We start from the raw sequence: 56,099 nt of genomic DNA, 5'->3' as shown, positions 1-56,099 counted from the left end.
TCCACCAGCCTGCGGCTGGTCCCCCTCCCCTGCGGGGCAGGGGAAGAATGATTTCGCGCTCCCCCTCATCCCTGCACCTGCGTCTGGCCTTGCTTCTGCCCCTGCCGGTCGGGCAGCAGCACGAAGCTGTCCTTGGTCCCGCCGCCCTGGCTCGAATTGACCACCAGCGAGCCTTCCTTCAGCGCCACGCGGGTGAGACCGCCCGGAACCACCCGCACCCCGTCCGATCCGCTGAGCACGAACGGGCGGAAATCGACATGCCGCGGCGCGAGGCCGGTCTCGGTCATGGTCGGCACGGTCGACAACGCCAGCGTCGGCTGCGCGATGTAGCGATGCGGCTCCGCCTTGAGCGCGGCACGGAACGCTTCGATCTCCGCCTTGCTCGCGGTCGGCCCGACCAGCATGCCGTAACCACCCGAGCCGTCGACCAGCTTCACCACCACTTCGTCGAGATGCTCAAGCACATATTTGAGCGCCTGCGGCTCGCGGCAGCGCCAGGTCTCGACATTGGGCAGCTTGGCCGCGCTGCCCGAATAGAATTTCACGATGTCGGGCATGTAGCTGTAGATCGCCTTGTCGTCGGCGATGCCGTTGCCGGGTGCGTTGATCAGCGCGACATTGCCGGCGCGATAGGCCGAGATGATCCCGGGCACGCCGAGCAGCGAGTCCGGGCGGAACACCAGCGGATCGAGGAAATCGTCGTCGATCCGGCGATAGATCACGTCGACCTTAACTCGCCCGGCAATGGTCTGCATGTAGACCACGTCGTCATCGACCACGAGGTCGGCCGCCTCGACCAGCTCGATGCCCATCGTGTCGGCGAGGAAGCTGTGCTCGTAATAGGCCGAGTTGAAGTGCCCCGGCGTCAGCACCACGCACACAGGCACCCCGCCGCGTGTGTCGGGGGCGACCGAGCGCATCGTCTCGCGCAGCATGTCGCTATAGCTGTCGACCGCGGCGACGCGGAAGCTGCGGAACAGCTCCGGGCACAGCCGGATCATCGCCTCGCGATTTTCGAGCATGTACGAGACGCCCGACGGCGTCCGCGCATTGTCCTCGAGCACCCAGAATTCGTCGGGGCCGGTGCGCACCAGGTCGATCCCGCAAATATGCGCCCAGATGCCGTGCGGCGGGCGGATGCCGGCGACCTCGGGCCGGAACTGCGGGTTCCGGAGCACCAGTTCGGCGGGCAGCACGCCTTCCTTGAGGATGCGGCGCTCGCCATAGATGTCTTCGAGGAAGGCGTTGATCGCCTCGACGCGCTGGACCAGCCCCTCGCTCAGCCGCTGCCATTCGTCGTGGAGGAAGATACGGGGCACGATATCGAACGGGATGATGCGCTCACTCGCGTCGCTGTCGCCATAGACGGCGAAGGTGATGCCGAGCTGGCGGAAGGTCGCTTCGGCTGCTTGCTGGCGGCGATGCAGTTCGGACTGCGGCGTCTCGGCGATCCATTCGGAAAGGGCGGTGAATTCGGCGCGCGGCTTGTCCGGCCCGCCATGCCCCCAGATTTCATCGAACGCGCGGCGTGCCCCCATTCAGCCTCCAAGTGCCGGAACCTCCGGCAGCCTCCATGCTGCAACGCTTTGTTGCGTTGCACAAGGGGGCTTGGCGTCATGGGGCCGGGAACGAAAAAGGCCGGGGTTTCCCCCGGCCTTCTCTCCGTCCCTGCCCCCTATAACAGGGAAGGAAAGTTCATTCGGCGTATTTGACCGAGCAGCCATAGGGCTGGCTGGTCGCGACCGAGACGGCCTTGCCCGCCTTCATCTCGCCGAGCGCGGCGAGGACATGGTTGCGCGCCGCGCCCATCTCCTCGACCCGCGCCGCGGGCTTGTCGTCGATGCCGCCCTGATAGCGCAACACGCCCTGGCCATCGATGATGTACATGTGCGGCGTGGTCTTGGCGGCATAGCCCTTGCCGACCACGCCCTTGGGATCGAGCAGATAATGCGCGGGCACCGCCTTCTGGTCGCCGACCCATTTCTTCGCCGTGGCGCCGTCCATATGGCCCTGCTTGCCCGGCGCGCCGGAGTTGATCGTCAGCCACACCACGCCGCCGTCCTTGGCCGCGGCCTGGGTCTTCTGCATGTTGCCCTGGTAATGGCGCTGCACGAACGGGCAGCCCGGATTGTTCCACTCGAGCACCACCGTCTTGCCCTTGTAGTCGGAGAGCTGGACGGTCTTGCCGCTGGCATCGGTAAGCTTGAAATCGGTCGCCTTCTGCCCATTGGCCTGCTGGGCAGCGCCCGGCGAAGCCAAGGCAACGATCATCGCGGCGCCGATCGGAATGAATCTCTTCATCGCACGAACTCCTGGTTGGCGTTTATCCGTCGTCCCCCGGAAGCGCCGCCAGCATGCCTTGGGTCAGCACCTGCGGCAAGACCTTCGGTTCCTTCGCGCCCTTGGGGTACCAGAGATACAGCGGCACGCCCGCGCGATTATGCTTTTCGATGAAGCGGCCGAGCGCCGGATCGCCATCGGTCCAGTCACCCACCAGCACCGCGACATCGCCGTCCTTGAACGCATCGCGCACCGCATCGGTTTCGATCGCGGTCTTCTCGTTGACCTTGCAGGTGACGCACCAGTCGGCGGTGAAATAGGCGAATACTGGCCGCCCCTCGGCCTGCAGCGCCGCGAGCCGCGCTTCGCTGAATGGCTCGGCGCCGGCCGGGGCCGCCTGTGCCGCCAGCGCGGGCTTCTCGAACTGAGTCACGGCCCAGATGCCGGCCACCGCGACCAGCAGCGCAGCCGCCCACGCCGCGCCGCTGCCCGCAGCCCGCGCCTGCCGCCGCCCAACGATCCACAGCACCACCGCCAGCCCCAGCGCGACGATCAGTCCCACCGCCATGCCGTTGACGCCCTTGAGCCCGCCCAGCACCCAGGCGAGCGCGATTGCGGTGAGGAACATCGGCACCGACAGGATCTTGCGGAATGTGTCCATCCACGCCCCCGGCTTGGGCAGCATCCGCCGCAGCGCGGGCACGAAACCGAGCAACAGGAACGGCAGCGCCAGCCCCAGCCCGAGCCCGAGGAAGATGACTGCGGCCACATACCAGGGCAGCACCAAAGCCGCGCCCAGTGCCGCGCCCATGAACGGCCCGGTGCACGGCGTCGCGATGAACGCCGCCAGCGCCCCGGTCATGAACGCCCCGCCCGATCCGCCACTCGCCAGCCGTCCCGCGAACTTCGGCGTCGCCAGCTCGAACAACCCGGCCAGGTTGAGCGCGATCCCCAGCACCAGCAGCAGCAGGAACAGGATCACCCGAGCATCGGTCAGCTGGAACGCCCAGCCGACGCTCGCCCCCGCCGCGCGCAGCCCGAGCATCACCGCGCCCAGCGCCAGCACCACCAGCACCACACCCGCGGTGTACGCCAGCGCCTCAGCGCGCGCATGTCCCTCGCTGGTCCCGCTCTTGGCAAGGCTCAGCGCCTTCAAGCTCAGGATCGGGAAGACGCACGGCATGATGTTGAGGATCAGCCCGCCGAGCAGCGCCCCGCCCAGCGCGACCAACGCCGCGCTCCAATCGACCGCCGCCGGCGCCGCGCCTGCCGCGACCTCGCCCGGCACCGCCGCCAGCGCGAAGCCCTGTCCCGACCCCACCGCCAGCACGCCCTCGAGCTTCGCCGGGGCCTTGGCCCCCGCCTGCACCTCGACCACCACCGCGTCGCCATTGCGCGTCAGCTTCTGCGGCGCCGAATAGACCAAAGCCTCGGTGGTCAGCGGAAAGAAATAGGCGTCGGCACCGAGCGGCGCGCCCGCCGGATAGGGGATCGCGATCCGCAGGGTGCCGTTGGCCACCGCGAACTTGCCTTCGCTGCCGAGCGGCTTGGGAAAGGCCCGCCGCCACTGGTCGAACCGCGCCCGCCGCTCGGTGGAAATCGCGCCGTCGCCAACAACCAGGTTGATCGTCAGATTCTCGGTCTCGGGAACGCACACTTCGTCGGTGCAGACCAGATAATCGGCGCGCACCGCGACCGGCAGTGCGGTGCCCGGCGCCAGCCCCGCGGGGATCTTCAGCGTCGTAAGCTGCGTGTACGAGCCCTTGTAGACATAATTCATGATCCCCGCGATCAGCAGCCGCGTCGGCACCGGATAGCGCAGCTCGCCAGCACTCACGCCCTGCGGCAGCTTCCAGTCGAGCCGCGTGTCGAGCCCCGCATCGCCCGGGTTCTTCCAGTAGCCGTGCCAGCCCGGATCGGGCGTCGCGACGAAGGCCAGCGCCACCTCGCTGCCCGGCGCGGGGTTGTCGGTCTCCGCGACCAGCTCGACGGCGAGATTGTCCTGCCCCGCCTGCTGCGCCGCGACGGGCGGCGCCGACAGCGCCAACATCCAGCCCAGCAATGTAACAAACGCGAAACTCAACCTGCGCATTCACCAATCCTTGCCGAGCCGGAGCGAAACGAACATAGCGCCCACGGCCCGTTTTGCCACCGGAGGACAGATGTTTCGTTCGCTCGCCGCCGCCCTGCTGCTCGCGTCACCCGCACTCGCGCAGGAGGCGCCGCCCCCTCCGGCACCAGCGCCCGCCCTCACGACCCCGCCCAAGCTGATCGTCGCGATCGCGGTGGACCAGTTCTCCGCCGACGTCTTCGCCGAATACCGCCAGCATTTCACCGGCGGCCTCGCGCGGCTCGCCAATGGGGTGGTCTTCCCCTCGGGCTATCAGAGCCACGCCGCGACCGAGACCTGTCCCGGCCACTCGACGATCCTCACCGGCAGCCGCCCGGCGCGCACCGGCATCATCGCCAACGACTGGATCGACCTCAGGACGCCGCGCAAGGACAAGACGATCTACTGCGCCGAGGACGAGAGCGTTCCGGGCAGCACATCGTCCAACTACACCGTCTCCCCGCTCCACCTGAAGGTGCTGACGCTGGGCGAGCGGATGCAGGCCGCCACCCCCGCCACCCGCGTCGCCGCGATCGCGGGCAAGGATCGCGCCGCGGTGATGATGTCGGGCCACAAGGCCGACCAGGTCTGGTGGTGGGGCGGCAAGGCGTTCGTCAGCTATGCCGGCCGCATGACGCCCGAAGCGATCACCCGCGGCAACGCCGCCGTCACCACCCGCATCGCCGAAGCACAGCGGCCGATGGAATTGCCCGACTTCTGCAAATCGCGTGACATCGCGGTGCCGATCGGCGGCGGCAAGACCGTCGGCACCGGCCGCTTCGAACGCGATGCCGGCGACGCGCGCCGCTTCCGCGCCTCGCCCGAGTTCGACATGGCGGTCGTCGGAATCGCCGCCGACCTGCGCGCCGAGCTCAAGCTCGGCGAAGGCGCCGCGACCGACCTGCTCATCATCGGCGCCTCGGCCAGCGACTATATCGGCCACACCTATGGCACCGAGGGTACCGAGATGTGCCTGCAGATGGTCAATCTCGACCGCACGCTCGGCTTCCTGTTCGACATCCTCGACAAGACCGGGATCGACTATCAGGTGGTGCTCACCGCCGATCATGGCGGCCACGACCTGCCCGAGCGCCTCGACATGCACGGCATCCCCGAGGCCGCGCGGGTCGAGGCCGGGATGGGCGCCAACGCAATGGGGAAGAAGGTCGCGGCCAAGCTCGGCCTCGGCGAGCGCCAGCTGCTATGGGGCGGCAATTTCGGCGACATCTATGTCGATCCCGCGCTCCCGGCGAAGCAGCGCGAGACGGTGCTGCGCGAGGCGATCGCGCTCTACCGCGCGCATCCGCAGGTCGCCGGCGTCTATACCCGGGCCGAGATCCTCGCCACGCCCAGCCCAAGCGGCCCGCCCGAGACCTGGTCGATGCTCCAGAGCGCCCGCGCCTCCTATTATCCAGGGCGCTCGGGCGATTTCGTGGTGGCGTTGAAGCCGCGCATCACGCCGATCTCGGACCCCACCGGCGGCTATGTCGCCACCCATGGCAGCTTCTGGGATTATGACCGCCGCGTGCCGATCCTGTTCTGGCGCAAGGGGCTGACCGGCTTCGAGCAGCCGATGTCGGTCGAGACGGTCGATATCCTGCCCACCCTCGCCGGGGTGATCGGCCTGCCGATCCCCGCAGGCGAGATCGACGGCCGCTGCCTCGATCTGGATGCCGGCCCGGGCACGACCTGCCCGGCGCGATAACCCATCAACTAAATCGTCACCCCGGCCTTGTGCCGGGGTCCACAGAGCCGCACACGATGCGATCGAGCCTCTTTTCCATCGCTCGCCGCCCGGTGGATCCCGGCACAAGGCCGGGATGACGACCGCGGGGGTTCAGGCCTGTCCATCGTCCAGCATCTTGATGATGCCGGAGAAGTCGACCCCCGCATTCCCTTCGTCCGCGAACTTCGCATAGAGCTCCGCCGCCCGCGCGCCCATCGGCGTCTCGGCATGCGCGCTCGCCGCCGCGTCCATCGCGAGGTTCAAGTCCTTGAGCATCAGCCCCGCCGCGAACCCGCCCTGATAGCCATTGTCGGCCGGCGTCTGCGGCCCCACCCCCGGCAGCGGCGCATAGGTGTTGAGCGACCAGCACGAACCCGACGAGACCGAGGCGATGTCGTAGAAGGTCTGCGGGTCGAGCCCCAGCTTCTTCGCCAGCAGCAGCGCCTCACACGTCGCGACCATGGTGGCCCCGAGCAGCATGTTGTTGCAGATCTTCGCCGCCTGTCCTGCGCCGTTGCCACCGGCATGGATCACCGCCTTGCCCATCGCGGCAAGGAACGGCTCGGCGCGCACGAACGCCTCGTCGCCGCCGCCGACCATGAAGGTCAGCGTGCCCCCCGCCGCTGCCGCGATCCCGCCCGAAACCGGCGCATCGACCGCCTGCAATCCCTTCGCCGCCGCATCGTCGGCGACGCGCCGCGCGGTGGCGACGTCGATCGTCGAGCAATCGATCAGGATCGCGTCGGTGTCCGCCGCGCCGAACACGCTGTCCTCATAGACCTGTGCGACATGCCTGCCCGCGGGCAGCATCGTGATCACCGCCTCAGCGCCTTCGGCCGCCGCCGCGGCGCTCTCGACAGAGAGGCACCCCGCCGCCTTGGCGCGCTCCAGCGCCTCGGCGGAGAGATCGAACGCGCGCACGTCATGTCCCGCCTTCGCCAGGTTCGCGGCCATCCCGCCGCCCATATTGCCAAGGCCGATGAATCCGATACGCGCCATAATCTGTTCCTTCCAAACCCTCTCCCGACGGGAGAGGGGTAATGCTACTTCCCCGTCCAGTTGCCGGGCCGTTTCTCGACGAACGCGGCCATGCCTTCCTTCTGGTCCGCGCTCCCGAACAGCCCGTGGAACAGCCGCCGCTCGAACTGCACGCCCTGCGCCAGACCGGTCTCGAACGCGGCGTTGACCATTTCCTTGTTCGCCAGCACCGCGAGCGGCGCCATCGCAGCGATCGCCGCGGCAGTCTTGACCGCCTCCTCGACCAGCTCGGCCGCGGGCACGATCCGGCTGACCAGCCCGGCGCGCTCGGCTTCCTCCGCGCCCATCATCCGCCCGGTCAGGCACATCTCCATCGCCTTGGCCTTACCGACGGCGCGCGTCAGCCGCTGCGAGCCGCCCATGCCCGGCGCCACCGCCAGCTTGATCTCGGGCTGCCCGAACTTGGCCGTATCGGCAGCGAGGATGAAGTCGCACATCATCGCCAGCTCGCACCCGCCGCCCAGCGCAAAGCCCGCCACCGCCGCGATCACGGGCTTGCGGGTACGTGTGAACTGGTCCCAGCCCGCGAAGAAATTATGGCCGTACATGTCCGCAAAGCCCTGCGCCTGCATCTCCTTGATGTCGGCCCCGGCGGCGAACGCCTTCTCGCTCCCGGTCAGCACCGCGCAGCCCTGCGACGCATCGGCATCGAACTTGGCGAAGACATTGAGCAGCTCGCCCAGCACCTGGCTGTTGAGCGCATTGAGCGCCTGCGGCCGGTTGAGCGTCACCAAGGTGACGGCGCCGCGCTGCTCGACGAGGATGGTTTCGTAGCTCATGTCTTCTCCTATGCCGGCGTCCACGCCTCGCCCTCGGGCAGCGGCGCGAAGATCTGGTCGATCAGGTGATCGCTCACCTCTTCCGCCGTCGCGGGGTTCCACTTGGGCGCATTGTCCTTGTCGACGATCACCGCGCGCACGCCCTCGGCGAAGTCATGGCGCTGCACGACATGGCTGGCGACTGCGAATTCCTGCCGCATCTCATCCTCGAAGGTCGGCATCGCCTTGCCGTCAAGCAGCAGCTTCAAGCTGACCTTCATCGATTGGGGTGATTTGGTGCGCAGGATGGCGAGCTGCGCCGTGGCCCATTCGCCGCCGTCAGCTTCCAGCGCAGCGAAGATGTCTTCGAGCCGGTCGCTGGCGAACAGCCGGTCGATGTCTTCCGAATGGTCGAGGATATCCGGCCGGTCAGCCCCGCCTCCCTTGTCGCCGAGCGTGATCTCCATGTCGCGCGGGTATTTGAGGATCAGCTCCTTCACCAGATCGAGCTGATCTGTGGCGACAAAGTGGTTGGCGAGTCCGAGCGCCAGGCACTCTCCCGCGCTCGCCCGATAACCGGTGAGCGCAATGAACTGGCCCATACGATCCGGCAGCCGCGAGAGATACCAGCCACCCCCGACATCCGGGAACAGCCCGATCCCGGTCTCGGGCATCGCCAGCTTGGTGTTCTCGGTCGCCACGCGATACTTCGCCGGCTGCGAGATGCCGACGCCGCCGCCCATCGTGATCCCGTCCATGAACGCGACGATCGGTTTCACATAGGTGAACAGCGCGTGGTTCATCCGGTACTCGGTCCGAAAGAACTCCCGCGCCGCGCTGCCGTCGCCCGCACCGCTCTCCGCGATCATGCGGATATCGCCGCCCGCACAGAAGCCGCGACCCTCGGCATGGTCGATCATCACCGCCTCGACCGCGATGTCGTCGCGCCATGCTGCCAGCGCGTCGAGCACCGCCGCGCACATGGCCGTGTTGAGCGCATGGATCGCCTTGGGCCGGTTGAGCCGGATGCGCCCGACCTTGCCCTCGACGGAAATGAGAACATTGTCGCTCAATTTCCCTCTCCCCTTGAGAGAGGGAGGGAGCCGCGAAGCGGCGGAAGGGTGAGGGTGATCGAGCCAATCGCCCTCATCCTCCCCATGCCTGCGGCATGGGTCCCCTCCCTTTCCCAAAGGGAGAGGGAGTAAAGCGCATTGTCGCTCATTGCCGCGTCAGCTCCCGCCCGACGATCATCCGCATCACCTGGTTGGTCCCCTCCAGGATCGAGTGGACGCGCAGGTCGCGCCAGAAGCGCTCGATCGGATAGTCCATCAGATAGCCATAGCCGCCGTGCAGCTGCAGCGCCCGGTCGACCACCGACGATCCGGTGTCGGTCGCGAAACGCTTGGCCATCGCCGCGAACTTGGTCTTGTCGGGCGCGTTCGACGTCACCTTGGCCGCGGCGAGGTAGAGCAGCGCGCGCGACGCCTCGAGCTCGGTCGCCATGTCGGCGAGCATGAACTGGGTGTTCTGGAAGTCGGCGATCGCCGAGCCGAACTGCTTGCGGTCCTTGGTATATTGCACCGCCTCGTCCAGACACCGCTGCGCCCCGCCGAGCGAGCACGCCCCGATGTTGAGCCGTCCGCCGTCGAGCCCCATCATCGCGATGCGGAACCCCTCGCCCTCGCCGCCGATCAGGTTCTCGACCGGCACGCGGACATTGTCGAACATCACCTGCCGCGTCGGCTGGGCGTGCCACCCCAGCTTGCGCTCGTTGGCGCCGAAGCTGACGCCCGCCATGTCCTTCTCGATCGCGAGGCACGAGATACCCTTGGGGCCATCCACGCCGGTGCGCACCATCGTCACGTACAGCTCATTCTCCCCCGCGCCGGAAATGAACTGCTTGGAGCCGTTGACGACGAACACGTCGCCCTCGCGCCGTGCCGTGGTCTTGAGCGCCGCCGCGTCCGAGCCCGACGAAGGCTCGGTCAGGCAATAGCTCGCCAGCCAATCGGCGCCGACGAGCTGGGGCAGATACTTGTCCTTCACCGCTTGGCTACCGAAGCGGTCGATCATCCAGCTCGCCATGTTGTGGATCGAGATGAAGGCGCTGGTCGCCGGGCAGCCATAGGCCATCGCCTCCATGATCAGCGCCGCCTCGAGCCGCCCGAGCCCGATCCCGCCGCTCTCCTCGGAGACATAGATCGCGCCGAAGCCGAGCTCCGCCGCCGCCTTCACCGTCGCGCGCGGGAAGATGTGCTTCTCGTCCCACTCCGCGGCGTGCGGGGTGATCGCGTCGGCGGTGAACTTGCGCGCCATCTCCTGGATCGCGCGCTGGTCGTCGTTGAGGTCGAACTGGTCGGTCATTTCGCGTCCTGCATGTCTGTCTTGCACCGGCTGTACCAGCGGCTGCCGGCATCGCCTTCCGAGAGTCTCAATTTCCCCGCGGGTGTCCCCAGATCGTCGGGGCCGAGGCTCAGCATCGTCGCCAGCGTCATGCGATGCTCGCCCTCCGGCGCCCTGAATCGGCCTTCGATCCTCGAGTTGCTCACCATCTCGACAAAATCTGCGGTCGCGATCACCGTCTCTCGGCGCCAGTCAGCCGTTTCCACTATCCTCGTCGCATCAATGTTCAATCGCGCCTGCCGATCGCGGATTTCCGGATCGTCCAGTCGCCAGCATCCGCGCAACGCAACGGGGATCGGCGGCACGGGCACAATGCGGGCGGGAGAGTCCGTCGGGCGAACGGCATCCTGCGCTGGTCCTTTGGTGGTTGGCTCGGTAACGGGCTCGCGCGCCGCCCCGCAGCCGGACAGGATGAAAGCAGCCAGCAGCCATTTCCATCGGTCCCGCGGCTGGGTGATCCTCTCGCCAGACTTCATATGATGGACTCCGACAACGATGTGCGATTCGGCGCGCCGCACGAACCGATACAAACTCACTCCGCCTCCCCCAGCACGCGCTTGCGGAACAGCGGAGTCGCGATCTTGAGGTCGTTGCGCTCGTACCAGCGCGGCGCTGGCAAGCCCTTCTCCCACGCCAGCGCTTCGGTCAGCGTGCCCTGCGCATAGGGCGTGTCGGGCCGCAGCGCGCGGATCGGGTCGGCGAACGCCGCGTCGGCGGTCACGATCTCCCAGCCCTTCGCCCGCAGCGCCTTCACCAGATCATCGACGAACATCGCCGCGATGTCGGTCTCGTGCAACAGCATCACATGCGCGGGCGAGCGCCCCAGCGTCTTCACCGCCAGCGCATCATAGAATTCCGCCGCCTCGACATGGCTCTCGACATAGAGGTCGCGCAGCGCGGCCATGTCCAGCCTCTTGCCGTCCTTCTTCGCCGCAGCGGCCAGGCTCTCGATGTTCCAGTCGGAGGATTCGGCGGTGACATAGCCGTTGGCCAGCCCTCGCGCGCGAAGCCCCTCGCGCACCGCGTCGCGCTTCGCCTTGTCCTTGCCGCCCTCGTCAAGGAACGGATAGCGGAACCACGGCCGGTAACCCGGCCGGCCCTTGAGCCATCCCTCGGCCCGGTCGATATCGGCGAGATAGTCCGCGGCCGCCATCCCGCTCAGCCGCGAGTGCGCGAAGCTGTGGTTGGCGATGACGTGCCCCGCCCTGACGTAGCGCGCGATGTTCGCCGCGCCGTCGCCGGTCTCCGGCTTCTCCAGGTTGCCGACAGTCACGAAAAACGCCGCCTGCTTCACCCGCGCCTTCGCGAGCGCCCGCACCAGCAGCTTGGCCCGCGCGTCCGGCGTCATGAAGCCGCCCGGGTTGCGCGGCACGTCGTCGAAGGTCAGCGCGATCCGCTTCTGCGCGGCCGCGGGCGTCGCCGCGACCAGACATGCCAACAGCGCTACCAGCCAACGCATCGCGATCCCCTGCAATCCTGTCATCCCATCGTCGGGATGACGAACGCGTTCCCCCCGTCGAGCGAGCCGTCAGGCCAGCGCTGAGTCACCGTCTTCACCTTGGTGAAGAACTTGACCCCTTCCATGCCGTGCTGGTTGGTGTCACCGAACGCGCTGCGCTTCCACCCGCCGAAGGTATGATAGGCGACCGGAACCGGGATCGGCACGTTGATCCCGACCATCCCGACATTGACTCGCGCCGCAAACTCGCGCGCGGCGTGGCCGTTGCGCGTGAAGATCGCGACGCCGTTGCCGTACTGGTGATCGCTCGGCAGGCGCAGCGCCTCCTCGAAGCTCCCGGCGCGCACCATCTGCAGCACCGGCCCGAAAATCTCCTCCTGGTAGCTGCGCATCTGCGGCGTCACCCGGTCGAACAAAGTCGGGCCGATGAAGAACCCTTCCTCATGCCCCTGGAGCGAGAAGCCGCGCCCGTCGACCACCAGTTCGGCGCCCTCGTCCACGCCCATCTGGATATAGCTTTCGATCTTCGCGCGGTGCGCCGCGGTCACCACCGGCCCGTAATGCGCGTCGGCATCGGTCGACACGCCGACGCGCAGCGCCTCGATCGCGGGCAGCAGCTTCGCCCGCAGCGCATCCGCGGTCTTGTCGCCCACCGGCACCACCACCGGCAGCGCCATGCAGCGCTCGCCCGCCGAGCCGAACGCTGCGCCGGCGAGATCGTTGACCACCTGGTCCAGGTCCGCGTCGGGCATGACGATGCCGTGGTTCTTGGCCCCGCCCATCGCCTGCACGCGCTTCCCGGCCTCGACGCCGCGGCGATAGACATAATGCGCGATGTCCGACGAGCCGACGAAGCTCACCGCCTTGATCTCGGGATGGTCGAGGATCGCATCGACCATCTCCTTGTCGCCCTGGACCACCTGCAGCACGCCCTCGGGCAGCCCGGCCTCGAGCATCAGCTCGGCAAGCCGCACCGGCACGCTCGGATCGCGCTCGCTGGGCTTCAAAATGAAGGCGTTGCCGCATGCGATCGCCACGCCGAACATCCACATCGGGATCATCGCCGGGAAGTTGAACGGGGTGATCCCCGCCACCACGCCCAGCGGCTGGCGCATCGAATAGACGTCGATCCCCGGCCCGGCGCCCTGGGTGTACTCACCCTTCAGCGCATGCGGGATGCCGCAGGCGAACTCGATCACCTCGAGCCCGCGCTGGATGTCGCCCTTGGCGTCGGCGATCACCTTGCCATGTTCGGAGCTGAGCAGATGCGCCAGCTCGTCCATGTTCTTCTCGATCAGCGCCTTGAAGTTGAACATCACGCGCGCCCGGCGCTGCGGGTTGGTCGCCGCCCAGCCGATCTGCGCCTTCACCGCATTGGCCATCGCCGCGTCGAGATCGGCCTGCGCGCCGAGCGTGACCTGCGCCTGCACCCGGCCCGTATTGGGGTCGAACACGTCCGAGCGGCGCGTGCCGGTCCCCGCCGTCGCGCTGCTCCCGATGAAGTGCGAAATCTCGCGAACCGCCGCCGCCATGTCAGCCTCTCCTTTGGCGAAAGGTGATGCACCCGCCCCCTTCCACCGGCAACCCATCGACATGCAGCCCTTACCTGCATATTTGCAGGCAATGGACTGGAGCGACCTGCCGATCTTCCTCGCCATCGCGCGCACTGGCCAGTTGGCCAAGGCCGCGCAGAGCCTCGACATCGACGCCACGACGGCAGGCCGCCGTTTGCGCCGCCTCGAACAGGCGCTGGGCGAACGCCTGTTCGAGCAAGGCCCCGACGGCCAGTCGCTCACCCCCGCGGGCGAGCGCCTGCTCACGCATGCCCGCGCGATGGAGCGTGCCGCCGTCGCGATCGGCAGCCGCGACATCGGCGGACCGGTGCGCGGGACGATCCGTGTCAGCGTCTCCGAAGGGTTCGGCACCTGGTTCGTCAGCCGCCATCTCGGCGCGCTCGCCGACGCGCATCCGGGCCTCACGATCGATCTCGTCGCGAGCAGCGGCTTCCTCAATCCGACAAGGCGCGAGACCGACATCGCCGTGCTGCTCGCCCGCCCGCGCCGCGGCCCGCTGCTCACCCGTAAGCTCGCCGATTATGGCCTGCGGCTCTACGCGTCGCGCGCCTATCTCGCCGCGCACCCGCCCGTCGCTACGCCCGATCAGCTCCGCGAGCATCGTCTGATCGGCTATGTCCCCGACATCCTCTACGCCCCCGAATTGCGCTATCTCGACGAGATCCCCGGCGCACACGAGCCGCAGCTGCGCTCCTCCAGCATCAATGCCCAGCACCGCATGGCCGCGGCGGGCGCGGGTATCGCGGTGCTTCCCTGCTTCATCGGCGACGCCGATCCCGGCCTCGCGCGTGTGCTTCCCGAGCTGCGCATCGGGCGCAGCTTCTGGCTCGTCACCCATGAGGAGACCCGGCACTTCCCCCAGGTCGCCGCCTTTGCCGAGTGGCTCACCGCGCTCGCCGCGCGCCATCGCGCCGAACTCGAAGGCTGATCCACGCGAAAACCGCAAAAAACCGCCATTTGTCTCTAAACTGTAACGCCCGGATAACGACCCATTTACCGCTTTCTCCCTACTTCGAGCGCATGTTCCGCGCGCTTGCCGACCCCGCCGACCCGCTCCCCGCCGTTTCCGCGCGCGGCTGGCTGACCACGATCGAGCGCAACCCGCCCTTTCTGCGCCAGACCGACACGCTGTTCACCGCGATCGAGATGTTCCAGGCGAACATGGACCTGCGTCTGCTGCCGGTCGTCGACTCCACGCATCGCGCGATCGGCGCGGTGTTCGAGAAGGACGTGCGCCGCCTGCTGCTCAACCCGTTCGGCCACGCGCTGATGCGCAACCCTGCCTATGGCAATGGCCTCAACCAGCATATCCGCGCCTGCGCCACCGCCGAGGTCGACCAGGACGCTGCCGAACTGATCGAGGCGTATCGCGCCGCCAACGGCAATGAGGGGATGATCCTGACTGCGAACGGCCGCCTGTTCGCGGTCGTCGCCAACCGCCGCCTCGTCCATCTCGCCTCGGAGCGCGAGCTTTCGGCCGCGCATGCCCAGGTCGAGCGTGCGCAGCGGATCGAGGCTGCGAGCGCGCGTTTCGAGCGCCAGGTCGCCGGCCTCACCCGGGCGTTGATGGACCTCTCGCGCTTCATCGCCACCAACGCCAAGCAGACCGAATCGCGCGCCGGCGACACCGGCGATCGCGCCGCCGCCGTCGCCGCCGCCGCAGCGCAGACCAGCCTGAGCATGAGCGACATCGCCGATCGCGGGCGGCTGCTCGCGGGTGCCTTCACCGCGATCAACGGCGACACGCTGCGCGCCAAGGCCGCCGCAGCCGACGCCGTCGCGCTGGTCGGCGCGGGCAGCGCGCGCATGGATGGCCTCATGCAGTCGGCCCAGTCGATCGACGCCGTCATCGGCCTGATCGGGGAGATCGCCAAGCAGGTGAACCTGCTCGCGCTCAACGCCACGATCGAGGCCGCGCGTGCGGGCGAAGCGGGACGCGGCTTCACCGTCGTCGCCAACGAGGTCAAGGCGCTCGCGAGCCAGGCCGGGGTCGCCGCCAAGCGCATCACCGCGCATGTCGAGGAAATCCGCGACGGCATCGTCCACGTCGCCGACGGCCATGCCCAGGTCGAGGCCGCGATCGCCGCGATGGCGCGCCTCTCGGAGACGGTCGAGGACGCGGTCGGCACGCAGAAGGACACCACCAGCCTGATCGCGCTCACCGTCGAGGAGGCCGTCGCCGCGGGCGGACAGATCCACAGCGATGTCGAGGCGATCGGCGCGACGGCGCGATCGGCCTCGAACAGCGCAGGCGAGATGGGCGGCCTCGCTGGCCGTATCCGCGCCGAGGCCGACGCGCTCGGCAACACCGTCAACGCCTTCCTCGCCGAGCTGCGCGCGGCTTGAGCGCTGTACTTGCAATGTTGGATTTCGCCTGCTGCACTTCCGCGGCCGGAACACCGTTCGTCGTCCCGGTCGCTCTTTGAACCGTGGATCAGCCGGTTGACACGTGTCGCGTGACACCCCTCAAATATATCAAGTTCGTCAACCTCGCGCGCACGCGTGGCAGTGTGACTTTTGGGACCTTTCAGCCCGCAAAGGCCTCGATCGCCTCGCCGATCACCGTGTAGATCCGCCCGAGATCGTCGTCTGAAATACAGTATGGCGGCATGACGTAGACCGTGTTGCCAAGCGGCCGCAGCAGCACGTCGCGCTCGCGGAAGAAGGCCATCAGCTTGGGCCCGAGCGCGGAGAGATAGGCGCCCTCACTCTCCTCGAACTCCATGGCGACGATCGTACCCAACTGCCGTAGATTGCTTACTTTTCCTTCCAGACGTCGCACATGCCCCACCTGCCGCCGCGCCAGGTCGGCGACCCGCTCGAGCACCGGTTCTTCAGACCAGATCTCAAGATTGGCGACCGCCGCGGCGCAGGCGATCGGGTTCGCCGTGTAGCTCGACGAGTGAAAGAACATCTTCGCCCGGTCCTGCGACCGGTGGCTCTCGAAGATCTCGCCCCTCGCCATCGTCACGGCCAATGGCAGCGACCCGCCAGTCAGTCCCTTGGACAGGCACAGCAGGTCGGGCACCACGCCCGCCTGCTCGCACGCCAGCAGCGTGCCCGTCCGGCCCCATGCCGTCATCACCTCGTCGGCGATGAACAGCACGCCATGCGCCGCGCACAGCTCGCGCAGCGCCTTGAGCACCCCGGCCGGGTACATCTTCATGCCGCCGGCGCCGAGCACCAGCGGCTCGACGATCAGCGCCGCCGGCCGCTGCCCGCAGAGCTGTTCGAACGCGTCGATCGTCGCCTGCTCGTGCCCCGCCTCGGGAAAGGGGATGACGTCGACATCGAACATCAGCGGCGCATAGCTCCTGTTGAACACGCTCCGCGCGCCGACCGACATGCCGCCCACCGTGTCGCCATGATAGCTGCCCGCCATGACGACGATCCGGTGCCGGTCTTCGCCGCGATTGGCGAAATGGCCGAGCGCCATCTTGAGCGCCACCTCGACGCTGGTCGATCCGCTGTCGGAGAAGAATACATGCTCGAGTGGCCGCGGCATCATCCCCACCAATTGCCGCGCCAGCGTCTCGGCAGGCTCGTGCGTCCAGCCGGCGAAGATCAGCTGGTCGAGCTTTTCGCTCTGCGCCCGGATCGCGGCCATGACCCGCGGATGGCAATGCCCGTGCGTCGTCACCCACCAGGACGAGATCGCATCGATCACCCGCCGTCCGTCCGCCGTGAACAGCCCCGCCCTCTCGGCGCGGCTCACCAGCGGTACCGGCTCGTTCAGGCCATGCTGGGTGAAGGGATGCCAGACGGGCGAGCTCATCCGAGCCCCGCCAAATCGAGCTGTCCCGCTGCCTCGCGCAATGCCGCCGGCGTCAGCGGATCGAGCACCGGCAGCCGCCCCAGCGATCGCACCCCGCCCATCACGCAGATCGTCGCCTGGCTATCCGCAACCTCGTGCCCCGAGAACAGGATGCCCGCCACCGCCACGCCCCGCGTCCGCAGCGCCTCGATCGTCAACAGGCTATGGTTGATCGTCCCCAGCGCCGTCCGCGCCACGATCACCACCGGCAGCCCCCAGCGCGCGAACAGGTCGGCGAACAACAGTTCCCGAGTCAGCGGCACCAGCGCCCCGCCCGCCCCTTCGATCACGACGCGGCCCGTCGGCGGCGCGAGCCGTTTGGGATCAATCGTCACCCCTTCGATCTCGGCCGCGCGGTGCGGCGAGCAGGGCGTCGTCAGCCGATAGGCTTCGGGCAGCACCTCGACCCCGGCGAGCCGCGCGACGACCGCGCTGTCGGTCTCTTCCTCCAGCCCCGCCTGCACCGGCTTCCAGTAGGAGGCGCCCAGCCGCCACGCCAATGCCGCGGCGGCGACCGTCTTGCCCACACCGGTGTCGGTGCCGGTGACGACGATCACGCCAGCGCCTCCGCGAGCCGGTCGATATCGCCCTGGGTCACGTTGAGCGTCAGCGAGATGCGCAGCCGCGCCGTCCCCGCCGGAACCGTCGGTGGCCGGATGCCGCGCACGTCGAAGCCCTTGGCCTGGACCGCCGCGGCGCGCGCCATCGTCTCGGCATCGCCGCCCACCATCAGCGGCAGCACCTGCGACCCCGTCGGCGTCACCCCGGCCGGCGCCAGCGTCCGCTCGGCATGCGCGATCAGCCAGTGCAGTGTCTCGCGCCGCGCCGGCTCGTCGGCGACGATCCGCAGCGCCGCGCGCACCGCCGCCGCCATCAGCGGGGAAGGCGCGGTCGAGAAGATGAATGGCCGCGCGCGATTGATCAGGAAGTCGATGAACACGCCGGGCCCGCACACCAGCGCGCCCTCGCACCCCAGCGCCTTGCCGCAGGTGTGCAGCGTGATCACGTTCGGCCGTCCCTCCAGCGACGCGGCCAGGCCGCGCCCGCCCGCGCCCCACACCCCGGTGGCATGCGCCTCATCCACCACCAGCATGGCGTCATGGCGATCCGCCACCGCCGCCAGCTCGGCGATCGGCGCGCGGTCGCCGTCCATCGAATAGAGGCTTTCGACGACGATCCACGGCGTCCCCTTGCCGCCCCGCCCGCGCCACGCCGCAATAGCGTCATCCGCTGCCTGCGCATCGTTGTGGGCGAATCCGGCGGCAGGCGCCCGGGCGAGCTTCATCCCGTCATGCGCACTGGCATGGACCAGCGCGTCATGGACGATCAGGTCATCGGGCTGCGGCAAGGTCGCCAGCAATGCGACGTTCGCGGCGAAGCCGGTCGCGAAGAACAATGCCGCCTCGCTCCCGAACATCGCCGCCGCCTCGCTTTCGAGCGCAACGATCTCGGGGTCGTTGCCGCGCAGCAGCCGCGACCCGCCCGATCCCACCGCGACGCCGCGCGCCAGCGCTGCCGCAACCGCATCCCGCAACCGGGGATCGTTCGCCAGCCCAAGATAGTCGTTTGAGGCAAAGTCGATGCCCGTCCGCGGCGTCAGCGCCCGGTACCGGCCCGCCTCGCGCAGCCGCGCCAGGTCGCCGCGATGGAATTCTCCGTTCACGCGAGCGCTATGCCAGCCCCGCGCGCTTTAGCAATGCCTCGGCCTGCTTGAGATGCGGCGCGTCGATCATCTTGCCGTCGAGCTGGAGCGCCCCCGCCTCCGGATTCGCCGCGAACGCCGCCACCACGCGCCGCGCATGCACCACCGCCTCCTCGCTGGGCGTGAAGGCCGCGTTGATGATCTCGATCTGCGCCGGATGGATCGCCATCATCCCCGTGAACCCGTCACGCATCGCCCGCGCGCAATAGGCCTTGAGCCCGTCGAGATTGCGGAAATCGGGATAGACCGTCTCGATCGCCCGCACCCCCGCCGCATGCGCGCCGAACAACGTAAGCGCGCGGATCATCTCATAGGGCGGCGTGTAGCTCCCGTCCGTCTCGCGTGACGACACCGCACCGATCGCCGCGGGCAGGTCCTCCGCGCCCCAGGTGATCCCGGCGAGCCGCGGCGAGCAGCCGGCATAGCTCCCCAAGCCGAACACCGCCGCCGGCGTCTCGGTCGCGATCGGCAGGATCCGCGCCGCGATCCCGCCGAGCATCGCGTCGAGCGAAGCCACATCCGCGCCGCTCTCCGCCTTGGGCAGCACGATCCCGTCGGCACCGTGCGCTGCGGCCAGATCGTCCTGCGTCATTCCCGAATCGAGCGGGTTGATCCGCACCCACAGGCCGACATCGCTCCGCGTCCCGGCCAGAAACGCCGCCACCGCCTTGCGCGCCGCGCCCTTGTTGGCTGGCGTCACCGAATCCTCGAGGTCGAGGATCAGTGCATCGGCGCCGCTCGCCAGCGCCTTCTCCATCCGGTCGGGACGGTCGCCGGGGACGAACAGCAGGGAACGCAGCTTCATGGGGCACCTCTCTCCCGCCGCCCATGCCGCCGGACCGTACCCGAATTCAAGAATGGACTTGAACCGGCCCCCACCCGCGTCATATGCAGCGCACGCCCGAGCGGGTGTAGCTCAATGGTAGAGCAGAAGCTTCCCAAGCTTACGACGGGGGTTCGATTCCCCTCACCCGCTCCAAATTTTTCCGACCCGGTGTCGATCGCCGTCCGCCCCGTTCGTCATGGCACGCTGCAATCGTGCAGCGTCAAACGGGGAGACCTCACATGACCTTCCACGTCACCGCGCTCTACGCATCGCTCGTCGCTCTCGGCGTCATCGTGCTCGCCAACATCGTCAGCGCGAGACGCGGCCGCGCGCGCATCTCGATCCTCCATGGTGACGATCTCGGTCTCGCGCTCGCGATCCGGCGCCATGGCAACCTGATTGAGAACGCACCGCTGATGCTGATCCTGATGGGACTGTGCGAAGCAAGTGACCTCGCAGCGCCATGGCTTCATGCCATGGGCATTCTGTTCCTGGCGGCCCGCGTCGCGCATGTTGCCGGGCTCTCGGTGGAGCGGCTGATGGCCCCGCTCCGGCTTGTCGGGGGGATCGGCACACAGATCGCCATGCTCGGCGCGGTCGGCTACTTGCTCTGGCGACAATTCTGAAGATTCTTTCCGCAAGTTTGTCGATCGCGACCACCGCCATTCGTCATCGCGCGCCGCGCCATGCCGGCGGATGGCCAATCTGGGAGACGGTTCCATGAAATATATCGCATTGATCTATAGCGCGCCGGGCTCGTCGCCGGCCTATGGCACGCCCGAATTCGGGCCGTTCATGGCGGCCTATCAGGCTGCCAACGAGCGTTTCGCGAAGGACGGCGTGCTGGTCGCCGGCGAGGCGCTGGAGGCGAGTTCGACAGCCACTACGCTACGCATCCGCGACGGCCGCACCGAGACGCTCGACGGGCCCTTCGCCGAATCGAAGGAGCAGCTCGGCGGCTACTACATCTTCGATTGTCCGACCCTCGACGATGCGCTGCGCTATGCCGCCATGATCCCGACGGCGACTTACGGCTCGGTCGAGGTGCGGCCGATCCAGAACCTCCAGCAATAGCGTTGCACCCGGGAGAAACAGCACTGGGCGCCGTCGCGGCGGCGATCGAACGGATCGTCCGCCAGGACGGAGGCCGGCTGCTGTCTCTCCTGGTCGCGAACCTCCGGGACTTCCAGCTCGCCGAGGACAGCCTGCAGGACGCGGTCGAGTCGGCGCTGATCCATTGGCAGCGCTCGGGCGTGCCGGGTTCGCCCTCGGCCTGGCTGATGCGCACCGCGCGGCGCAAGGCGATCGACCGGCTGCGCCGCGCCGCCAATTTCCAGGCCAAGGCCGCCGAACTCGCCGAACTGATCGCGCTCGACAATGCGGCGGGGGAGGCTGGCGGCGACGATGTCATCGCCGACGAGCGGCTGAAGCTGATCTTCACCTGCTGCCACCCCGCACTCGACCGGCAGACCAGCGTCGCGCTGACGCTGCGTTCGATCGGCGGGCTGCGCACCGAGGAGATCGCGCGCGCCTATCTGGTCAGCCATGAGTCGATGGCGCAGCGGCTGGTGCGCGCCCGCCACAAGATCGCGCGAGCCGGCATTCCCTATGAAGTTCCCGGACCGGAGGACTGGCCCGCGCGCCTCGACGCGCTGCTGGTGGTGATCTACCTGATCTTCAACGCCGGCTATGCCGCATCGTCGGACGAATATCTGCGCGTCGATCTGTGCGAGGAGGCGATCCGGTTGTGCCGGATCCTCGTCGCGCTGATCCCGCACGAAGCGGAAATCGAGGGCCTGCTGGCGCTGATGCTGCTGCATCGCTCGCGCTTCGGTACCCGGATCGGCGCGCTGGGCGAGATCGTCACGCTCGAGCGGCAGGACCGCAGCCGATGGGACCGCGCGGCGATCGGTGAAGGCACGGCGCTGCTGGTCAGGGCGCTGCGCCGCGGCCGGCCGGGCTCCTACCAGCTCCAGGCCGCGATCGCCGCGGTGCACGCGGAAGCGGAGAGCTTCGCAAGGACCGACTGGCAGGAAATCGCGCTGATCTACGACGCCCTGATCGCGGTGCAGCCCAACCCGGTGTTCGAACTCAACCGTATCGTGGCGCTCTCCTATGCCGAAGGGCCGGAGGCGGCACTGGCCCGGCTCGCGCCGCTCGGCACCGGGCTGGCGGCCTATCAGCCCTATCACGCCGTGCGCGCCGACCTCCTCGCGCGCGGCGGCAGGATCGAGCCGGCGCGCGAGGCGTTCGAAGCCGCGATCCGCCTCTCCACCAGCGATGCCGAGAAACAATATCTGGTTCGGCGCCGGGATGAACTGGCGGCCCGCGAATAGCCTAGAGTTCGACGATCCGGTCGCCCAGCCGCTCCGCTTCGGCCTGGTCGTGCGTGACCATCAGGATCGGCAGCCCCGATTCGTCGCGCAGCTGCTCGATCACCTGCATGATTTCCTCGCGCCGGGCGCGGTCGAGCGACGAGAGCGGCTCGTCGAGCAGCAGGAAGGCGGGTTTGGCGAGCAACGCCCGCCCGATCGCCACGCGCCGCGCCTCGCCCCCCGAAAGCGACCGCGGCCAGCGATCGAGCAGATGCGCGATCCCGAACCGGGTAGCCAGTTCGTCCAGCCCCGAGGGATCGCCCCCCGCGCCGTAGAGCAGGTTCGCGCGAACGCTGAGGTGCGGGAAGAGGCGCGAGTCCTGGAATACATAGCCCGCGCGGCGGCGCTCGGGGGGCAGGTTCACGCCCGCCGCCGCATCGAACAGCGTCTCGCCGCCGACGCGCACCTGGCCCTTGTCTGGCCGGAGCAGCCCCGCGACCATGTCCAGCACGCTGGTCTTGCCCGCGCCGGACGGGCCGAACAACACGGTAATGCCCGTGCCGCCCTCGATCCGGCACGCGATCTCGGCGTCGCCGCGCCTTTTCTCGACCGCGATGTCAAAGGACATGGACGCCCCGTCCCGCGCGCCGGGCCAGCAGTTCCGACACCACCAGCGCGGCCAGCGACAGCGCGACCGAGATCAGGGCCAGCCGCAGCACCTGCGTCTCCCCCTCGGACATCTGCAGCGCAGCATAGATGGCGAGCGGCAGCGTCTGCGTCTGGCCCGGGACGTTGGACACGAAAGTGATAGTGGCCCCGAACTCGCCCAGCGCCCGCGCGAACCCCAGCACCGCGGCGGCGAGCACCCCGGGCAGGCTCAGCGGCAGCGTGATCGTCCAGAACACTCGCGTCCGCGCCGCGCCCAGCGTCCGCGCGGCATCCTCCAGCCGCCGGTCCACCGCCTCGATCGACAGCCGCATCGCGCGCACCATCAGCGGCAGCGCCATCACCCCCGCCGCGATCGCCGCACCGGTCCAGCGGAACATCACGCTCACCCCGAACCAGCGCTCGAGCCAGCCGCCGACGGGCCCCGCAGGCGCAAAGGCGAGCAGCAGCAGCCACCCCGTCACCACTGGCGGAACGACGAGCGGAAGATGCACCAGCCCGTCGATCAGCACCTTCCCCGAAAACCGCGCGCGGGCGAGGAGGAAGGCGAGCGCGAACGCGAGCGGCAGGGTCGCGGCGGTCGCCACCAGCCCCACCTTGAGCGACAGCACGACCACCGGCCAGATGCCGCCCTCCAGCATCAGCGCCGCGAGAAGCCGAAGCGGGTGAAGATCGCCCGCCCCTCGCCCGACAGGAGGAAGCGCCGGAACCCCTCCGCCTCGGGATGCGCCGAGCTCCGCAGCCGCGCGAGGGGATAGACGATCGGCGGATGGCTCGATTGCGGGAAAACCCCCGCGACGCGCACCCGCCGCGATGCACGCGCATCGGTCGCATAGACGATGCCGTAGGGCGCCGCCCCGCGCTCGACCAGCGCAAGCGCGGCGCGGACATTCTCGGCGCGCACCAGCTGCGGTGCCGCGGCCTGCCACAGCCCGAGCTTGCGCAGCGCCGCCTCGACATAGCGGCCGGCGGGCACCGATGCCGGGTCCGCCACCGCGATCCGCCCGCGCAGCATCGCCGCCAGCGGGCGCTGCTCGACCGGCGCGCCGGCCAGCGCCACCAGCACCAGCCGGTTGCCGAGGAAGGGCGCGCGGGTGCCGGGTGCCACCATCCCGCGCTGCTCCAGGAAATCCATCCACTCCAGGTCCGCCGACACGAACAGATCGGCACGCGCCCCTGCGGCCACCTGCCGCGCAAGCACCGATGAGGCGGCGAACGACAGCACCGGCCGCGCATTCCCGCGCCGCGCCCAGGCGTCCGCGGCCGCGGTCATCGATTCCTGCAGGCTCGCCGCCGCCAGCACCAGCGGCCCGTCGCGCCGCTGTGCCTGCGCCGGCATAACCGCCAGCGCCAGCGCGGCTCCGATCAGCCAGCGGCGTGCGATCCGCATCGCGCTACTCCACCGTCACCGACTTGGCGAGGTTGCGCGGCTGGTCGACATCGGTCCCCTTCGCCACCGCGACATGATAGGCGAGCAGCTGCACCGGCACCGCATAGACGATCGGCGCGATCAGCGGATGCACCTTGGGCATCTCGATCGTCGCGAGGCAGTTCTCGCCCGCCGCCGCGATCCCCTCCGCGTCGCTGATCAGCACCACCTTGCCGCCGCGCGCCTGCACTTCCTGCATGTTGCTCACGGTCTTCTCGAACAGCGGGCCCGAGGGCGCGATCACGATCACCGGCACATTCTCGTCGATCAGCGCGATCGGCCCGTGCTTCATCTCGCCCGCGGCATAGCCCTCGGCGTGGATATAGCTGATCTCCTTGAGCTTGAGCGCACCTTCCAGCGCCAGCGGATAGTCGGTCCCGCGCCCCAGATAGAGCACGTCGCGCGCCCCGGCGACGCTGCCCGCCATCCCCTCGATCGCCTCGTCATAGGACAGCGCGGCGTTGAGCGCGGCCGGCGCTTCGGCAAGGTGATGGACGATGTCCTTCTCCTCGGCCGGGGTCATCCGCCCCTTGGCCTTGGCGAGGTTGGCGGCGAGCGCGGCGAGCACCGCAAGCTGGCAGGTGAACGCCTTGGTCGAGGCGACGCCGATCTCCGGCCCGGCATGCGTCGGCAGCAGCAGGTCCGCCTCGCGCGCCATCGTGCTGGTCGGTACATTGACCACTGCGGCGATCGTCTGCCCCTCGGCCTTGGCGTGGCGCAGCGCGGCGAGCGTGTCGGCGGTCTCGCCCGACTGGCTGATGACGATCATCAGCCCGCCATCCTCCATCACCGGGGCGCGGTAGCGGAACTCGCTCGCCACATCGATGTCGACCGCGACCCGGGCGAACTGCTCGAACCAGTATTTGGCGACCATCCCGGCATAATAGCTGGTGCCGCACGCCACGATCGTCACGCGCTTGACCACCGACAGGTCGAAGTCGGGAATCGGCAGCGTCACCTGGTCCTCGAGCCGCTGGAGATAACCGCGCAGCGTCTGCGCGACCACGATCGGCTGCTCGTAGATCTCCTTGGCCATGAAGTGGCGATGGTTGCCCTTGTCGATCAGTTGGCCCGAGGCGCCCGAATTGACGATCGGCCGCTCCACGGGATTATTGTCGACGTCATAGACTTGCACCCCCTCGCGGGTCAGCACGACCCAGTCGCCTTCCTCGAGATAGGAGATGCGCTGGGTCAGCGGCGCCAGCGCCAGCGCGTCGGAGCCGAGATAGGTCTCGCCCTCCCCGTATCCCACCACCAGCGGCGAGCCGAGCCGCGCGCCGATCAGCATGTCGGGATGCTGACGGAACAGGATGGCGAGCGCGAAGGCGCCGTGCAGCCGCGGCAGCACCGTCTTCACCGCCTCCACCGGGTCGGCGCCGTTCTCGACCTGCTCGCTCACCAGATGCGCGACGATCTCGGTATCGGTCTCGCTGTCGAACTTGCGGCCGCGCGCGAGCAGTTCCTCGCGCAGCGGCTTGAAATTCTCGATGATGCCGTTGTGGACCAGCGCCACCTCGCCGGTCGCGTGCGGGTGCGCGTTGTTGGTGGTCGGTCCGCCATGCGTCGCCCAGCGCGTATGCGCGATGCCCACCGTCCCGGCGAGCGGGTCCGCCGCGAGCTCGCGGCCGAGGTTGACCAGCTTGCCCGAAGCGCGCCGCCGCGCGATCGCGCCGTCGACGATCGTCGCGATCCCCGCCGAGTCATAGCCGCGATATTCGAGCCGCTTGAGGCCGTCGAGCAGCCGGTCGGCAACGTCTTCCTTGCCCAGGATTCCAACAATTCCACACATGTGCCGGTCTCGGTTCTAGAGGATATAGGGAACGCGGATACCCGGCATCGCCGCCGGGAAATCCCTGGTGTTGCGGGTAACGAGGACGCGACCGCGCAGCATCGCGGTCGCGAGAATGATCGCATCCGGCGAGCGCAGCCGTTGCCGTTCGCGGCGCAAGCTTGCGGCGCGGGTCGCGATCTCGACGTCCACTTCGTCGATGCCGAAGCCGGACAGCAGGATCTCCGCGCGCCGCAAACCTTCGCCCGATCCTTTTGACAGCACCTCGATCCAGACCATGCGGCTGATCCACGCGCGCGCACCCCCGGACGTCGCGCGGCGCAGTTCGTCGCGCGCAGCCTCCAGACCCTTGAGCGCGTCGATAAGGATATTGGAGTCGAAGGAGAAGCCGCTCACTTGGACCGGGGCTTTTTGGGGTCGGGATAACGGCCCGCCTTCATATCGAGATAGATCTGCCGCTGGCGATCGTCCTCGGCGTCGAACAGGTCCGGGAACTCGGCCTTCACCTCTTCATAGTCATCATCCCAGGGACGCGTCCACGAAGCCCGCTCGCGCCGCTGCCATTCGACAGCATCACCGATATCGTCGCGGTCCTTCCACGCGCCGAATCCGATCTCCAGCCAGTCCTTCGGCGCCTCGGCGCGATAGGCGGCCACCGCCTCACGGAGCACGGCGGCGCGCGACTTGCCCTGCTCGGCGGCAAGGCTGTCGAGCCATTTGATGTCCTCATCGGGCAGGTCGGCAAGGATGCGGGTCATTGATATACTGATATCATATCGTGATATCACGTCAAGAGAGATCGCGCACCGCGCGGCCTCAATGCGGGAAATTCTTGTCCACGAAGTTGCGCGTGAATTCCTGCGGATCGGGCTGATGCCCTTGCGCCGCAGCGAACTTCGCCGCGCCCTTCTCCCACAGTTCGCGCACCGCGCCCGCCATGCCGCCGGGGAACTGCATCCGCTGCACGACCTGCGCCCGCCAGTCGCCGGTGCCGCCGAACATCTGGCGGAACTCGGCCTCGCGCGCGGTCAGCGCGGCATCGCGCGCGGCGTCGAGATGGCCGATGGCATCGAGCACATAGGAATCGAGCAGTTCAAGGAACGGCTTGCCCGCGTAACGCTCACTCATTTCGCCTCCTTGCGCGCCTGCATCATCGCGCGGAACCGCTTCGCCCAGCCGGGCTTGGCGACCTGCTCGGGCCGCACCAGCGCCAGCGCGTCGGCCTCCACGTCCTTGGTGACCACCGATCCCGCGGCGACGATCGCGCCCGCGCCGACGCTGACTGGCGCCACCAGCGCGCTGTTCGACCCTATGAACGCGCCCTCGCCGATCACGGTCTTGGACTTGAAAAAGCCGTCATAGTTGCAGGTGATCGTACCCGCGCCGATGTTCGCCCCCGCGCCCACCTCGGCATCGCCCAGATAGGTCAGGTGGCTGGCCTTGGCGCCCTTGCCCAGCACCGCCTTCTTCATCTCGACGAAGTTGCCGACATGCGCGCCCTCGCCGAGCACCGCACCGGGACGCAGCCGCGCATAGGGACCGACGCTGGCGCCGGCACCGATCGTCGCGCCCTCGATATGGCTGAAGCCGCGAATGTTCACCCCGTCCGCCACGGTCACGCCGGGCCCGAACACCACGTTCGGCTCGATCGTCACGTCGCGGCCGAGCACCGTGTCATAGGCGAACCACACCGTCTCCGGCGCGATCAGCGTCGCGCCCTCGGCCATCGCCTGCGCGCGCCGCGCGCGCTGCCATTCGGCCTCGAGCGCGGCCAGTTCGCCGCGGCTGTTGACGCCGGTCACCTCGACCGCATCGGCCTCGATCACCGCCGAGCTGCGGCCATCCCTCGCCGCTAGCATCACGATGTCGGGCAGATAATATTCGCCCGCCGCGTTGTCGTTGCCGACCCGGCCGAGCAGCGCGAACAGATCCGCCGCACGCACCGTCATCAGGCCCGAATTGCACAAGGTCGTCGCGCGTTCCTCGGGCGAGGCGTCCTTATACTCGACCATCTTGGCGATTCGGCCGCCCGACTCGGCGATGATCCGGCCATATGCGCCGGGATCGGCCGGCCGGAAGCCGAGCACCACCGCCGCCGGTGAATCCGCTTCATGCAGCCGCGCGATCATCCGCCGCATCGTCTCGCCGCGCACCAGTGGCACGTCGCCATAGAGGACCAGCACGTTGCCTTCGAAACCCGCCAGCGCCGCCTCCGCCTGCGCCACGGCGTGCCCGGTGCCGAGCTGCTCGGCCTGGTGCGCCACCGCGACCCCGTGCGGGGCGACCGCCGCCTCGACCTGCTCGCGCCGCGCGCCAACCACCACCACGGTCCGCTCGGGTAACAGGCCCGCGACCGTATCCACCAGATGCAGCAGCATCGGCCGCCCGGCGATCGGGTGCAGCACCTTGTGGGTGTCGGACTTCATCCGCGTGCCGCTGCCGGCAGCCAGGATGATCGCGGCGATGGGTGGCGTGGTCATGCTCGAAACGGCCTCCGTGACGCGGCCCCTGCCACGATCATCTTGCTATTTCCATAGGGCCGCGGGCATTTGGCAGCACATGATCGATTTCCCCTTCGATATCGTCGGCTTCGACCTCGACGGCACGCTCTTCGACACCAGCGCGGACCTTGCCGCTGCGGCCAATCATGCGCTCGAACTGGTCGGCCGCCCGGCGCTCCCGCTCGATGCCGTCAAACCGATGATCGGCCGCGGCGCCAAGCATATGCTCGAGCAGGGGCTCGAAGCCTCAGGCGGACTCGACGCCGAGACGATGAAGCGCGCCTATCCGGCCCTGCTCGAATATTATGAGGCCAATCTGACGCGCGGCACGACGGCCTTTCCCGGACTGATCGAGGCGCTCGACGAGCTCGAATCACACGGCGTGAGGATCGCCATCGTCACCAACAAGTTCGAGCGATTCGCGGTGAAGCTCGTCGCCGAGCTCGCTTTGCACCATCGCTTCGCCTGCGTGATCGGCGGCGACACGATGGGCAAGGGCAACGCCAAGCCCTCGCCCGAGCCGATCCACGAGATGATCCGGCGCTGCCAGGCTCTGGGCGGCGGCGGCCGCGCCGCGTTCGTTGGTGATTCGATCTACGACATCCTCGCCGCGAAGAATGCGGGCATCCCGAGCATCGCGGTCAGCTTCGGCTTCCTGATGCAGCCGGTCGAGGAGCTCGGCGCCGACGCGGTGATCGACGACTATGACGAGCTGATCCCGGCGCTGCTCAGGTTGGGGAATGCCCCTTCCGCCACTTCGTCCATAGGTGCCGCGCCAGCATGAGCGGCGGCATGCGCAGCCAATGGCCGCGCAGGTAGAAGGCGAGTTCGGTCGCCTTGCGCGTCGGCTGCCCCCAACCGTCACGCGCGAGCAAGCGGCGGACGTAGAGACGATCCACCGGCGTCAGCCGCGTGCCCTCGCCGAACAGCTGCGCGGACAGGCGCAGCGCCCGCTCGACCTCGCGCACCAGACCGTGCTGCGCGGCGCAGGCGCCCAGCTTCAGCTCGAACTCGACTCCGCCGAACTCGCTGAGCAGGCAGCGAATGTCCCACAGGTTGCGCAGACCGCCCTGCAAGTCGCCATCGGCGAACAGATGCGCGGCGGCATGCACCAGCATCCCCTCGGGCGGCAGCACGAACAGTCCATTGCCCAGTGCCACCCGGCTGTCGATCAGCGCGGCCGCGTCGGGCGTGATCCGTGCGGTGAGTGGCAGAATCGTGTGATGCACGTCGATCATCCGGTCACGCTCGCGATGGATCAGCGGGGGCAGCTCGTGCATCCAGCGGCGGTAATATGCGTCGTCATAGGGATCGGGCTTCACCCATTCCCAGCCCGCCGCGAGCAACGCCACCTCGGCTTCCTCGATCCGGCCGCGCGGGACGAGGATGTCGAGATCGCCGATCTGCCGCCCCTGCCCCGCCGACAGCCCGGCAGCGACGAACGCCGTGCCCTTGAGCAGCACGACGGGCATGGCGCTGGCGGCCAGTGCCCTCCGCGCCATCTCGGCCTCCCAGAGCGCGGCCATCCGCCCCTGTTCGACCGTCGCGCGCGCATCCTCGAGCACGCGCCGCACCGCGTCCGGCATCGCCAGCCCCTCGACGCGCCACGCCAGCGTGCCGATCAGCTGCTCCGCACGCGCCGCGGCCAGCAATGCGGTCCAGCCCGCGGCATCCAGCGCCTCGACCGAAGCGGGATCGCGCAGCGCGCGCGCCAGCAGCGCCCCGCTCATGCGAGCTCGCGCCACAGCCGCTCGACCGTCGCGATCGCGGTCGCCGTATCGGGATAGTCGATCGCCCGCGCCGGCACGCCGCGCACCAGCCCCGTCAGCGCATCGAACCCTGCCTCGCCGAGCGTCACATAATTTGTCGACGCCTGGGTCAGCCGCACGAAGCATTCGCTCGGAAACACCTCGCGTTCCGCGGTCTCGAACCCGAACGAAGGGAACAGCACCAGCGCCGGCCTCGCCGCCTCGCCCATCGCCGCGATCGACCGCGCGTCGGGCACCAGATGCCGGATCGTGCCCTTGGGCGTCCCTTCGAGCCGCGGCCCCCAACGCCCACCCGGCACCTCGCGCTCGATCACCTCGATCGCCTCGTTCTTGAGGCTGATCAGCCGCGGAAATCCGTGGATCATGCCGGTCGCGGGGTCGAGCAAGGCGAACTCGTCGCCCATCAGCCGCCATCCGCGCGCCATCAGCAGCGCCGCCAGCGTCGACTTGCCCGCCCCCGATTCGCCGGTCATCAGCAGCGCCTTGCCGTCGCGCTCGACCGCCGAGGCGTGCAGCAGCAGGTAGCGCCGCTGCCCCAGCGCCATCTGCAGGTTCATCGCCATCTCCGCCGCCAGCAATCCCTGCGCCAGCGGCAGCGGCGCGGCGTCGGGGATGACGAAGTCCCCGCCGATCTGCACCGAGGGCCGCAGCCAGCGCCGCCAGAAGCGCGCGGCGAACAGGCGGACGTTGAAATCCGGAATATCGTCCTCAGGCGCGGGATAATCGCGATACAGCTCCTGCAGCGCGGCGACCGGCGCGCGCCAGTCGCTTCCGACGCGGAACCCGACCGGCCCGATCCGGAGCATCGTCGAATGCCGCATCAGACTTGCTCGACCAGCCCCGCCGCGACCAACTCGTCGAGCCTGGCCGCCAGCGCGCCCGCGTCCGGATCGATCAGGTCATGCGCCGCCGCCAGCGCCGCCAGCGTCTCGTCGAGCGTCAGCGCGTCGCCGCCCAGTGCCTCGAGCAACTCGGGCACCGGCGAATCCACCACATGGGTGATCCCCGAGGCGCGGTGATAGACCAGGGTCAGCGCATCGAGCGGGACGATCCGGAGCGTCGCGGCGGCCGCGGCGCGGTAGCGGGTCACGGGCCGCGCCTAGCCGCGCGGCATCTGGAGCGATGCGAAGCAGGTGAAGCCGCTCGTCCCGCGCTGCAAGCGGCGGATATAGTTGGTATAGGCGCGGCTCTGGTCATAGGTCGTGCCCGGCAGGTTCGCGCCGCCCAGCGCCTGCTTCACTTCCTCGCCGCGGAAGGCGCGGCCCGCGGGCGGGAACGCGTCCTTGGTGCCGGCGGGCACCACCGATCCGTCGGCGGCGATATAGCTGCCGGCACGACCCGCATCGGGCACCGGGATCTCGCAATTGAGCACCGACCCCGCGGTCTGCGCGAGCGCCGGCTTGATCGAGACGATCGCCGACGCGCTCGCCGCGCCCAGCATCAGCGCGCGGCGGCTCGGCTTTTTCGGCAGCCCGGCGTCGTGGGAATTGTCGTCGCCCATCTTCCCTCCCTGCCACAGCTGCCTTTCACAAAGGTGAATCGGGCGCAAGCGCCGAAGCGGTGGCGCCGCGTCCCATATCTGGGCTAGAGGCGGATTCAGCTGCGCTGAATCGGCACCAGCCCGCTCCGGGTGGGGGAGCGGGCTGGTGCGGCAACCGGTTCAGCTTTGCTGAACCAGAATCTAGAGGCCGGACATGCCCGGGCTTTCCGCACCCCGTACCTTGCTCGCATTCGCCGCCGTGCTGATCACCGCAATCGCTGCCTGGCTCGCGGCGGGGGTCGAGGCCGGGGGCATCGCCCTGGTCGGCGCGGCAGTCGCCGCGCTGGCCGCTTTGCCCCCTGCCGAGCACACCAAGACCAACACGCTCCCGCCCGAGCCCATAACCGCTGGCGTTCCGGAGGCGATCGAGGCGATTTTCGAGCCGGTGCTGCTCATCGCGGCCAATCGCGTGATCGCGGCGAACCAGGCCGCGCGGACGCTGCTCGGCGCGCATATCCTGGGCGAAGACGTGCGAGTCGCGATCCGCCATCCCGCCGCCGCCGAACGCCTGCTCGATCCCGAGGAAGCGCCCGCCGGCGCGCCGATCCAGCTCGTCGGCCTCGGCGCGCGCGACCAGCATTGGGAGATGCGCGTGCGCGCCCTGCCCGGCGGGCACCGCATCGTGCATCTGAGCGACCGTACCGGCAGCCACGCGGCGGACCGCATCCGCGTCGATTTCGTCGCCAATGCCAGCCACGAGCTGCGCACCCCGCTCGCCTCGATCCTCGGCTTCGTCGAGACGCTCGAGGACGCTGCCGACGACCCCGAGACGCGCACCCGCTTCCTCGGCGTGATGGGCAATGAGGCGCGGCGCATGCAGCGGCTGATCGACGACCTCATGTCGCTGTCGCGGATCGAGGCCGAGAAATATCGCGCGCCCGACACGTCGGTCGACCTTCCCGAGCTGGTCGACGAGGTGCATGGCGAACTCGCCGCGCTCGCCCCCGATCGCACCGCCGACATCGTGATCGACAGCGATCCGGTCGCCCCGGTCCGCGGCGATCGCGTGCAGCTCTCGCAATTGCTCCACAACATCATCGGCAACGCCATGAAATATGGCCGCGCAGGAAGCCCGGTCACCGTGTCGCTGCGCAGCTCGGGCGGGTCGATGGTGCGCGTGACCGTCAGCGACGAGGGCGAGGGAATCGCGCCAGAACACCTCCCGCGCCTCACCGAACGCTTCTACCGCGTCGATTCGAGCCGCAGCCGCGCCGCCGGCGGCACCGGGCTCGGCCTCGCCATCGTCAAGCATATCGTCGAGCGGCATCGCGGCCGGCTCGACATCTCGAGCGCCGTCGGCAGCGGGACCATCGTGACGATTCTTCTCCCCGCGGCACAGGTTCCGGGATCGATGTCATCATAACGTAACCTAACTGCAACACAGCCCCGCCCCGGGGGCGGCGATAAGGCCCTCGTCACGCGACTCGACCCACAAGCGAGGAACCTACAGATGCGCAGCTTCACCTTGATCGCGCTCGCGGCGCTGGCGCTTGCCGGCTGCGATCGCCAGGCGACTCGGGACCAGATCAAGGTAGTGGGTTCCTCCACCGTCTATCCGTTCACCACTGCCGTCGCCGAAGCCTTCGTCAACAAGAGCAGCCAGGCCAAGGCGCCGGTGATCGAGCAGGGCGGCACGGGCGCCGGCATGAAGCTGTTCTGCGGCGGCATCGGCGTCGCGCACCCGGACATCGTCAACGCCTCGCGCCGGATGAAGAAGTCGGAGTTCGAGCTGTGCCAGAAGAACGGCGTCACCGAGGTGATCGAGATCCAGATCGGCAATGACGGCATCGCGCTCGCCGAATCGAACGCAGGGCCCAAGCTCGCGCTGACCCGCAAGGACATCTATCTCGCGCTCGCCGCCAACCCGATGGGCAAGCCCAACACGGCCAAGACCTGGAAGGACGTCAATCCGGCGCTTCCGGCGGTCCCGATCAAGGTGCTCGGCCCGCCCTCGACCAGCGGCACGCGCGACGCCTTCGCCGAACTGATCCTCGAGAAAGGCTGCGAGGAAGCTAATCCCGAGGCGAAGGGCCTAAAGGATTCGGACAAGAACAAGTTCGACAATCTCTGCCTGCTGATCCGCAGCGACGCCGCCTATGTCGACTCGGGCGAGAACGACAACCTGATCGTCCAGAAGCTGTCGACCGATCCCAACGCGCTCGGCATCTTCGGCTATTCCTACCTCGAGGAGAACGCCCAGCGTCTCCACGGCGTGCCGATCGAAGGCGTGACGCCGACCTATGAGACGATCGCCGGCAACACCTATCCCGGCGCCCGCGCGCTCTATATCTACGTCAAGAAGCAGCATCTGAAGGCGGTGCCGGGGCTCAAGGAGTTCCTCGCGCAATATGCCCAGATGTGGGCGCCTGACGGCCCGCTGGTGAAGCGCGGCCTGATCGCCAGCCCGCAGGCGGCGCGCGACGCCTCGACCAAGGCGATCGAAAGCGAAACGGTGCTCGACGCCGCATCGCTCAAGTAAGGCCGAGACCAGCCCGTGAACCCCTATGTGCTTCTCTTCCTCGTCGCGGGGCTGGGCGTCATCGCCTGGCTCACCGGCCGCGCGCGCGCCGCGCGGTTCGCCGCGACGAGCAAGCACCGGCTCCACTCGCTGCCGGGCCAGCACGGCCACTATGTCGCGATGTGGACGATCATCCCGGCGCTGATCTTCGTCATCGCCTGGTCCGTGCTGACTCCCTCGCTCGCCACCGATGCGGTGCTGCAGGCCCCCCAGGCATCGGGCCTCCCGATGTTCGGCTATGAGCGCGACGCGATCCTCAACGAGGTGCGCGCGCGCGCCGCGGGCGGCAATTACGGCTTCTACCCGCTCGCCGAGCAGCTCGCCCCCGTCTACCTCCAGGCGAGCCGCTTCTATGGCTGGCTCGGCACCGGCATCGCGATCCTACTCGCCTTCGCCGGCGGCGCCTTCGCCTATACCCGTGTGAAGGCCGAGTTCCGCGCACGCACCCGCGTCGAGCACACCGTGATGCTCGCGCTGCTGGTCGCCTCGCTGATCGCGATCCTCACCACGCTCGGCATCTTCCTGTCGCTGTTGTTCGAATCGCTGCGCTTCTTCTCGATGGTGCCGATCACCGACTTCCTGTTCGGGACCTTGTGGAGTCCGCAGGTGATCGATCCCGCCGATCCGGGCGCGACGCTCGGCGCGGTGCCGTTGTTCTGGGGCACCTTCTTCATCGGCGCGGTGATCGCGATGCTCGTCGCCATCCCGTTCGGGCTGATGAGCGCGATCTATCTGACCCAATATGCCCGGCCGGTCGTGCGCCAGTGGATGAAGCCGCTGCTCGAGATCCTCGCCGGCGTGCCGACCGTGGTCTATGGCTATTTCGCCGCATTGACCGTCGGCCCGGCGATCCGCGACTTTGCGGTGTCGATCGGCTTCACCTACGCATCGTCCGAGAGCGCGCTCTCCGCAGGCCTGGTGATGGGCGTGATGATCATCCCCTTCGTCTCGTCGATGGCCGATGATTCGATCGCAGCGGTGCCGCGTGCGATGCGCGACGGCAGCCTGGCGATGGGCGCGACGACCAGCGAGACGATCCGCCGCGTGCTGCTGCCCGCCGCGTTGCCTGGCGTAGTCGCGGGCGTGCTGCTCGCGGTCAGCCGCGCGATCGGCGAGACGATGATCGTGGTGATGGCCGCCTCGGGCGCCGCCAACGTCACGCTCAACCCGTTCGAGAGCGCCACCACCGTCACCAAGCAGATCGTCGACCTGCTGACCGGCGAGGCCGAGTTCGACAGCCCCAAGACGCTCGCCGCCTTCGCGCTGGGCCTCACGCTGTTCATGATCACCTTCCTCCTCAACATCGTCGCCCTGCGCGTCGTGAAGAAGTATCGCGAAGCCTATGAGTGACACGCTCGATTTCCGCGCGCCGACCGACTGGAAGACGGATGCGATGCAGAAGCGCCTCCGCAAGCGCTATCGCTCGGAGCGCCGCTTCCGCTGGATTGGGATGGGCGCGGTCATCATGTCCGCCGCCTTCCTGTTCTTCCTGCTCGCGACGATGATCGGCAACGGCGCCGCCGGCTTCATGCGGACCGAGGTCTCGCTGCCGATCGACTTCAAGTCAGCGCCGCTCGAGGTCGACCGCGCGCAGCTCGGCACGCGCGGCGCCGATCTCGCGCTCGCCGGCGCCGGCCTCGAGAACCGCGTGCAGACTGCCGCCACGGCAGCGTTCGGCGAGAAGGGCGAGGAGCTGATCGCCGAGAACGCCTGGACCGCGGTGCGCGACGCGATCAAGGAAGATCCCAATTTGCTCAGCCAGAGCACGCATATCTGGGTGCCGGCGTCGAGCGAGCTCGATGCCGCGGCCGATGGCGGCGGCGAGCCCGGGTTCCGCACCGCCGTCCAGCAGCTGCGCGAACGCGGCGCGCTGCAGAGCGGCTTCAACGCCAGTTTCCTGAGCCGCGCCGACTCGACCGATCCCACTGCGGTGGGCATCTGGGGCGCGCTCAAGGGCTCGATGCTGACGATGCTGGTGACGCTGCTGATCGCCTTCCCGATCGGTGTGCTCGCGGCGGTCTATCTCGAGGAATATGCACCCAAGAACCGCTGGACCGACCTGATCGAGGTGTCGATCAACAATCTCGCGGCGGTGCCCTCGATCATCTTCGGCTTGCTCGGCCTCGCCGTGTTCCTCGGCACGCTCGGCCTGCCGCGCTCGGCGCCGATCGTCGGCGGCCTGACGCTCGCGCTGATGATCATGCCGGTGATCGTCATCGCCGGGCGCAACGCGATCAAATCGGTGCCGCCCTCGATCCGCGACGCCGCACTCGGCATCGGCGCCAGCCGCATCCAGGTCGTGTTCCACCACGTCATTCCGCTCGCGCTGCCCGGCATTCTGACCGGCACGATCATCGGCATGGCCCGCGCGCTGGGCGAGACCGCGCCGCTGCTGCTGATCGGCATGCGCGCCTTCATCGTCACGCCGCCGGGCGGCGTGTTCGATCCCGCCACCGTGCTGCCCGTCCAAATCTTCCTGTGGTCGGATGAGGTCAGCCGCGGCTTCATCGAGAAAACGAGCGCCGCGATCATCGTGCTGCTCGCCTTCCTGCTCGCGATGAACGCCCTCGCCATCTATCTTCGCAACAGATTCGAGACCCGCTGGTGATGACCCAAGTCGATTTTGCAGAGACCGCCCAGACGGCGCATGATCCGGCGCAGCCGACCGTTCATCCCAAGATGGCGGCGCGCGGCGTCAACGTCTTCTATGGCGAGAAACAGGCCATTCGCGACGTCTCGATCGACGTCGACATGGAGAATGTCACTGCCTTTATCGGCCCGTCGGGCTGCGGCAAGTCGACTTTCCTGCGCACGCTCAACCGCATGAACGACACCGTCGCGAGCGCGCGGGTCGAAGGCGACATCACGCTCGACGGCGAGAATATCTACGACAAGACGATGGACGTGGTGCAGCTGCGCGCCCGCGTCGGGATGGTGTTCCAGAAGCCGAACCCCTTCCCCAAGTCGATCTACGAGAATGTCGCCTATGGCCCGCGCATTCACGGGCTGGCACGCGCCAAGGGCGACATGGACCAGATCGTCGAGCGCTCGCTCAAGCGCGCCGGCTTGTGGGAGGAGGTCAAGGATCGCCTCCAGGACAGCGGCACCGCGCTGTCGGGCGGCCAGCAGCAGCGCCTGTGCATCGCCCGCGCGATCGCGGTCGATCCCGAGGTGATCCTGATGGACGAGCCGTGCTCGGCGCTCGATCCGATCGCGACAGCCAAGATCGAGGAGCTGATCCACGAGCTGCGCGGCCGCTATGCGATCGTGATCGTTACGCATAACATGCAGCAGGCCGCGCGCGTCTCGCAGCGCACCGCCTTCTTCCATCTCGGCACGCTTGTCGAATATGGTGAGACCGACCAGATCTTCACCGCGCCCCGGCAGGAGCGCACGAAAGACTATATCACTGGAAGGTACGGCTGATGGCGACCGGTCACGAACATACCGTCAAGGCGTTCGACGAGGATATCGGCCATCTGCGCGCGCTGATCTCGCAGATGGGCGGCCTCGCCGAGGAAGCGATCGCCGATGCGATGCTGGCGCTGGAGCGCAACGACACCGAGCTGGCCAAGCAGGTCCGCGCCAAGGACAAGGCGATCGACGCGATCGAATCCGAGGTCGAGAAGCTCGCGGTGCGCGTGATCGCGCTGCGCGCGCCGATGGCCGATGACCTGCGCGAGGTGGTCGCTGCACTCAAGATCGCGGCGGTGCTCGAGCGGATTGGCGATTATTCCAAGAACATCGCCAAACGCGTCCCGCTGGTCCACACCCCCGATACGGGCCGGATCGAGGCAATCTCGGTGCTGCCGTCGATGGCGCAAATGGCCGCCGACATGGTGCATGACGTACTCGACGCCTTCGCCTCGCGCGACGCGGAAGCCGCGATTCGCGTGTCCGAGCGCGACAACCGGCTCGACGATTTCTACGACAGCATCTTCCGTACCCTCGTGACCTATATGGTCGAGAATCCGCGCACGGTCAGCGAAGTCGCACACCTGCTGTTCGTCGCCAAGAATATCGAGCGGATCGGCGATCACGCCACCAATGTTGCGGAGATGGTGTATTTCGCCGCGACCGGGCAGTATCTGGCGGATCGCGATACGGATACCGCGGAGAATTGATATGAGCCGCGCACGCATGCTGCTGGTCGAGGACGATGCAGCGCTCGCCGAACTCCTCACCTACCATTTCAAGCGCGAGGATTTCGACGTCCGTCATACGCCCGACGGCGAGGAAGCATTGCTGCTCGCCAAGGAGAGCGCGCCCGACATCGTGCTGCTCGACTGGATGGTCGAGAGCCTGTCGGGGATCGAGGTGTGCCGCCGCCTGCGCCGGATGAGCGAGACCGCCAACGTCCCGATCATCATGCTGACGGCGCGGGGCGAGGAGGAGGACCGCGTCCGCGGGCTCGAGACCGGCGCCGACGACTATGTCACCAAGCCCTTCTCCCCGCGCGAGCTCGTCGCCCGGGTCGGCGCCGTGCTGCGCCGCGTGCGCCCCGCGCTCGCAGGCGAGGCGCTGACCTATTCGGACATCGAGATGGACACGGTCGGCCACAAGGTGCGTCGCGGCGGCGACGTCGTGCCGCTCGGCCCGACCGAGTTCCGCCTGCTCAAGCATTTCCTCGAGCATCCCGGCTGGGTGTTCTCGCGCGAGCGCCTGCTCGATGCCGTTTGGGGGCATGACAGCGACATCGAGAGCCGCACCGTCGACGTCCATATCCGGCGGCTGCGCAAGGCGATCAACATCGGCAATCGCCCGGATATCATCCGCACCGTCCGCTCCGCCGGCTACGCGCTGGACGCCGGACACTGAGCCCAGCTGCCCGGGAACGGGTGCGAAACGAGGGAAAGATTCCCTGCCTGATGCGTTGGCGGGCCGAGCAAACTCGCTCTGACCCGACAAATGTCAGGAGGACATGCCATGAAGCTGCTCGCCCTTGCTGCAGCGCTCGCGATGAGCGGCACCGCCGCCCTCGCCCAGGACACGCAGACCACGCCGCCCGCGCAGGAGACCGCCCCTACGGCGCCGGCCGCGCCCGCCGCGCCGGCGGGTGAGGATCCCGTCGGCGGCTATCAGCCCGCGACCCCGCCGCTTGCCGCCCCGGCGCAACCGGGCCAGCAGGTGGTCTTCCAGGCCAATCCGCAGACGCCGACCCAGGCGTTCCCGCCGCCCCCGCCGCTGGACAAATATCCCGTCTGCAAGAAGGGCCAGTTCGACAATTGCCGCCAGCGCGGCGGCTGACCGCAAGGCGGCGTGGCGCAGGCGCGCCGCGCTGCCTTACCGCTTGACGATCCAGCTTCGCTTGGCGAGCCGCAGCATCGGCACGCCGCAATAGGCGCATTTGCTTTCATAGGTGCCGCCGATCGGACGGACAGCTGCTTGCGAACGCGCGTGCTTGCCGCGCATGCAATTGAACCGGCCGCTCACCCACTGAAACATCGAACGCTCCCCCGGAATCAACCCCGGACGACATGGATCAACCCTTGCAGGACCGTCGAGGGCGATTCAACCCCTACGCCACGTTCACCACCTTTTGCTGTCCCTTGTGAATCACGGGAGCAGGCGTCACTAAACGTCTCACAGCCAGGGAGGGGACATGAGCATCAGCTTCGACGGACGCATCGCCATCGTGACGGGCGCAGGCGGCGGCCTGGGCCGCGCCTATGCGCTCGAACTCGCCAGGCGCGGCGCGAAGGTGGTGGTGAACGATCTGGGCGCCACACGCGACGGCACGGGCCATTCGAACGCGGCACTTCAGGTCGTGGAGGAGATCGCGGCAGCCGGCGGCGAGGCGATCGCAAATGGCGGCAGCGTCACCGACTATGCCCAGATGGAGGAGATGGTCGTCCAGGCCACGGAGAAATGGGGCGGCGTCCACATCCTGATCAACAATGCCGGCGTGCTGCGCGACAAGAGTTTCGCGAACATGGAGCCGGAGGATTTCCGCTTCGTCGTCGACGTGCACCTCAATGGCTCCGCCAACGTCACCAAGGCGGTGTGGGCGACGATGCGCGAGCAGAATTACGGCCGCATCCTGATGACAGCCTCGTCGACCGGCCTGTTCGGCAATTTCGGCCAGGCGAACTATGGCGCCGCCAAGCTCGGCCTCGCCGGGCTCGCCAGGACGCTCTATCTCGAGGGCGCGAAATACGACATCCGCGTCAACACCATCGCGCCCACCGCCGGCACGCGGATGACCGAGGACATCTTCCCCGAAGCCGCGTTCAAGGCGTTCACGCCCGAAAGCGTGGTACCGGCGGCGCTGTTCCTGGTCAGCGAGGACGCGCCCACCAACATGATCATCGGCGCGGGCGCGGGCGTGTTCCAGGCGGCCTATGTCACGCTGACGCCGGGCGTGCGGCTGCAGGGCGAGGAGCTCAGCCCGGAGGGTGTTGCGGCGAACTGGGCGGCGATCACCGACCGGATGGGCGAGATCGTGCCCAAATCGGGTAGCGAACAGGCGATGACGATCATGGCGAAGCTTCAGCGCTGACGGGCGCATTGCAAGGATTGCAAGGGGAGGCGATCTCGTCCTCAAAACTACCCGAAATGGCGACACTCTCATGGCCATTCGCGCAAAATGAGTAGCTGACGCGTTGCGCATCGCGCCAATTACGCCTTCACTTCACCTCGAATTGGGGGAATTCAAGGCGTTGGTGCGTTGTAACGTCATAGCTGGGTTGCCGTCGCACGATGGCGTTTGAACCAGCCCAACAGCATCAGGCTGCGGCGCCCCTGCAGGGGCCGTTGTTCGAAGGATTGCTGGCAGAGTTCGCGGCCTGCGCCATGTCGGCCGGGATCGGCGCGTTCGGCGCGCCCAACCGCGCGATGATCTTCGCCGCCGCCGCGCGCGCGTGCGGCCCGTTCGATGCGGGACCGGGGCGCTCGCATCCGGTCAGCGTGAACGCCCTCGCCGCCTCGCTCGCGCGACCGTTCGAGACGATCCGGCGCCAAGCCAACATGCTGATCGACGCCGGACTGCTCGTCCGCAGCGACGCTGGCCTCGCGGTGCCGTTGCAGGTGATCTGCGATCCGCGGGTGGCGCAGATGGCCGACCAGTGCCACGATCTACTCGTGCGCCTCGTCGAGGACGTCCGCGCCGCCAACTTCATGCTTTCCGAGCCGCGGCCCGGCGTCACCTATGATCCGCGCGGCGGGATCGGCATCGCCTTCGACCTGCTTCTCGCCACGGTCGAATGCCATCACCAGCGCAAGGAGAACTGGACGCGGCTCGCCCTGATCTTCGCGATCGAATGGGCCAATCGCCGCTTCGCGCATAGCGCGGGGCCTCATCTGGCGCCGGTCAAGCCGAGCACCGTGGCGCGCATCCTCGGCCTCCCCTATGCGACCGTGTCGCGCAACATCGAGACGCTGGTCGCCGCCGGCAAGCTGCGCCGCGTCCCGGAGGGGCTGGTGATCGCGCCGGACTTGCTCGCGGCCCCGGCGGCGGTCGATGCGCGGCTCGCGCTCGCCAACCGCGCGCGGCAGTTGCTCGGCCGCCTCAGCCATATCGGCTTTCCGCTCGACCGGCCGGCCGTGGCTTATATCGGCAGCCGGCCCCCGCTCCCCGCGCTCGGCTGACCCGCGTTCGCGGAAATCCCGGCCAAAAACACAAATGACGCGCGCGACGAATCCTTCGTTGCGCGACCCGGTGCGGAGCCCCTAGAGGCCCGTGACGCCGCTCCGTTCCCGATGGGCGGCCTGACACCAGGATCGCATGGCCGCTCATCCCTTCGCCATCCACAATTACCGCGCCTACTGGATCGCCCGGCTCGCCTCGACGCTTGCCGGGCTCTCGATGGTGGTGGTGATCGGCTGGCAGGTCTACGACATCGCGCGTGAGACGATGGGGATCAAGCGGGCCGCGCTCCAGCTGGGGCTGGTCGGGCTCGCCCAGTTCCTGCCGCTGCTCGCGCTGACCCTGGTCACCGGCTGGGTCGCCGACCGGCTCGACCGGCGCTGGATCATCCGCGCCGCGATCGCGCTCGAGGTGTTCTGCGCGCTGAGCCTCGCCTGGCTCACCTGGCAGGGCACCGTGTCGCTTCCCGCCCTCTTCGGCGTCGCGGCCTTGCTCGGCGTTGCCCGCGCCTTCCTCGCGCCGGCACAGCAGGCGCTCGCGCCCAACCTCGTGCCCGCAGCCTCGCTCCCCACCGCGATCGCGCTCAGCGCGCTCGCCTGGCAGGTCGGGTCGATCGCCGGCCCGGCGATGGGCGGCTATCTCTACGCGGCGTCGCCTGCCCTGCCCTATGCCGTGTCCGGCGGCCTGTTCCTGATCTCGCTCCTGATGATGCTGCTCGTGAAGCCGGTCCCGCGCAGCCAGATCGCGCGCACCGGAAGCCCGTTCCGCCAGATGGTCGACGGCCTCCATTATGTCCGCCGCAACCGCCTCGTGCTCGGCGCGATCTCGCTCGACATGTTCGCGGTGCTGCTCGGCGGCGCCACCGCGATGCTACCGATCTATGCGCGCGATATCCTGATGACCGGCGCCGACGGCCTCGGCCACCTGCGCGCGGCGCCCGCGGTGGGCGCGGTGGTGGTCGCGCTGGTCCTGTCGTGGCGCCCGCTCAAGACCAATGTCGGGGTGAAGATGCTGTGGTCGGTCGTCGGCTTCGGCGTGGCGACCGTCGTGTTCGGCTGGGCCGGCCCGCTGATGTCGAGCTGGTGGGGGCCGGCGATGATCGGCAGCGACTTCGCCCCCGCGGTCCTCGTCTCGCTCGCCGCGCTCGCCGCGCTGGGGGCGTTCGACATGATCTCGGTCTATGTCCGCTCCTCGCTGATCCAGCTCTACACGCCCGACGCGATGCGCGGGCGGGTCGGCTCGGTCTCGACGCTGTTCGTCTCGAGCTCGAACGAGCTCGGCGAGGCGCGCTCGGGCTTTCTCGCCGCTGCGATCGGACCGGTCGTCGCGACCGTCGGCGGCGGCGTGCTCGCCATCTTGGTAACTGCGTGGTGGGCGCGTATCTTCCCCGAATTGCGGAGGGCTCGAACGTTCGACCCGCCCGTGACCCTTGTGGAGCCTATTGCTGAGGAGACGAAGACGTGAAGGCCAACACCATCCTCGAGACGATCGGCAACACGCCGCACATCCGCGTCCAGCGCCTCTTCCCCGGCGCGGAGGTGTGGATCAAGTCGGAGCGCTCGAATCCCGGCGGCTCGATCAAGGACCGCATCGCGCTGTCGATGATCGAGGCGGCCGAGGCCGACGGCAGCCTCAAGCCCGGCGGCACGATCGTCGAGCCGACCAGCGGCAACACCGGCGTCGGCCTCGCCATGGTCGCCGCGGTCAAGGGCTACAAGCTCGTGCTGGTGATGCCCGAGAGCATGAGCCTCGAGCGCCGCCGCCTGATGCTCGCCTATGGCGCGACCTTCGACCTCACCCCGCGCGAGAAGGGAATGAAGGGCGCGATCGAGCGCGCGATCGAGATCGTCGAATCGACTCCCGGCGCGTGGATGCCGCAGCAGTTCGAGAATCCGGCGAATATCGACGTCCATGTGAAGACCACCGCGCAGGAGATCCTCAAGGACTTCGCCGATTCGCCGCTCGACGTGATCATCACCGGCGTCGGCACCGGCGGTCACATCACCGGCGTCGCCGAGACGCTCAAGAAGAGCTGGCCGAACCTCAAGGTCTATGCGGTCGAGCCGGAGCTCTCGCCGGTGATCTCGGGTGGCCAGCCCGGCCCGCACCCGATTCAGGGCATCGGCGCGGGCTTCGTGCCGCGTAACCTCCATACCGACGCGATCGACGGCGCGATCCAAGTCGATGCCGGTGACGCCAAGGAATATGCCCGCCGCGCCGCGCGCGAGGAGGGTGTGCTGATCGGCATCAGTTCGGGCGCGACACTCGCGGCGATCGCCAAGAAGCTGCCCGACCTTCCCGCCGGATCGCGCGTGCTCGGCTTCAACTATGATACCGGCGAGCGCTATCTCAGCGTCCCCGACTTCCTGCCGGAAAGTTGAGCGTGGTTCCGGAGCGGCACATCGCCGCTCCAGCCGCGCATGGTTCCAACTTCGTCACGCGTGCGTTATGGGCGTCGGCCTTTGCCGCCAGAGGATAGCACACGCTCGTGACCAGCCCCGCTCCCGCCGCAGAAACCGCGCGCGCGATCACGCCTGGCCTGTGGTTGGCGCTGGCGCTCACCGCCCTGCTGGCGATCGCCGCCCCGCTGCTGATCGTGCTCAACAAACCGCGCGTTCCCGTCGAGAACGCGCCCACGCTGGCCGACGTCAAGAAACCCAAACGAGTCGTGCCCCAGGCGGAGCTGCCGCCGGTCGAGCCAGTGCGCCTTGCCGCGCTGCCGATGGGCGAGGCGCGACGCTACAACGCCTCGATTCCCTTCTCCACCGCGCCCAACCCGGCTGCGCGGCCCTTCGTCGTCACTGGCGGTGCGGATGACCAGACACGCGCGGTCGACTGCCTCGCGGCCGCCACCTGGTACGAGGCGGGCGACGATGCCGTCGGCCAGCGGGCCGTGGCGCAGGTGGTGCTCAATCGTCTTCGCCATCCGGCTTTCCCCAAGACGGTGTGCGGCGTCGTATTCCAGGGCCAGGAACGGCGCATCGGTTGCCAGTTCACCTTCACGTGCGATGGTGCGATGCGGCGTACGCCATCCCCGACGGCATGGGAGCGCGCGCGCGACGTCGCACGGCAGGCGCTCCATGGATATGTCTATACAAAAGTAGGCCATTCGACCCATTATCATACCGACTGGGTGGTGCCCTATTGGAGCGCCAGCCTCGACAAGGTGGCCGAGGTGCACACCCATCTATTCTTCCGCTGGACCGGCTGGTGGGGCACCCCGCCCGCCTTCCGCCGCGCTTATGCCGGCGCCGAGCCGGTGATTGCGAAGATGGCGCACCTCTCGCCGGTGCATGCCACGGGCGGGGATCCCGCCGTGCTGACGATCGAGGGGGTGGCGATTACGGGCGTGGCGATTGATCCCGCGACGATCCCGGAATCCGCCATTCCGCAGCCGGTGACGGGGGAGGCCCGCAACGTCTTCCATGCCGCGCTCGACCGCAATATGGGCGCGGACGCCTTCGCCGCCCTCGCGATCCGCACCTGCGGCGAGCGGCCCTTCTGCAAGTTTCTCGGCTGGACCGATCACAGCAAGGTGCCGACCGCCGGCGCGGCGCCCAATCCCGGGCAGATCGAGACGATGTCGTTCAGCTATCTGCGCGATCAGACCCAGGGGTTCGGCAAGGCATTGTGGAACTGCGCCGAGTTCAAGCGCCCCAGCCCGGTGCAGTGCATGCGGCGTATGCCCGCCGTAACCGCTCCGGCCATAACGCCCGATCTCAACGCGATCCGCGTCGATCCCGCCGCCAAGCCCGCAGCGCCGGACGGCCTCGCCGGCATCCGCCGCAAGAGCGAAGTGACTCCGCCGCCCGTGATGGTGCCAGCACCACAGCCGAGCGCAACACCCGCCGCCGGACGCTAGCCGATCCGCTCGACCAGACCCGCCGCCAGCGCGCGCGCATCGGGAAGGTTCAAGTCGACCACGTCCGGCGCGCCGCCCCCGCCCGCACCCGCGGTGTCCACCAGCACGCTCGCGATCCCCAGCCGCCGCTGCAGCCAACCTGCGCGCAGCGTGACCACCTGCACATTCTCGAACGGCACGATCCAGTCGCGCTGGGCGATCACGCCGCGCATCACCTGCAGGCTGGTGTGGCGCAGCGCATAGCGGTGAAAGCGGCGCTGGAGCAAAGCGGCGATCGCCAGCGGGATCAACAGCAGCAGGCCGAACCAGGCGAGCGGCGTCACCATCACGGCCGCGCCGATCACCAGCATCGGCCAGGGCAGCGCAAGCACTAGCGAGCGGATCACATGCCCCGCCGCCACCGGACGCAACGGGAGCCGTTCGAAGGGCGGGAGCCCGGCGATATCGACGATCCGCGCCACCTCATGCTCGCGCGCGAGCGGCGCCATCGCCTGGCGCCCGCTCGGATCGTTGCTGCCGCCCAGCGTCTGGACGCTCAGCGCATTCCAGCCGAACAGCCCGCGCAGAGGTCCGCGCTGGACCATCGCGAGCTGGATGCGGCGCATCGCCACCACCACCTCGCTCCGGGTCAGCAGGCCCCGCGTGCGGCGGAAGCGGCCGGCGCCCGCGCGCAGCGTGAAGCCATATTCGCGCAGCAGCGCGCGGATCACGCCGCTAACCACGCCCAGGGCCAGGGCGATGCCCGCCACGCTCAGGGCAGCGGCGATGCTGAAGCGGGCCTGCACCTCGTCCCTTGCGACCTCCGCCCAATCCCTCACCTGATCGAAGCCGAGATCGAGGAACTGGTCGAAGAACTGGAGGCCGCCGAACAGTGCGGCAATCCATACCAGCGAGAAGCTGAACGCCCCGAGCAGCAACACGCGCGGGAGGGACATTTGGAAAATGATGGGGAGGGATGCGGATTCGGGGGTGTCCGCGTTCCCCTCGTCAACGGAGAACATGTCGATACCCGACGCCTGGCCGCGCAGCGCGGCGCGTAGACGTTCCGCCTCGGCGACGGAGACACTGTCCAATACAGCCTCGTCCTTCTCGCCGCCGCCCGTTTCCACCCGCACCTCGGCAAGGCCGAACAAGCGCGCGAGCGGCTTGCGCTCGATCGACACGTCCTGGATCCGCTCGAGCGGGATCGAGCGGCGGCTGCGGTTGAGCAGCCCGCGCTCGATCACCAGCTCGCGCGCGCCCACGGTGTAGGTGAAGCGCCGCCAGCCGATCCAGGTGAAGAACAGCATCACCGCGCCCACCACCACGGCGGCGAGCAGGATCCAGCCGATCCCGCGCCCCGAGGTCCAGCCCGCGATCGCGGGAAGGCCGATCACCGTCTGCGGCGCGCGGCGCAGGAAATCGATCGCGATCGAGCCCGGATGGACTCGCTTCGGCCCGTGATCGGTCACGCTGTCACTCACCAGGGATCGCTCGAGAGATGCTCGCGGATCGCGTCGCGAATCTCCTCGGCGGTCTCGCGCGAGATGCCGGGCAGATCGACCTCGCTATTGGCGGTGCCAGCGGTGTGGAGCACGAGGGTCGACACACCGAACATTCGCTCGACCGGCCCCTGCGTCACGTCGATATGCTGGACGCGCGAGGCCGGGACGATGGTGTGGCTGCGCGTCAGCCAGCCCGAGGCGACGTGCAGCTCCTTGCCCGTCCACGCCCACCCCCAGCGCGCCCAGCGCCGCGGCGCGAGCGCGATCGACCACAGGCCGAGCAGCACGACGGCGAGCGGCGCGGCCCAGACCGGGAGCCATGGGACGGCGTGGCTGACACCCCAGCTGGTCACTCCGGCGCCCACGGTGACGATTGTGGTGGTGACCGCACCGGCGAAGCGCATCACGTTGAGCTGACCACGCTCGAGCGGCTGGAGCGGAATGTCGGGAAGAAGCATGCGCCTGTTATGGCGGGATGCGGAGGCGGCTCAAGGGGAATTGGGCGACCGCAGTCTTGTGCCCGGTTTCACTCGGTTCGCATGTTCGAAGGCATAGCCAAGCGACAGCACGCGGGCATCCTGCCATTTGCCCGCGATGAAGCTGATTCCCACAGGCATTCCTCGATCTCGTCCCATTGGAACGGTCAGATGCGGATAGCCCGCCACCGCCGGCAACTGGCTTGCAGAACCTTGCATTCGATCCGCGTCGTTGCGGTCCAGCGTTGCGGCACGTGACGTGGTCGGCGCGATCAGCGCCACGACGCGGTATCTCGACATCATCCTGTCGATGCCGTCCGGCCCCGCCGCGCGGCGGGCCCTGGCGCGCGCATTGAGATAGACAGGATCGTCGATGTCCGGCGCCGCCTCGGCACGTTCAAAGGTTTCCTGGCCGAAGAACTGCATCTCCCGAGGCTGCGTGGCATTGAAGGCGATGAGCTGGCTGAGCGTCCTCGCTTTCACCTGGTCGGGCCGTGTGGACGCGAGATAGGCGTTCAATCCGTGCTTGAACTCGGTCGCGAGCACCTGGAACTCCCAGTTGCCGATCTTGTCATGCTCGGCCGGCGCTTCCGCAATGTCGACGATCTCGGCGCCCGCGGCGCGCATCTGCCGCACCGCGCGTTCGAACAAGAGCCGTGTCTCGGCGGAATAGGCGGAAAGCGCGAAGCGCATGACTCCGATGCGTGCGCCGTGCAGCGCCTTGCGGTTTAGGACAGCGGCATAGTTCATCTTGTGGGCATCCGCTTCGGCGGTGGCCGAATCCCGCGCGTCGCTGCCCGCGATCGCGGTCAACACCCAAGCGGCCTCCCGCACGGTGCGGGCGATCGGGCCGGGCGTATCTTGCGAGGCGCTGATCGGAATGACATTCGTGCGGCTGACCAGCCCGACCGTCGGCTTGAATCCGACCACGCCGTTGACCGATGCCGGGCAGGTGATCGAGCCGTCGGTTTCGGTTCCGATCGCCGCCGGAGCCAGGCCGATGGCGACCGCCACCGCGCTTCCCGCCGAGGAGCCGCAGGGCGTCCGCGCAGCGTCGAACGCATTCCGGGTCTGGCCGCCAATGGCGCTCCATCCGGGAATGGACGCAGACGAACGGAAATTTGCCCATTCCGAAAGATTGGTCTTGCCGAGGATCACTGCCCCGGCTGCGCGCAAGCGCGCGACCAGCGGCGCGTCCCTGCCGGGCGCGTTTCGCGACAAGGCGAACGAGCCGGCGGTCGTCGGCATGTCGCGTGTCTCGACATTGTCCTTGATGAGGATCGGCATGCCGGCGATTCCATCACCATCCCAGCGATAGGTCTTGCTGGGGTCGGCCCAGGTGAGGACGCTATGCTTAGCCGCGGCCGCAGCTGTCATGCGGCTTGCGCCATAGACGCCGCCCCGCGCCGAAGCAGCGGCGACCAGAAGCAAGGCGATGGCGGCCAATCCGCACCCCATCAAGGGACCTGACTTCATTTCGAGGCTCCTAATAGGCAAAGCGCTCGCCCGGCAATGGGGGTGTCTCGGGAGGTTGGCGCAGGGCATGCGCGTGTTGCTCGAAGGCGAAAGCCCAGGCCAATAGCTGCCCGTCGCTGGAGGCGGGCCCCAGGAACGAAATGCCTACGGGCAGGCCCTCCGGCGTCGCCCCCGCCGGCACCGTGATGTCCGGCCATCCCGCGATGCTGGCGAGAGCGGGCGCGAAATTGCCGAACAGCCCACGCGCGTTACGCACGGGCGCCTTCGCCAGCTTGTTAATGCGCATCGTCTGCGTCGGATAGACGATCGCGCGCACATCATAGCGTTTCAGGATCGCGGACAGCGATGCCCGGAAGAATTGGCGCCCCTCTTTGCGCGCCGCCACGTACACGGGATCTTCGAACGGCAGCGCCGCCGCCTCCCAGCGATATCCGCTGAGCCGGCCCGGGTTCGCAACAGCGCCCGGGACGGGGCTTCGCATCAGCGCCTCGCTCATCGCCAGGATCGCTGCGTGACTCCTTGGCCAGGGCGGCGGGAAGGACGCCGACAGATAGGCGTCAAGGCTTGGAACGGACTCGGACTGGACCAGCAATGCCTGCAAGCTGTCTGAAAGACGGATGAGCCAATCGGGCAAATCGATATCGATCACGGTCGCGCCGCTTGCCCGCAACGTCTCGAGCGCGCGCGCAGTGGCCGCATCGATCTCGGGATCGTCCCCCGAGAAGGTGGTACGGGGAAAGCCGATCCGCACGCCGCGCAAGGCGTCGCGACCGAGCCTGGGTTCCGCCAGTACCGGTTCCTGCGCGAGGACATGAGCGACCACGGCCACGTCAGCGACCGACCGCGTCATGATCCCCACCGTATCGAGCGTCGGCGCGTTCGGCTGGACGCCGACCGGACTGAAAAGACCCATGGTCGGACGCATCCCCACCACGCCGTTCGTCGCCGCGGGCCAGCGCGCCGAGCCCGTCGTATCGGTGGCGATGCCGATCGGCGCGTAGCCCGCGGCGATTCCCACCGCGGTCCCGTTCGACGATCCCGCCGGACTATAGGCCAGATTGTGGGGATTGCGGGTCTGTCCGCCCAGCGAGCTCATCGGCGGCCCTGAGGCGAGCTCGCTGAGATTCGTTTTGGCGAGAATGATCGCGCCGGCGGCGCGCAACCTGGCGACGACGGCTGCGTCCGAGACGGCTTGTGCGCCTTTCAAGCCATAGAAGCCGAGCGTGGTGGGGAGATCGCGGGTGTTGATGTTATCCTTGATGAGCACGGGAATGCCGTGGAGCGGCGACCTGCGGCCCTTCCGCCGCCGCTCGATGTCCAAAGCCCGTGCTTCATCGAGCGCGCGCGGATTCAGCGTGATGATCGCGTGGAGTTTCGGCTCGTAGATCCGAATGCGGGCGAGCGACAACCGGACAAGCTGCTCCGAGGTCAAGGCCCCCCTGTCGATCGCTCGATTGATGTCGGCGATGGTGGCGGTCTCGAGGTCGAATTCGGTGCGGGCCTGGGCGGGCCTTTTGATCGGGCCGGCGTCCGGACGCTGCGCCTGCACCGGCAACGCGAGGAACATCGCAAAGAGCCCCGCTAAGATTGGCCTCAACATGCCCGACGCCTCCCCGATTGACCGTCGATATGCCATGGAACCGGTTACATTCCTAGGGCAGCGTCAGTTGCATCGGCCATCTATTCTTGTAAGACAGGTTTAGAACCTGCGTCGAACGGGGGACATGCCGAGGGGAGCGCCGAATGGACCGCATCGATCGCAGGAACTTCTTCGCCTATGCCGGCGCTGCCGGCGCGCTCCCGTTCGTCGCCGCGTCCGGCCATGCCCAGGAAGCCGACGGCAACAGCGCCGCCGCAGCCCCGGCGAAGCTCCCCTATCAGGAGGAAACGCGCGCACGCCGCATGCAGTGGTGGCACGAGGCCAAGTTCGGGATGTTCATTCACTACGGCCTCTACAGCATCATCGGCCACCAGGAATGGGCGATGGAGAATGAGGGGATTCCGATCCCGCAATATGAGCGGCTGGCGCGGCATTTCCGGCCCAAGCCCGGCGCCGCGCGCGAATGGGCGAAGCTCGCGAAACGCGCGGGGCAGAAATACATGGTGCTCACCACCAAACACCATGAAGGCTTCTGCCTGTGGGATACCAAACAGACCGACTATAACTCGGCCCGGCAGGGCGCGAAGCGCGACATCGTCCGCGAGTTCGTCGAGGCGGCGCGGACCGAGGGGCTTCGCGTCGGGCTCTATTACTCGCTGATGGACTGGCACTACCCGGACGGCGCGCGGTGCAAGGACGATCCCGCGGCGCGCGAGCGTTTCGTCGCCTTCGCCCATGCCCAGGTCCACGAATTGCTGACCAACTACGGCAAGATCGACATCCTGTGGTACGATGTCGACTGGCCGCTCACCCCGGCGCAATGGCGTGCGGCGGACATGAACAAGATGGTGTTCGAGCTTCAGCCCGACATCATCGTCAACAACCGCAACGGGCTGGCCGGCGATTTCTCGACGCCCGAGCACAAGGTGGCGGCCGACAGCCGCGCCTGGGAAACCTGCGAGACGATGAACCTCGGCTGGGGCTATCAGCGCACCGACGACGAATGGAAATCGCCGACGCGGATCGTCAACGACCTGACGTTGTGCGTGCAGCAGGGCGGCAACTTCCTGCTCAACATCGGGCCCGAGGCGGACGGGTCGGTGCCGCAGCCGTCGGTCGAGATCCTCGGGCGTGTCGGGGACTGGCTCAAGATCAACGGCGCATCGATCTACGACGCGGACGGCCGCGCCGCCGGGGCGTTCGGCAACTACACCAACTTCACCAAGGCGAAGGACAAGCTCTACGTCCATGTCTATTGCTGGCCGTCGAAGAGCCCGGCGGCCGGGATCCTCGACTTCCTTCGCCCGGAAACCACCGTCGCCGTGGGCGGGGTGCGGACCAAGATCCTGTCGGCGAGGCTGCTCAAGACCGGCGCGCCGGTGAAGTTCGAGCAGGACGCCTGGTCGCTCCGCCTGCTCGACCTGCCCGAGGCGGCGCCCGACGACCCCACGACGGTGTTCGAGTTGACCTGTGAGGGCAAGCCCTATGTGCGCCACCACCTGATCCGCCCGGAATGGCCGCGGTACGGGGTCAATGTGCTGCCGCGCCAATCCTGATCCCGATTAAACGACCATGCTCTCTAGCGGACCAACTGGCCGAGGTTGGGTTCGATCGTGTTTAGACTGGGGTGTGTGGCAAGCGGTGCGGTTGCCTATAGCGGGCGGCTGCGGCAGCATCGAAGCATACTCGAGTTCGGATTTCCACAACTCACGCGCTCGCGCGAAGGAGGACAGATGATCCATGCTCCGATGCTCCAGGGCAAAAAACTGGTTCAATCCATGTTTGCGCGTCGCGGCTACAGGATTGTAAGGTCGGAACCTGACGAGCAGTACCAGCCGACCTCAGCCGACGCCCGCAACTCTGTTAGCTTGCTCCATGAGATACTTCCGGTGGTGCAGCACAACGCGCTGACCGGACAATGGCCGACACCAGAATTTCTTGAAGACTACTTCGACGCAAGCCGTCTTGCGATGGCTCGCCTTCTGCTCGATCAATGCGATGCCGAAGAAGTCGAAATCGCGGGCAAGCGCGTTCTGGACATCGGGTGCCACGCAGGGTGCCTGCTGCGCCTCATGCGCGCAAGATACCCGGAAGCCTCCCTCTTTGGATGCGACATCAGCGATGTGAAGCTCGCGATGGCCAAGCGGGCCTGCCCTGACGCCGAACTGTTCTTCTGCGCGCTCTCGGACCTTCCTGAATCATCGCGCTACGACGTGGTGTTTCTGATGGAAGTGCTCGAGCACACGGTAGATCCCGAAGCGGTTGTCCGGCGCCTGCTCGATATTGTGTCAGCCGCCGGCACGCTCGTATTGACGGTTCCCGATGGGCGGAAGGATCAATTTCCCGCCAAGGAGTACAATGCGGAGTTTGATTCCTACGCGGGCCACATCAACTTCTGGAGTCCGGAGAGCTGGAACTATTTCCTTGCGCGGATCGCTCCTGAGTGGAAACTCCGTACAGGAACGTTGGCAACTGGACACTTGTTCGCAGCACTGAGCATGAAGAAAGCGATCTAAACGCCGCGGCCAGCCGCAGCGCCCCCACCCCTCATGCTGCCCGGAACATCTCAGGCGGCAGCGCCATGATGCTGTCCGCGCCGCCCTCGATCTTGCGCCGCAGCGCGCCCGCGTCGGGCATGATGCGCTCGGCGTAGAAGCGGGCGGTGACCAGCTTGGCCTCCAGGAACGCCCGATTGAAATCAGCTCCCTCAGCCTCGCCCGAGGCGAGCGCCTCGACCGCGGCTTCGGCCATGCGCAGCCACATCAGGCCAATCGCGACGATGCCGGTGAGCTGCATGTAGCTATAGGCGCCGGCGCCGACCTGGTTGGGGTTCTGCATGCCGTTCTGCATGAACCACATGGTCGCGGCCTGGAGCTGGCCATTGGCCTTCTCCAGCGCCTCGGCGAAGCTCGTGAGTTCAGGCTTGGACTTGGCGACGGCGACTTCCTCGCCGACGACCTTGAAGAAGGCCTGGATCGCGCGGCCGCCATTCTGGGCGAGCTTGCGGCCGACCAGGTCCATCGCCTGGACGCCGTTAGTGCCCTCATAGATCATCGAGATGCGGGCATCGCGGACATATTGCTCCATGCCCCATTCGGCGATGTAGCCATGGCCGCCATAAACCTGCTGCGCGTCGGTCGCGATCTTGTAGCCGGCATCGGTGCCGACGCCCTTGATCACCGGGGTGAGCAGGCCAACGAGGTCGTCGGCGAGCTGGCGCTCCTCCTCGGTCGCGGCCTGATGCGCGAGATCGACCTGGAGGCCGCCCCACAGGCACAAGGCGCGCAGCCCCTCGGTCATCGCCTTGGCCTCCATCAGCATGCGGCGGACGTCGGGATGGACGAAGAGCGTGTCGGCCTTTTCATTGGGCTCGGCCGGGCCGGTGAGCGCGCGGCCCTGGCGGCGGTCCTCGGCATATTGGACGGCGTTCTGATAGGCGACCTCGCCGATGCCGAGCCCCTGCAAGCCGACGCCGAGGCGCGCGGCGTTCATCATGATGAACATCGCGGCGAGGCCCTTCATCTCTTCGCCGACCAGCCAGCCGGTCGCGCCGTCATAGTTCATGACGCAGGTCGAGTTGCCGTGGATGCCCATCTTGTGCTCGATCGAGCCGCACGACACCGCGTTGCGCTCGCCGAGCGAGCCATCGTCGTTGACGAGGATCTTGGGCACCACGAACAGCGAGATGCCTTTGCTGCTCTCCGGCGCGCCCGGGGTCTTGGCGAGGACGAGGTGGATGATGTTGCTGGTGAGGTCGTGCTCGCCCGATGAGATGAAGATCTTCGTGCCGGTGATCGACCAGCTGCCGTCGGCATTCGGCTCGGCGCGGGTCTTGATGAGGCCGAGATCGGTACCGGAATGCGGTTCGGTCAGGTTCATGGTGCCGCCCCACTCACCCGACACCATCTTCGGCACATACATCGCCTGCTGCTCGGGGCTGCCCTTGGCGAGCAGCGCGGCGATCGCGCCGTGGGTGAGGCCCGGATACATGGCGAAGGCCATGTTCGAGCTGATCATGAACTCCTGAAACGCGGTCGAGACGACGTGCGGCATGCCCTGCCCGCCGAACTGCTCGGGCGCGGAGAGCGTGCCCCAGCCGCTCTCGACGAACTGGTTGTACGCTTCCTTGAATCCGTCGGGGGTGGTGACGCTGCTGTCGGGGTTGCGGGTGCAGCCCTGCTGGTCGCCCGAATGGTTGAGCGGGAAGAGGACCTCGGCGACGAACTTGCCCCCCTCCTCGAGCACCGCGCTGACGACGTCGGGCGTCGCTGCGGCGAAACCGGGCAGATTGGCGTAGCGATCGATCTTGAGGACGCGGTCGAGCACGAAGCGGGTGTCGCGCACGGGGGGCGTATATTGCGGCATCTCTCGGGTCCTGTTCTTATTTGATGGGTTGCGCGCGGCCTTCGAGGACCGCGACGAAATCTTCGAGCTCGGCGATGTGGGCGTCGATGTCGACCTTCTGGCGCTCGAGCAGCTCGATGCGCGCGCGGCACTTGTCGAGCGTGACCTGGTGCTGGGTCTTGCGGCCGTCGCCGACGTCGTAAAGGTCGATCATCTCGCGGATCTCGGCGAGGCTGAAGCCGACTCGCTTGCCGCGCAGGATCCAGGCGAGGCGCGCGCGGTCGCGGTGCGAATAGATGCGCGCGAGGCCGCGGCGCTCCGGCGCGATCAGTCCCTCGTCCTCGTAGAAGCGCAGCGCCCGTGCCGTCACCTCGAACTCGGCGCAGAGGTCCGAGATCGAGAAGCTCTCCTTGTCCGGCCGGGCCTCGATCGGTGCGAAGCTGGCCACCGTCTTGATGGTCGTTGCCATGCCGCAGATTTACGCCCGGCTTACGTTAACGTCAATCGTCGCAGAGCCGGGTGCCGTCGGCGCTGCGCAGTGCGCGCGCCTCGGCCGCGGATTCGCTCAGGCGATCGGCGTCGAGCGCTGCGAAGGAAGCGCGTGGACCGCAGAATTTGGCGCATTCGGCCGGGACATTGGCGGGGAAGGTGATGCGGTCGCCGTCGAACCGCGCGTCGAAGGCGCAGGCGATGCCGCCTTTCCCTTCCAGACGGACCGACAGCGTCTCGCCCGCGCGCGTCGCCGTGCCGGAGCCGGCGCAGGACAGGCCGTCGCCATAGTCGACGAACGCGCCGATGCGGTAGGCGTCCCCCTTGCGGATCACGCAGACGCGGTCGGTGTCGCGGGCATAGAGGCCGGTGACGCCGGTGTCCGAAGGGTCGCGGACGAGGCCGCGCTCGACCGCGGCGGATTCGAGGTCCTGCGGGGTGGCGCTGTTGCCGGCGGAGCCGCCGCCGGAGCAGGCGGCGAGGAGGAGAGGCAAGCAAATCCTCCCCCACCGGGGGAGGGGGACCGCCGCGAAGCGGTGGTGGAGGGGCCGCCGACGTAGTCGGAA

General features: G+C 68.0%; 56 protein-coding genes and 1 tRNA gene. 23 read left to right on the top strand and 34 right to left on the bottom strand.

Annotated elements, in window-relative coordinates:
• Positions 1-65: 65 nt before the first annotated feature.
• The 3 genes from OK349_RS18310 to OK349_RS18300 form a co-directional block, all read right to left on the bottom strand.
• A complete protein-coding gene (locus OK349_RS18310; RefSeq protein ID WP_265119364.1) occupies positions 66-1,538 on the bottom strand; it encodes a circularly permuted type 2 ATP-grasp protein in 1,473 nt (490 codons plus the stop codon).
• Positions 1,539-1,695: 157 nt separating this feature from the next.
• On the bottom strand, positions 1,696-2,301 hold the full coding sequence (locus tag OK349_RS18305; protein ID WP_265119363.1) for a redoxin domain-containing protein: 606 nt from the start codon (positions 2,299-2,301) through the stop codon (positions 1,696-1,698).
• Between the two features lie 22 nt (positions 2,302-2,323).
• A complete protein-coding gene (locus OK349_RS18300) occupies positions 2,324-4,372 on the bottom strand; it encodes a protein-disulfide reductase DsbD family protein (protein WP_265119362.1) in 2,049 nt (682 codons plus the stop codon).
• A 70-nt stretch (positions 4,373-4,442) separates the two neighbouring features.
• Between OK349_RS18300 and OK349_RS18295 the strand changes: the two genes are divergently transcribed.
• Positions 4,443-6,095: an alkaline phosphatase family protein gene (locus tag OK349_RS18295; protein WP_265119361.1), complete on the top strand. Its 1,653-nt coding sequence runs from the start codon at positions 4,443-4,445 to the stop codon at positions 6,093-6,095.
• 132 nt (positions 6,096-6,227) lie between these two features.
• Here OK349_RS18295 and mmsB read toward each other — a convergent pair whose 3' ends face one another.
• From mmsB to OK349_RS18260, 7 genes are all read right to left on the bottom strand, one after another.
• The gene (gene mmsB / locus OK349_RS18290; protein WP_265119572.1) at positions 6,228-7,175 is read right to left on the bottom strand and encodes a 3-hydroxyisobutyrate dehydrogenase; all 948 of its coding nucleotides are present in this window, start codon (positions 7,173-7,175) and stop codon (positions 6,228-6,230) included.
• Positions 7,160-7,933: an enoyl-CoA hydratase gene (locus OK349_RS18285; protein WP_265119360.1), complete on the bottom strand. Its 774-nt coding sequence runs from the start codon at positions 7,931-7,933 to the stop codon at positions 7,160-7,162. Before OK349_RS18285 ends, mmsB begins: the two co-directional genes overlap by 16 nt.
• Before the next feature lie 8 nt (positions 7,934-7,941).
• Positions 7,942-8,985 carry an enoyl-CoA hydratase/isomerase family protein gene (locus OK349_RS18280; RefSeq protein ID WP_265119359.1) on the bottom strand — a complete coding sequence of 348 codons (1,044 nt, stop codon included), beginning with the start codon at positions 8,983-8,985 and terminating at the stop codon, positions 7,942-7,944.
• A gap of 145 nt (positions 8,986-9,130) precedes the next feature.
• Complete coding sequence (locus tag OK349_RS18275; protein WP_265119358.1) at positions 9,131-10,276, bottom strand: acyl-CoA dehydrogenase family protein; 1,146 nt, start codon at positions 10,274-10,276, stop codon at positions 9,131-9,133.
• Positions 10,273-10,791, bottom strand: coding sequence for a hypothetical protein (locus OK349_RS18270; protein ID WP_265119357.1), 519 nt, complete (start codon positions 10,789-10,791; stop codon positions 10,273-10,275). The genes OK349_RS18275 and OK349_RS18270 overlap by 4 nt, the downstream gene beginning before the upstream one ends.
• A gap of 56 nt (positions 10,792-10,847) precedes the next feature.
• Positions 10,848-11,774 (bottom strand): polysaccharide deacetylase family protein, encoded by a 927-nt coding sequence (locus tag OK349_RS18265; protein WP_265119356.1) that lies wholly within the window; start codon positions 11,772-11,774, stop codon positions 10,848-10,850.
• Positions 11,775-11,794: 20 nt separating this feature from the next.
• Positions 11,795-13,306, bottom strand: coding sequence for a CoA-acylating methylmalonate-semialdehyde dehydrogenase (locus OK349_RS18260; protein ID WP_265119355.1), 1,512 nt, complete (start codon positions 13,304-13,306; stop codon positions 11,795-11,797).
• A 91-nt stretch (positions 13,307-13,397) separates the two neighbouring features.
• Between OK349_RS18260 and OK349_RS18255 the strand changes: the two genes are divergently transcribed.
• Positions 13,398-14,276, top strand: coding sequence for a LysR family transcriptional regulator (locus OK349_RS18255; RefSeq protein WP_265119354.1), 879 nt, complete (start codon positions 13,398-13,400; stop codon positions 14,274-14,276).
• 92 nt (positions 14,277-14,368) lie between these two features.
• Positions 14,369-15,694: a methyl-accepting chemotaxis protein gene (locus OK349_RS18250; protein WP_265119353.1), complete on the top strand. Its 1,326-nt coding sequence runs from the start codon at positions 14,369-14,371 to the stop codon at positions 15,692-15,694.
• Between the two features lie 181 nt (positions 15,695-15,875).
• On the opposite strand, the gene OK349_RS18245 is transcribed toward OK349_RS18250, so the two are convergent.
• Genes OK349_RS18245 through OK349_RS18230 form a run of 4 tightly spaced genes read right to left on the bottom strand, consistent with a single transcriptional unit; the run spans position 15,876 to position 19,669 of the window.
• The gene (locus OK349_RS18245; RefSeq protein ID WP_265119352.1) at positions 15,876-17,123 is read right to left on the bottom strand and encodes an adenosylmethionine--8-amino-7-oxononanoate transaminase; all 1,248 of its coding nucleotides are present in this window, start codon (positions 17,121-17,123) and stop codon (positions 15,876-15,878) included.
• A complete protein-coding gene (gene bioD, locus OK349_RS18240; protein ID WP_265119351.1) occupies positions 17,120-17,719 on the bottom strand; it encodes a dethiobiotin synthase in 600 nt (199 codons plus the stop codon). The genes OK349_RS18245 and bioD overlap by 4 nt, the downstream gene beginning before the upstream one ends.
• Positions 17,716-18,825, bottom strand: coding sequence for an 8-amino-7-oxononanoate synthase (locus tag OK349_RS18235; protein WP_265119350.1), 1,110 nt, complete (start codon positions 18,823-18,825; stop codon positions 17,716-17,718). The genes bioD and OK349_RS18235 overlap by 4 nt, the downstream gene beginning before the upstream one ends.
• 7 nt (positions 18,826-18,832) lie before the next feature.
• Entirely contained in the window at positions 18,833-19,669 is an 837-nt protein-coding gene (locus tag OK349_RS18230; RefSeq protein WP_265119349.1) for an HpcH/HpaI aldolase/citrate lyase family protein, read from the bottom strand.
• A 100-nt stretch (positions 19,670-19,769) separates the two neighbouring features.
• On the opposite strand from OK349_RS18230, the gene OK349_RS18225 reads away from it, so the two are divergent.
• The 4 genes from OK349_RS18225 (at position 19,770) to OK349_RS18210 (ending at position 22,026) form a co-directional block, all read left to right on the top strand.
• A tRNA-Gly gene (locus tag OK349_RS18225) sits at positions 19,770-19,843 on the top strand.
• Positions 19,844-19,929: 86 nt separating this feature from the next.
• The gene (locus OK349_RS18220; RefSeq protein ID WP_265119348.1) at positions 19,930-20,316 is read left to right on the top strand and encodes an MAPEG family protein; all 387 of its coding nucleotides are present in this window, start codon (positions 19,930-19,932) and stop codon (positions 20,314-20,316) included.
• Between the two features lie 94 nt (positions 20,317-20,410).
• Positions 20,411-20,764, top strand: a complete 354-nt coding sequence (locus OK349_RS18215) for a YciI family protein (RefSeq protein ID WP_265119347.1) — start codon at positions 20,411-20,413, stop codon at positions 20,762-20,764.
• A gap of 2 nt (positions 20,765-20,766) precedes the next feature.
• Positions 20,767-22,026: an RNA polymerase sigma factor gene (locus OK349_RS18210; protein ID WP_265119346.1), complete on the top strand. Its 1,260-nt coding sequence runs from the start codon at positions 20,767-20,769 to the stop codon at positions 22,024-22,026.
• Position 22,027: 1 nt separating this feature from the next.
• Here the strand turns inward: OK349_RS18210 and OK349_RS18205 are convergent, their stop codons facing one another.
• The 8 genes from OK349_RS18205 to glmU are packed head-to-tail and all read right to left on the bottom strand — an operon-like array spanning position 22,028 to position 28,369.
• Positions 22,028-22,633: an ATP-binding cassette domain-containing protein gene (locus OK349_RS18205; protein WP_265119345.1), complete on the bottom strand. Its 606-nt coding sequence runs from the start codon at positions 22,631-22,633 to the stop codon at positions 22,028-22,030.
• Positions 22,623-23,312, bottom strand: coding sequence for a molybdate ABC transporter permease subunit (gene modB / locus OK349_RS18200; protein WP_265119344.1), 690 nt, complete (start codon positions 23,310-23,312; stop codon positions 22,623-22,625). Before modB ends, OK349_RS18205 begins: the two co-directional genes overlap by 11 nt.
• Complete coding sequence (modA, locus tag OK349_RS18195) at positions 23,312-24,061, bottom strand: molybdate ABC transporter substrate-binding protein (protein WP_265119343.1); 750 nt, start codon at positions 24,059-24,061, stop codon at positions 23,312-23,314. The genes modB and modA overlap by 1 nt, the downstream gene beginning before the upstream one ends.
• 4 nt (positions 24,062-24,065) lie before the next feature.
• A complete protein-coding gene (gene glmS / locus OK349_RS18190) occupies positions 24,066-25,889 on the bottom strand; it encodes a glutamine--fructose-6-phosphate transaminase (isomerizing) (RefSeq protein WP_265119342.1) in 1,824 nt (607 codons plus the stop codon).
• A gap of 15 nt (positions 25,890-25,904) precedes the next feature.
• The gene (locus tag OK349_RS18185) at positions 25,905-26,285 is read right to left on the bottom strand and encodes a type II toxin-antitoxin system VapC family toxin (protein WP_265119341.1); all 381 of its coding nucleotides are present in this window, start codon (positions 26,283-26,285) and stop codon (positions 25,905-25,907) included.
• On the bottom strand, positions 26,282-26,647 hold the full coding sequence (locus OK349_RS18180; protein ID WP_265119340.1) for a ribbon-helix-helix domain-containing protein: 366 nt from the start codon (positions 26,645-26,647) through the stop codon (positions 26,282-26,284). Before OK349_RS18180 ends, OK349_RS18185 begins: the two co-directional genes overlap by 4 nt.
• 58 nt (positions 26,648-26,705) lie before the next feature.
• On the bottom strand, positions 26,706-27,017 hold the full coding sequence (locus OK349_RS18175) for a hypothetical protein (protein WP_265119339.1): 312 nt from the start codon (positions 27,015-27,017) through the stop codon (positions 26,706-26,708).
• Complete coding sequence (glmU, locus tag OK349_RS18170; RefSeq protein ID WP_265119338.1) at positions 27,014-28,369, bottom strand: bifunctional UDP-N-acetylglucosamine diphosphorylase/glucosamine-1-phosphate N-acetyltransferase GlmU; 1,356 nt, start codon at positions 28,367-28,369, stop codon at positions 27,014-27,016. The genes OK349_RS18175 and glmU overlap by 4 nt, the downstream gene beginning before the upstream one ends.
• A gap of 79 nt (positions 28,370-28,448) precedes the next feature.
• Between glmU and OK349_RS18165 the strand changes: the two genes are divergently transcribed.
• Complete coding sequence (locus tag OK349_RS18165; protein WP_265119337.1) at positions 28,449-29,174, top strand: HAD-IA family hydrolase; 726 nt, start codon at positions 28,449-28,451, stop codon at positions 29,172-29,174.
• Here the strand turns inward: OK349_RS18165 and OK349_RS18160 are convergent.
• The 4 genes from OK349_RS18160 to OK349_RS18145 are packed head-to-tail and all read right to left on the bottom strand — an operon-like array spanning position 29,119 to position 31,660.
• Positions 29,119-30,120, bottom strand: a complete 1,002-nt coding sequence (locus OK349_RS18160; protein ID WP_265119336.1) for a nucleotidyltransferase domain-containing protein — start codon at positions 30,118-30,120, stop codon at positions 29,119-29,121. The two genes, OK349_RS18165 and OK349_RS18160, sit on opposite strands and share 56 nt — an antisense overlap.
• On the bottom strand, positions 30,117-30,980 hold the full coding sequence (locus OK349_RS18155) for an HprK-related kinase A (protein ID WP_265119335.1): 864 nt from the start codon (positions 30,978-30,980) through the stop codon (positions 30,117-30,119). Before OK349_RS18155 ends, OK349_RS18160 begins: the two co-directional genes overlap by 4 nt.
• Complete coding sequence (locus OK349_RS18150; RefSeq protein WP_265119334.1) at positions 30,980-31,249, bottom strand: HPr-rel-A system PqqD family peptide chaperone; 270 nt, start codon at positions 31,247-31,249, stop codon at positions 30,980-30,982. The genes OK349_RS18155 and OK349_RS18150 overlap by 1 nt, the downstream gene beginning before the upstream one ends.
• A 9-nt stretch (positions 31,250-31,258) precedes the next feature.
• Positions 31,259-31,660 carry a hypothetical protein gene (locus tag OK349_RS18145; protein ID WP_265119333.1) on the bottom strand — a complete coding sequence of 134 codons (402 nt, stop codon included), beginning with the start codon at positions 31,658-31,660 and terminating at the stop codon, positions 31,259-31,261.
• Positions 31,661-31,853: 193 nt separating this feature from the next.
• Between OK349_RS18145 and OK349_RS18140 the strand changes: the two genes are divergently transcribed.
• From OK349_RS18140 to OK349_RS18105, 8 genes are all read left to right on the top strand, one after another.
• Positions 31,854-33,062 carry an ATP-binding protein gene (locus tag OK349_RS18140; RefSeq protein ID WP_265119332.1) on the top strand — a complete coding sequence of 403 codons (1,209 nt, stop codon included), beginning with the start codon at positions 31,854-31,856 and terminating at the stop codon, positions 33,060-33,062.
• Between the two features lie 87 nt (positions 33,063-33,149).
• Positions 33,150-34,178, top strand: a complete 1,029-nt coding sequence (locus OK349_RS18135; RefSeq protein ID WP_265119331.1) for a substrate-binding domain-containing protein — start codon at positions 33,150-33,152, stop codon at positions 34,176-34,178.
• Positions 34,179-34,193: 15 nt separating this feature from the next.
• The gene (pstC, locus tag OK349_RS18130) at positions 34,194-35,567 is read left to right on the top strand and encodes a phosphate ABC transporter permease subunit PstC (RefSeq protein WP_265119330.1); all 1,374 of its coding nucleotides are present in this window, start codon (positions 34,194-34,196) and stop codon (positions 35,565-35,567) included.
• The gene (gene pstA, locus OK349_RS18125) at positions 35,560-36,825 is read left to right on the top strand and encodes a phosphate ABC transporter permease PstA (RefSeq protein WP_265119329.1); all 1,266 of its coding nucleotides are present in this window, start codon (positions 35,560-35,562) and stop codon (positions 36,823-36,825) included. Before pstC ends, pstA begins: the two co-directional genes overlap by 8 nt.
• 71 nt (positions 36,826-36,896) lie before the next feature.
• Positions 36,897-37,643, top strand: coding sequence for a phosphate ABC transporter ATP-binding protein PstB (pstB, locus tag OK349_RS18120; protein WP_265119571.1), 747 nt, complete (start codon positions 36,897-36,899; stop codon positions 37,641-37,643).
• The gene (phoU, locus tag OK349_RS18115; RefSeq protein ID WP_265119328.1) at positions 37,643-38,341 is read left to right on the top strand and encodes a phosphate signaling complex protein PhoU; all 699 of its coding nucleotides are present in this window, start codon (positions 37,643-37,645) and stop codon (positions 38,339-38,341) included. The genes pstB and phoU overlap by 1 nt, the downstream gene beginning before the upstream one ends.
• Position 38,342: 1 nt before the next feature.
• Entirely contained in the window at positions 38,343-39,035 is a 693-nt protein-coding gene (gene phoB, locus OK349_RS18110) for a phosphate regulon transcriptional regulator PhoB (RefSeq protein WP_265119327.1), read from the top strand.
• Between the two features lie 108 nt (positions 39,036-39,143).
• Positions 39,144-39,464: a hypothetical protein gene (locus OK349_RS18105; protein WP_265119326.1), complete on the top strand. Its 321-nt coding sequence runs from the start codon at positions 39,144-39,146 to the stop codon at positions 39,462-39,464.
• A gap of 36 nt (positions 39,465-39,500) precedes the next feature.
• Here the strand turns inward: OK349_RS18105 and OK349_RS18100 are convergent, their stop codons facing one another.
• Complete coding sequence (locus OK349_RS18100) at positions 39,501-39,662, bottom strand: hypothetical protein (protein ID WP_265119325.1); 162 nt, start codon at positions 39,660-39,662, stop codon at positions 39,501-39,503.
• Positions 39,663-39,819: 157 nt separating this feature from the next.
• Between OK349_RS18100 and OK349_RS18095 the strand changes: the two genes are divergently transcribed.
• From OK349_RS18095 to OK349_RS18075, 5 genes are all read left to right on the top strand, one after another.
• Positions 39,820-40,716, top strand: coding sequence for an SDR family NAD(P)-dependent oxidoreductase (locus OK349_RS18095; RefSeq protein ID WP_265119324.1), 897 nt, complete (start codon positions 39,820-39,822; stop codon positions 40,714-40,716).
• Between the two features lie 200 nt (positions 40,717-40,916).
• On the top strand, positions 40,917-41,804 hold the full coding sequence (locus OK349_RS18090) for a hypothetical protein (RefSeq protein ID WP_265119323.1): 888 nt from the start codon (positions 40,917-40,919) through the stop codon (positions 41,802-41,804).
• Between the two features lie 136 nt (positions 41,805-41,940).
• On the top strand, positions 41,941-43,266 hold the full coding sequence (locus OK349_RS18085) for an MFS transporter (protein ID WP_265119322.1): 1,326 nt from the start codon (positions 41,941-41,943) through the stop codon (positions 43,264-43,266).
• Entirely contained in the window at positions 43,263-44,183 is a 921-nt protein-coding gene (gene cysK / locus OK349_RS18080) for a cysteine synthase A (RefSeq protein ID WP_265119321.1), read from the top strand. Before OK349_RS18085 ends, cysK begins: the two co-directional genes overlap by 4 nt.
• Before the next feature lie 107 nt (positions 44,184-44,290).
• The gene (locus OK349_RS18075) at positions 44,291-45,664 is read left to right on the top strand and encodes a cell wall hydrolase (RefSeq protein WP_265119320.1); all 1,374 of its coding nucleotides are present in this window, start codon (positions 44,291-44,293) and stop codon (positions 45,662-45,664) included.
• On the opposite strand, the gene OK349_RS18070 is transcribed toward OK349_RS18075, so the two are convergent.
• The 4 genes from OK349_RS18070 to OK349_RS18055 are packed head-to-tail and all read right to left on the bottom strand — an operon-like array spanning position 45,661 to position 50,667.
• Entirely contained in the window at positions 45,661-47,127 is a 1,467-nt protein-coding gene (locus OK349_RS18070; RefSeq protein ID WP_265119319.1) for a PH domain-containing protein, read from the bottom strand. The two genes, OK349_RS18075 and OK349_RS18070, sit on opposite strands and share 4 nt — an antisense overlap.
• Entirely contained in the window at positions 47,124-47,606 is a 483-nt protein-coding gene (locus tag OK349_RS18065; protein WP_265119318.1) for a PH domain-containing protein, read from the bottom strand. The genes OK349_RS18070 and OK349_RS18065 overlap by 4 nt, the downstream gene beginning before the upstream one ends.
• Before the next feature lie 30 nt (positions 47,607-47,636).
• Entirely contained in the window at positions 47,637-49,100 is a 1,464-nt protein-coding gene (locus OK349_RS18060) for an amidase (RefSeq protein ID WP_265119317.1), read from the bottom strand.
• A gap of 10 nt (positions 49,101-49,110) precedes the next feature.
• A complete protein-coding gene (locus OK349_RS18055) occupies positions 49,111-50,667 on the bottom strand; it encodes an amidase (RefSeq protein ID WP_265119316.1) in 1,557 nt (518 codons plus the stop codon).
• 176 nt (positions 50,668-50,843) lie between these two features.
• On the opposite strand from OK349_RS18055, the gene OK349_RS18050 reads away from it, so the two are divergent.
• Together OK349_RS18050 and OK349_RS18045 are read left to right on the top strand one after the other, a co-directional pair.
• On the top strand, positions 50,844-52,256 hold the full coding sequence (locus OK349_RS18050) for an alpha-L-fucosidase (protein WP_265119315.1): 1,413 nt from the start codon (positions 50,844-50,846) through the stop codon (positions 52,254-52,256).
• A gap of 177 nt (positions 52,257-52,433) precedes the next feature.
• On the top strand, positions 52,434-53,216 hold the full coding sequence (locus OK349_RS18045; protein WP_265119314.1) for a class I SAM-dependent methyltransferase: 783 nt from the start codon (positions 52,434-52,436) through the stop codon (positions 53,214-53,216).
• Between the two features lie 31 nt (positions 53,217-53,247).
• Here OK349_RS18045 and OK349_RS18040 read toward each other — a convergent pair whose 3' ends face one another.
• Genes OK349_RS18040 through OK349_RS18030 form a run of 3 tightly spaced genes read right to left on the bottom strand, consistent with a single transcriptional unit; the run spans position 53,248 to position 56,027 of the window.
• Positions 53,248-55,065, bottom strand: a complete 1,818-nt coding sequence (locus OK349_RS18040; RefSeq protein ID WP_265119313.1) for an acyl-CoA dehydrogenase C-terminal domain-containing protein — start codon at positions 55,063-55,065, stop codon at positions 53,248-53,250.
• Positions 55,066-55,081: 16 nt separating this feature from the next.
• Positions 55,082-55,513, bottom strand: a complete 432-nt coding sequence (locus OK349_RS18035; RefSeq protein ID WP_265119312.1) for a MerR family transcriptional regulator — start codon at positions 55,511-55,513, stop codon at positions 55,082-55,084.
• A gap of 31 nt (positions 55,514-55,544) precedes the next feature.
• Positions 55,545-56,027, bottom strand: a complete 483-nt coding sequence (locus OK349_RS18030; RefSeq protein ID WP_265119311.1) for a hypothetical protein — start codon at positions 56,025-56,027, stop codon at positions 55,545-55,547.
• Between the last annotated feature and the right edge of the window lie 72 nt (positions 56,028-56,099).

It is taken from the genome of Sphingomonas sp. BT-65 (assembly GCF_026107375.2).
GTDB lineage: Bacteria > Pseudomonadota > Alphaproteobacteria > Sphingomonadales > Sphingomonadaceae > Sphingomonas.
This window is presented reverse-complemented; position numbering and strand designations above follow the sequence as displayed.

Bases quoted from the DNA above. Each gene is read 5' to 3' on its own strand.
- OK349_RS18275 (WP_265119358.1), bottom strand. From the start codon at position 10,276: ATGACCGACCAGTTCGACCTCAACGACGACCAGCGCGCGATCCAGGAG.
- OK349_RS18065 (WP_265119318.1), bottom strand. From the start codon at position 47,606: ATGCTTCTTCCCGACATTCCGCTCCAGCCGCTCGAGCGTGGTCAGCTC.
- OK349_RS18205 (WP_265119345.1), bottom strand. From the start codon at position 22,633: ATGTCCTTTGACATCGCGGTCGAGAAAAGGCGCGGCGACGCCGAGATC.
- pstA (WP_265119329.1), top strand. From the start codon at position 35,560: ATGAGTGACACGCTCGATTTCCGCGCGCCGACCGACTGGAAGACGGAT.
- OK349_RS18035 (WP_265119312.1), bottom strand. From the start codon at position 55,513: ATGGCAACGACCATCAAGACGGTGGCCAGCTTCGCACCGATCGAGGCC.
- OK349_RS18260 (WP_265119355.1), bottom strand. From the start codon at position 13,306: ATGGCGGCGGCGGTTCGCGAGATTTCGCACTTCATCGGGAGCAGCGCG.
- OK349_RS18255 (WP_265119354.1), top strand. From the start codon at position 13,398: ATGGACTGGAGCGACCTGCCGATCTTCCTCGCCATCGCGCGCACTGGC.
- OK349_RS18100 (WP_265119325.1), bottom strand. From the start codon at position 39,662: ATGTTTCAGTGGGTGAGCGGCCGGTTCAATTGCATGCGCGGCAAGCAC.
- OK349_RS18220 (WP_265119348.1), top strand. From the start codon at position 19,930: ATGACCTTCCACGTCACCGCGCTCTACGCATCGCTCGTCGCTCTCGGC.
- OK349_RS18060 (WP_265119317.1), bottom strand. From the start codon at position 49,100: ATGAAGTCAGGTCCCTTGATGGGGTGCGGATTGGCCGCCATCGCCTTG.
- OK349_RS18215 (WP_265119347.1), top strand. From the start codon at position 20,411: ATGAAATATATCGCATTGATCTATAGCGCGCCGGGCTCGTCGCCGGCC.
- glmU (WP_265119338.1), bottom strand. From the start codon at position 28,369: ATGACCACGCCACCCATCGCCGCGATCATCCTGGCTGCCGGCAGCGGC.
- OK349_RS18160 (WP_265119336.1), bottom strand. From the start codon at position 30,120: ATGAGCGGGGCGCTGCTGGCGCGCGCGCTGCGCGATCCCGCTTCGGTC.
- OK349_RS18165 (WP_265119337.1), top strand. From the start codon at position 28,449: ATGATCGATTTCCCCTTCGATATCGTCGGCTTCGACCTCGACGGCACG.
- OK349_RS18155 (WP_265119335.1), bottom strand. From the start codon at position 30,980: ATGCGGCATTCGACGATGCTCCGGATCGGGCCGGTCGGGTTCCGCGTC.
- phoB (WP_265119327.1), top strand. From the start codon at position 38,343: ATGAGCCGCGCACGCATGCTGCTGGTCGAGGACGATGCAGCGCTCGCC.
- pstB (WP_265119571.1), top strand. From the start codon at position 36,897: ATGGCGGCGCGCGGCGTCAACGTCTTCTATGGCGAGAAACAGGCCATT.
- OK349_RS18245 (WP_265119352.1), bottom strand. From the start codon at position 17,123: ATGAGCTCGCCCGTCTGGCATCCCTTCACCCAGCATGGCCTGAACGAG.
- modA (WP_265119343.1), bottom strand. From the start codon at position 24,061: ATGCGGATCGCACGCCGCTGGCTGATCGGAGCCGCGCTGGCGCTGGCG.
- OK349_RS18085 (WP_265119322.1), top strand. From the start codon at position 41,941: ATGGCCGCTCATCCCTTCGCCATCCACAATTACCGCGCCTACTGGATC.
- OK349_RS18175 (WP_265119339.1), bottom strand. From the start codon at position 27,017: ATGAGTGAGCGTTACGCGGGCAAGCCGTTCCTTGAACTGCTCGATTCC.
- modB (WP_265119344.1), bottom strand. From the start codon at position 23,312: ATGCTGGAGGGCGGCATCTGGCCGGTGGTCGTGCTGTCGCTCAAGGTG.
- OK349_RS18250 (WP_265119353.1), top strand. From the start codon at position 14,369: ATGTTCCGCGCGCTTGCCGACCCCGCCGACCCGCTCCCCGCCGTTTCC.
- phoU (WP_265119328.1), top strand. From the start codon at position 37,643: ATGGCGACCGGTCACGAACATACCGTCAAGGCGTTCGACGAGGATATC.
- glmS (WP_265119342.1), bottom strand. From the start codon at position 25,889: ATGTGTGGAATTGTTGGAATCCTGGGCAAGGAAGACGTTGCCGACCGG.
- OK349_RS18295 (WP_265119361.1), top strand. From the start codon at position 4,443: ATGTTTCGTTCGCTCGCCGCCGCCCTGCTGCTCGCGTCACCCGCACTC.
- OK349_RS18055 (WP_265119316.1), bottom strand. From the start codon at position 50,667: ATGTTCCTCGCGTTGCCGGTGCAGGCGCAGCGTCCGGACGCCGGCCCG.
- OK349_RS18285 (WP_265119360.1), bottom strand. From the start codon at position 7,933: ATGAGCTACGAAACCATCCTCGTCGAGCAGCGCGGCGCCGTCACCTTG.
- OK349_RS18305 (WP_265119363.1), bottom strand. From the start codon at position 2,301: ATGAAGAGATTCATTCCGATCGGCGCCGCGATGATCGTTGCCTTGGCT.
- OK349_RS18040 (WP_265119313.1), bottom strand. From the start codon at position 55,065: ATGCCGCAATATACGCCCCCCGTGCGCGACACCCGCTTCGTGCTCGAC.
- OK349_RS18105 (WP_265119326.1), top strand. From the start codon at position 39,144: ATGAAGCTGCTCGCCCTTGCTGCAGCGCTCGCGATGAGCGGCACCGCC.
- OK349_RS18045 (WP_265119314.1), top strand. From the start codon at position 52,434: ATGATCCATGCTCCGATGCTCCAGGGCAAAAAACTGGTTCAATCCATG.
- OK349_RS18140 (WP_265119332.1), top strand. From the start codon at position 31,854: ATGCCCGGGCTTTCCGCACCCCGTACCTTGCTCGCATTCGCCGCCGTG.
- OK349_RS18300 (WP_265119362.1), bottom strand. From the start codon at position 4,372: ATGCGCAGGTTGAGTTTCGCGTTTGTTACATTGCTGGGCTGGATGTTG.
- OK349_RS18135 (WP_265119331.1), top strand. From the start codon at position 33,150: ATGCGCAGCTTCACCTTGATCGCGCTCGCGGCGCTGGCGCTTGCCGGC.
- OK349_RS18095 (WP_265119324.1), top strand. From the start codon at position 39,820: ATGAGCATCAGCTTCGACGGACGCATCGCCATCGTGACGGGCGCAGGC.
- OK349_RS18090 (WP_265119323.1), top strand. From the start codon at position 40,917: ATGGCGTTTGAACCAGCCCAACAGCATCAGGCTGCGGCGCCCCTGCAG.
- OK349_RS18230 (WP_265119349.1), bottom strand. From the start codon at position 19,669: ATGAAGCTGCGTTCCCTGCTGTTCGTCCCCGGCGACCGTCCCGACCGG.
- OK349_RS18310 (WP_265119364.1), bottom strand. From the start codon at position 1,538: ATGGGGGCACGCCGCGCGTTCGATGAAATCTGGGGGCATGGCGGGCCG.
- OK349_RS18050 (WP_265119315.1), top strand. From the start codon at position 50,844: ATGGACCGCATCGATCGCAGGAACTTCTTCGCCTATGCCGGCGCTGCC.
- OK349_RS18145 (WP_265119333.1), bottom strand. From the start codon at position 31,660: ATGGGCGACGACAATTCCCACGACGCCGGGCTGCCGAAAAAGCCGAGC.
- OK349_RS18180 (WP_265119340.1), bottom strand. From the start codon at position 26,647: ATGACCCGCATCCTTGCCGACCTGCCCGATGAGGACATCAAATGGCTC.
- OK349_RS18265 (WP_265119356.1), bottom strand. From the start codon at position 11,774: ATGCGTTGGCTGGTAGCGCTGTTGGCATGTCTGGTCGCGGCGACGCCC.
- OK349_RS18270 (WP_265119357.1), bottom strand. From the start codon at position 10,791: ATGAAGTCTGGCGAGAGGATCACCCAGCCGCGGGACCGATGGAAATGG.